This window comes from Massilia sp. (assembly GCF_046293535.1).
Classification (GTDB): domain Bacteria; phylum Pseudomonadota; class Gammaproteobacteria; order Burkholderiales; family Burkholderiaceae_D; genus Telluria.
This window is the reverse complement of the sequence record NZ_JBKBOV010000029.1, coordinates 1-55531: the sequence shown is the minus strand read 5'-3', so window position 1 is coordinate 55531 and position 55531 is coordinate 1. Positions and strand designations below refer to the sequence as shown.

General features: G+C 66.5%; 54 protein-coding genes and 1 tRNA gene (1 of these 55 cut by a window edge). 33 read left to right on the top strand and 22 right to left on the bottom strand.

All coding sequences use genetic code 11. The annotated features are described in order from the left end of the window. The 11 genes from ACK4S9_RS15755 to ACK4S9_RS15705 all read right to left on the bottom strand — a co-directional run. A protein-coding gene (locus ACK4S9_RS15755) for a class I SAM-dependent DNA methyltransferase (RefSeq protein WP_409727278.1) crosses the window boundary here: on the bottom strand, positions 1–1100 show its 5' portion. 1681 nt of this gene lie to the left of the window's left edge; 1100 of the gene's 2781 nt are visible here — the first part of the coding sequence; the start codon lies at positions 1098–1100; the stop codon falls past the left edge of the window. Between the two features lie 319 nt (positions 1101–1419). Next, entirely contained in the window at positions 1420–1806 is a 387-nt protein-coding gene (locus ACK4S9_RS15750; RefSeq protein ID WP_409727276.1) for a hypothetical protein, read from the bottom strand. A 135-nt stretch (positions 1807–1941) separates the two neighbouring features. Beyond that, positions 1942–2018: transfer RNA gene (locus ACK4S9_RS15745), tRNA-Pro, on the bottom strand. A gap of 108 nt (positions 2019–2126) precedes the next feature. Beyond that, positions 2127–3278 carry a glycosyltransferase family 9 protein gene (locus ACK4S9_RS15740; protein ID WP_409727273.1) on the bottom strand — a complete coding sequence of 384 codons (1152 nt, stop codon included), beginning with the start codon at positions 3276–3278 and terminating at the stop codon, positions 2127–2129. Continuing rightward, positions 3275–3838, bottom strand: coding sequence for a D-glycero-alpha-D-manno-heptose-1,7-bisphosphate 7-phosphatase (locus tag ACK4S9_RS15735; protein WP_409727270.1), 564 nt, complete (start codon positions 3836–3838; stop codon positions 3275–3277). The genes ACK4S9_RS15740 and ACK4S9_RS15735 overlap by 4 nt, the downstream gene beginning before the upstream one ends. Continuing rightward, positions 3835–4581, bottom strand: coding sequence for an SDR family oxidoreductase (locus ACK4S9_RS15730; RefSeq protein ID WP_409727267.1), 747 nt, complete (start codon positions 4579–4581; stop codon positions 3835–3837). The genes ACK4S9_RS15735 and ACK4S9_RS15730 overlap by 4 nt, the downstream gene beginning before the upstream one ends. After that, positions 4578–6002, bottom strand: a complete 1425-nt coding sequence (locus ACK4S9_RS15725) for a glycosyltransferase (RefSeq protein WP_409727264.1) — start codon at positions 6000–6002, stop codon at positions 4578–4580. Before ACK4S9_RS15725 ends, ACK4S9_RS15730 begins: the two co-directional genes overlap by 4 nt. Beyond that, a complete protein-coding gene (locus ACK4S9_RS15720) occupies positions 5999–6970 on the bottom strand; it encodes a glycosyltransferase (protein ID WP_409727261.1) in 972 nt (323 codons plus the stop codon). Before ACK4S9_RS15720 ends, ACK4S9_RS15725 begins: the two co-directional genes overlap by 4 nt. Positions 6971–6977: 7 nt before the next feature. Continuing rightward, on the bottom strand, positions 6978–7976 hold the full coding sequence (locus ACK4S9_RS15715) for a glycosyltransferase family 2 protein (protein ID WP_409727259.1): 999 nt from the start codon (positions 7974–7976) through the stop codon (positions 6978–6980). Positions 7977–8209: 233 nt separating this feature from the next. Next, positions 8210–8527 (bottom strand): hypothetical protein, encoded by a 318-nt coding sequence (locus ACK4S9_RS15710; protein WP_409727256.1) that lies wholly within the window; start codon positions 8525–8527, stop codon positions 8210–8212. Continuing rightward, positions 8524–9201, bottom strand: coding sequence for a hypothetical protein (locus ACK4S9_RS15705; RefSeq protein ID WP_409727253.1), 678 nt, complete (start codon positions 9199–9201; stop codon positions 8524–8526). Before ACK4S9_RS15705 ends, ACK4S9_RS15710 begins: the two co-directional genes overlap by 4 nt. A 330-nt stretch (positions 9202–9531) precedes the next feature. Between ACK4S9_RS15705 and ACK4S9_RS15700 the strand changes: the two genes are divergently transcribed. The 5 genes from ACK4S9_RS15700 to ACK4S9_RS15680 all read left to right on the top strand — a co-directional run bounded on the left by ACK4S9_RS15700 (position 9532) and on the right by ACK4S9_RS15680 (position 13281). Beyond that, a complete protein-coding gene (locus tag ACK4S9_RS15700; protein ID WP_036206582.1) occupies positions 9532–9843 on the top strand; it encodes a KGG domain-containing protein in 312 nt (103 codons plus the stop codon). A 183-nt stretch (positions 9844–10026) separates the two neighbouring features. Next, positions 10027–10392 carry a hypothetical protein gene (locus tag ACK4S9_RS15695; protein WP_409727250.1) on the top strand — a complete coding sequence of 122 codons (366 nt, stop codon included), beginning with the start codon at positions 10027–10029 and terminating at the stop codon, positions 10390–10392. 129 nt (positions 10393–10521) lie between these two features. Next, a complete protein-coding gene (locus tag ACK4S9_RS15690; RefSeq protein WP_409727247.1) occupies positions 10522–11643 on the top strand; it encodes a M14-type cytosolic carboxypeptidase in 1122 nt (373 codons plus the stop codon). Positions 11644–11647: 4 nt separating this feature from the next. Beyond that, entirely contained in the window at positions 11648–12121 is a 474-nt protein-coding gene (locus ACK4S9_RS15685; protein WP_409727245.1) for a CYTH domain-containing protein, read from the top strand. Beyond that, positions 12118–13281, top strand: a complete 1164-nt coding sequence (locus ACK4S9_RS15680) for a serine hydrolase domain-containing protein (RefSeq protein WP_409727242.1) — start codon at positions 12118–12120, stop codon at positions 13279–13281. Before ACK4S9_RS15685 ends, ACK4S9_RS15680 begins: the two co-directional genes overlap by 4 nt. A 16-nt stretch (positions 13282–13297) precedes the next feature. Here the strand turns inward: ACK4S9_RS15680 and ACK4S9_RS15675 are convergent, their stop codons facing one another. Both ACK4S9_RS15675 and ACK4S9_RS15670 read right to left on the bottom strand, forming a co-directional pair. Continuing rightward, complete coding sequence (locus ACK4S9_RS15675; RefSeq protein ID WP_409727239.1) at positions 13298–14017, bottom strand: prolyl oligopeptidase family serine peptidase; 720 nt, start codon at positions 14015–14017, stop codon at positions 13298–13300. 97 nt (positions 14018–14114) lie between these two features. Then, complete coding sequence (locus ACK4S9_RS15670; RefSeq protein ID WP_409727236.1) at positions 14115–15368, bottom strand: DUF2863 family protein; 1254 nt, start codon at positions 15366–15368, stop codon at positions 14115–14117. Between the two features lie 233 nt (positions 15369–15601). Here ACK4S9_RS15670 and ACK4S9_RS15665 point away from each other — a divergent pair, with 233 nt between their 5' ends. After that, on the top strand, positions 15602–17938 hold the full coding sequence (locus ACK4S9_RS15665) for a TonB-dependent receptor (RefSeq protein ID WP_409727233.1): 2337 nt from the start codon (positions 15602–15604) through the stop codon (positions 17936–17938). Positions 17939–18031: 93 nt separating this feature from the next. Continuing rightward, positions 18032–18715, top strand: coding sequence for a Fe2+-dependent dioxygenase (locus tag ACK4S9_RS15660; protein WP_409727230.1), 684 nt, complete (start codon positions 18032–18034; stop codon positions 18713–18715). 54 nt (positions 18716–18769) lie between these two features. Here the strand turns inward: ACK4S9_RS15660 and ACK4S9_RS15655 are convergent, their stop codons facing one another. From ACK4S9_RS15655 to ACK4S9_RS15625, 7 genes are all read right to left on the bottom strand, one after another. After that, complete coding sequence (locus ACK4S9_RS15655; protein WP_292044377.1) at positions 18770–18916, bottom strand: lmo0937 family membrane protein; 147 nt, start codon at positions 18914–18916, stop codon at positions 18770–18772. Between the two features lie 129 nt (positions 18917–19045). Further along, on the bottom strand, positions 19046–21139 hold the full coding sequence (locus ACK4S9_RS15650; RefSeq protein WP_409727227.1) for an ATP-binding protein: 2094 nt from the start codon (positions 21137–21139) through the stop codon (positions 19046–19048). Continuing rightward, the gene (locus tag ACK4S9_RS15645) at positions 21139–22275 is read right to left on the bottom strand and encodes an ABC transporter substrate-binding protein (protein ID WP_409727224.1); all 1137 of its coding nucleotides are present in this window, start codon (positions 22273–22275) and stop codon (positions 21139–21141) included. The genes ACK4S9_RS15650 and ACK4S9_RS15645 overlap by 1 nt, the downstream gene beginning before the upstream one ends. Positions 22276–22487: 212 nt before the next feature. Next, positions 22488–25196 (bottom strand): aconitate hydratase AcnA, encoded by a 2709-nt coding sequence (gene acnA / locus ACK4S9_RS15640; RefSeq protein ID WP_409727222.1) that lies wholly within the window; start codon positions 25194–25196, stop codon positions 22488–22490. Between the two features lie 82 nt (positions 25197–25278). Continuing rightward, positions 25279–25824: a hypothetical protein gene (locus ACK4S9_RS15635; RefSeq protein ID WP_409727219.1), complete on the bottom strand. Its 546-nt coding sequence runs from the start codon at positions 25822–25824 to the stop codon at positions 25279–25281. Continuing rightward, the gene (locus ACK4S9_RS15630; RefSeq protein ID WP_409727217.1) at positions 25824–26813 is read right to left on the bottom strand and encodes an HpcH/HpaI aldolase/citrate lyase family protein; all 990 of its coding nucleotides are present in this window, start codon (positions 26811–26813) and stop codon (positions 25824–25826) included. Before ACK4S9_RS15630 ends, ACK4S9_RS15635 begins: the two co-directional genes overlap by 1 nt. 91 nt (positions 26814–26904) lie before the next feature. Then, the gene (locus ACK4S9_RS15625) at positions 26905–27894 is read right to left on the bottom strand and encodes a malate dehydrogenase (RefSeq protein ID WP_409727213.1); all 990 of its coding nucleotides are present in this window, start codon (positions 27892–27894) and stop codon (positions 26905–26907) included. Between the two features lie 271 nt (positions 27895–28165). Here ACK4S9_RS15625 and ACK4S9_RS15620 point away from each other — a divergent pair, with 271 nt between their 5' ends. The 10 genes from ACK4S9_RS15620 to ACK4S9_RS15575 all read left to right on the top strand — a co-directional run bounded on the left by ACK4S9_RS15620 (position 28166) and on the right by ACK4S9_RS15575 (position 36053). Next, complete coding sequence (locus tag ACK4S9_RS15620; RefSeq protein ID WP_409727210.1) at positions 28166–28930, top strand: GntR family transcriptional regulator; 765 nt, start codon at positions 28166–28168, stop codon at positions 28928–28930. A 245-nt stretch (positions 28931–29175) separates the two neighbouring features. Further along, positions 29176–29589 carry a succinate dehydrogenase, cytochrome b556 subunit gene (sdhC, locus tag ACK4S9_RS15615; RefSeq protein ID WP_409727293.1) on the top strand — a complete coding sequence of 138 codons (414 nt, stop codon included), beginning with the start codon at positions 29176–29178 and terminating at the stop codon, positions 29587–29589. A gap of 2 nt (positions 29590–29591) precedes the next feature. Continuing rightward, positions 29592–29960, top strand: a complete 369-nt coding sequence (sdhD, locus tag ACK4S9_RS15610) for a succinate dehydrogenase, hydrophobic membrane anchor protein (RefSeq protein ID WP_409727207.1) — start codon at positions 29592–29594, stop codon at positions 29958–29960. A gap of 2 nt (positions 29961–29962) precedes the next feature. Next, positions 29963–31741, top strand: a complete 1779-nt coding sequence (gene sdhA / locus ACK4S9_RS15605) for a succinate dehydrogenase flavoprotein subunit (protein WP_409727204.1) — start codon at positions 29963–29965, stop codon at positions 31739–31741. A 51-nt stretch (positions 31742–31792) separates the two neighbouring features. Continuing rightward, positions 31793–32503 (top strand): succinate dehydrogenase iron-sulfur subunit, encoded by a 711-nt coding sequence (locus tag ACK4S9_RS15600; protein WP_036249389.1) that lies wholly within the window; start codon positions 31793–31795, stop codon positions 32501–32503. A 196-nt stretch (positions 32504–32699) separates the two neighbouring features. Continuing rightward, positions 32700–33002 (top strand): succinate dehydrogenase assembly factor 2, encoded by a 303-nt coding sequence (locus tag ACK4S9_RS15595; protein ID WP_409727201.1) that lies wholly within the window; start codon positions 32700–32702, stop codon positions 33000–33002. Between the two features lie 67 nt (positions 33003–33069). Beyond that, complete coding sequence (gene gltA / locus ACK4S9_RS15590) at positions 33070–34371, top strand: citrate synthase (RefSeq protein WP_409727198.1); 1302 nt, start codon at positions 33070–33072, stop codon at positions 34369–34371. Positions 34372–34501: 130 nt separating this feature from the next. Continuing rightward, complete coding sequence (locus ACK4S9_RS15585) at positions 34502–34924, top strand: GNAT family N-acetyltransferase (RefSeq protein ID WP_409727195.1); 423 nt, start codon at positions 34502–34504, stop codon at positions 34922–34924. Between the two features lie 106 nt (positions 34925–35030). Next, on the top strand, positions 35031–35564 hold the full coding sequence (locus ACK4S9_RS15580; protein ID WP_409727192.1) for a DinB family protein: 534 nt from the start codon (positions 35031–35033) through the stop codon (positions 35562–35564). 75 nt (positions 35565–35639) lie between these two features. Next, positions 35640–36053, top strand: coding sequence for an excalibur calcium-binding domain-containing protein (locus ACK4S9_RS15575; RefSeq protein ID WP_409727290.1), 414 nt, complete (start codon positions 35640–35642; stop codon positions 36051–36053). Between the two features lie 154 nt (positions 36054–36207). Here the strand turns inward: ACK4S9_RS15575 and ACK4S9_RS15570 are convergent, their stop codons facing one another. Continuing rightward, the gene (locus ACK4S9_RS15570; RefSeq protein WP_409727189.1) at positions 36208–37452 is read right to left on the bottom strand and encodes a b-glycosidase; all 1245 of its coding nucleotides are present in this window, start codon (positions 37450–37452) and stop codon (positions 36208–36210) included. A 231-nt stretch (positions 37453–37683) separates the two neighbouring features. Between ACK4S9_RS15570 and ACK4S9_RS15565 the strand changes: the two genes are divergently transcribed. The 7 genes from ACK4S9_RS15565 (at position 37684) to ACK4S9_RS15535 (ending at position 46556) form a co-directional block, all read left to right on the top strand. Beyond that, a complete protein-coding gene (locus tag ACK4S9_RS15565) occupies positions 37684–37974 on the top strand; it encodes a hypothetical protein (RefSeq protein WP_409727186.1) in 291 nt (96 codons plus the stop codon). A gap of 81 nt (positions 37975–38055) precedes the next feature. Next, positions 38056–40044: a TonB-dependent receptor gene (locus ACK4S9_RS15560; protein WP_409727183.1), complete on the top strand. Its 1989-nt coding sequence runs from the start codon at positions 38056–38058 to the stop codon at positions 40042–40044. Positions 40045–40116: 72 nt separating this feature from the next. Beyond that, positions 40117–40503 carry a hypothetical protein gene (locus ACK4S9_RS15555; protein ID WP_409727180.1) on the top strand — a complete coding sequence of 129 codons (387 nt, stop codon included), beginning with the start codon at positions 40117–40119 and terminating at the stop codon, positions 40501–40503. A 75-nt stretch (positions 40504–40578) separates the two neighbouring features. Beyond that, positions 40579–41787 (top strand): TolC family protein, encoded by a 1209-nt coding sequence (locus ACK4S9_RS15550; protein WP_409727177.1) that lies wholly within the window; start codon positions 40579–40581, stop codon positions 41785–41787. Further along, positions 41784–42344: a hypothetical protein gene (locus ACK4S9_RS15545; protein ID WP_409727173.1), complete on the top strand. Its 561-nt coding sequence runs from the start codon at positions 41784–41786 to the stop codon at positions 42342–42344. Before ACK4S9_RS15550 ends, ACK4S9_RS15545 begins: the two co-directional genes overlap by 4 nt. Then, complete coding sequence (locus ACK4S9_RS15540) at positions 42341–43450, top strand: efflux RND transporter periplasmic adaptor subunit (protein ID WP_409727170.1); 1110 nt, start codon at positions 42341–42343, stop codon at positions 43448–43450. Before ACK4S9_RS15545 ends, ACK4S9_RS15540 begins: the two co-directional genes overlap by 4 nt. A gap of 7 nt (positions 43451–43457) precedes the next feature. Continuing rightward, positions 43458–46556 carry an efflux RND transporter permease subunit gene (locus ACK4S9_RS15535; RefSeq protein ID WP_409727168.1) on the top strand — a complete coding sequence of 1033 codons (3099 nt, stop codon included), beginning with the start codon at positions 43458–43460 and terminating at the stop codon, positions 46554–46556. A gap of 1 nt (position 46557) precedes the next feature. Here the strand turns inward: ACK4S9_RS15535 and ACK4S9_RS15530 are convergent, their stop codons facing one another. Next, positions 46558–47004 carry a hypothetical protein gene (locus ACK4S9_RS15530; RefSeq protein WP_409727165.1) on the bottom strand — a complete coding sequence of 149 codons (447 nt, stop codon included), beginning with the start codon at positions 47002–47004 and terminating at the stop codon, positions 46558–46560. 115 nt (positions 47005–47119) lie between these two features. Between ACK4S9_RS15530 and ACK4S9_RS15525 the strand changes: the two genes are divergently transcribed. From ACK4S9_RS15525 to gluQRS, 9 genes are all read left to right on the top strand, one after another. After that, positions 47120–47461 (top strand): TfoX/Sxy family protein, encoded by a 342-nt coding sequence (locus tag ACK4S9_RS15525; RefSeq protein WP_409727163.1) that lies wholly within the window; start codon positions 47120–47122, stop codon positions 47459–47461. A 224-nt stretch (positions 47462–47685) separates the two neighbouring features. Beyond that, entirely contained in the window at positions 47686–48339 is a 654-nt protein-coding gene (gene paoA / locus ACK4S9_RS15520; RefSeq protein WP_409727160.1) for an aldehyde dehydrogenase iron-sulfur subunit PaoA, read from the top strand. Then, on the top strand, positions 48336–49292 hold the full coding sequence (locus ACK4S9_RS15515) for an FAD binding domain-containing protein (protein WP_409727157.1): 957 nt from the start codon (positions 48336–48338) through the stop codon (positions 49290–49292). Before paoA ends, ACK4S9_RS15515 begins: the two co-directional genes overlap by 4 nt. A 15-nt stretch (positions 49293–49307) precedes the next feature. Next, entirely contained in the window at positions 49308–51572 is a 2265-nt protein-coding gene (paoC, locus tag ACK4S9_RS15510; protein WP_409727154.1) for an aldehyde oxidoreductase molybdenum-binding subunit PaoC, read from the top strand. Between the two features lie 123 nt (positions 51573–51695). Then, a complete protein-coding gene (locus tag ACK4S9_RS15505; RefSeq protein ID WP_409727151.1) occupies positions 51696–51857 on the top strand; it encodes a hypothetical protein in 162 nt (53 codons plus the stop codon). A 54-nt stretch (positions 51858–51911) separates the two neighbouring features. Next, positions 51912–52832 carry a hypothetical protein gene (locus tag ACK4S9_RS15500; RefSeq protein WP_409727148.1) on the top strand — a complete coding sequence of 307 codons (921 nt, stop codon included), beginning with the start codon at positions 51912–51914 and terminating at the stop codon, positions 52830–52832. A gap of 329 nt (positions 52833–53161) precedes the next feature. Continuing rightward, on the top strand, positions 53162–53569 hold the full coding sequence (gene rnk / locus ACK4S9_RS15495) for a nucleoside diphosphate kinase regulator (protein ID WP_285379389.1): 408 nt from the start codon (positions 53162–53164) through the stop codon (positions 53567–53569). Between the two features lie 358 nt (positions 53570–53927). After that, positions 53928–54410 (top strand): nuclear transport factor 2 family protein, encoded by a 483-nt coding sequence (locus tag ACK4S9_RS15490; RefSeq protein ID WP_409727145.1) that lies wholly within the window; start codon positions 53928–53930, stop codon positions 54408–54410. A gap of 132 nt (positions 54411–54542) precedes the next feature. Then, positions 54543–55466: a tRNA glutamyl-Q(34) synthetase GluQRS gene (gluQRS, locus tag ACK4S9_RS15485; protein WP_409727142.1), complete on the top strand. Its 924-nt coding sequence runs from the start codon at positions 54543–54545 to the stop codon at positions 55464–55466. The last annotated feature ends 65 nt before the right edge of the window (positions 55467–55531 follow it).

The following is a 55531-nucleotide window of genomic DNA, read 5'->3' as shown; positions in this document are numbered from 1 at the left end:
TGCTTATAAGCGATGACGAGAAAGTTCCCTGATCCGCACGCTGGATCAAACACGCGAATGTGTGCCATTCGCTTACGCAGGTTCAAAAGCTTTCGTTCATTGTCTCCAGCTTCTGCGAGCTGCGTTCGCAGGTCATCTAGAAACAAAGGATTTAACACCTTCAAAATGTTCGGCACGCTTGTGTAATGCATGCCTAGTGCTCCACGTTCTTCGTCATCAGCGACGGCCTGGATCATGCTGCCAAAGATATCCGGATTGATCTGTTTCCAGTTCAGGCCACCGGCATGTAACAGGTAAGTGCGTGCGATGCGCGTGAAACGGGGCACTTCGGTACTGCCAGAGAATAAGCCGCCATTCACATATGGGAACTGATCGGCCCAGCTGCCGAGGCGTGGTTGGGCCCGAGGGCGCTCAGGGGGGCTGATATTCATTGCGCGGAAAACTTCGGACAACACTTCATGAGTGTTGGTGCCGTCACGCTCCGACATCTGTTCCACGATTTGCGTGAATAGGCCTTCGCCGTTGAAGATATCAGTGTCTTCCGCAAAGAAGCAAAAAATTAACCGCGCCATGAAGTGATTCATGTCAGCGCGGCGTTCCTCTGTTGCCCAGTCAGGATTTTCGCGCAGCAATTCGACGTAGAGCTTGTTCAGTCGTCCAGTGGCACGCACATCGATGGCGCTGTCTTTGATCTCCTTAATTGTAGAGATACCGGCCAACTGTAAGAAAAAGCCGAAGCGATTGGGGAAGTCGGTGTAGGCGCAGGAGATGGTTTCGCCACTGATCAAGTCCTCTGCTTCAACCATCTGCCCGTCAGTCGCCAAAATGAACTTGGCTTTAGCTTTAGCGGTGGCCTGGCTATTCCTTAAGACTTTGAGAGTTGAGTTCACCTCACCCACGTCGCATGTTGCGATGTGGATATTGTTGCGCTGTAGTACTGCGCCAGGTACATCCGAAAGGTTGTTGTTGCCGGAGCGCAAACGTTTAAGCGTCGTTTCCTTGTTGCCAAAGGCAGCAAGAAAAGCGAATGGGAACTCGGCAGCACTAAAAGGCTGGAGAGCTAGTTCTGAGATAGCTGTTTCAATTTCAACTGCGTTCATACGACGATCTTGCCTAAGTGACCAATATTTTGTTCGATTTTCACTGCGGCTCGCGTGTTCGCCAAAAATTACGCCAGGTCACTTTTGATAGCTTCGTACGCGACGCCGCGTGCGGCTACAACGCGAAAACACAAGGGGAGATGAGTATTGCGCTCTAGCATTGTAGAGCATCAGAAGCTACGCAGATATAGCGAATGTACCTGGATACTGCATACTTCGTACACGACGCTCGCGACGCACGAAATTGCCTGAATGTGAGCTCCTGCGTTTATTGGTAGTCCGCTACATCGCATCTGATGCCAACAGAATGTGTCTGCGTTCAGGGGGGCTTAGCAGGGGTCATCAAGATCCTTCTTAAGTCCTCAACTGACCAAGCAAGACGGCCGTTTATGCGTGTCGGGCTCAGTGGCCCATTGTCACAGCATGCCCACTTGCGCAACGTTTGCGGACTACGGTTGAGCCAAGCAGCAGCTGTTGAGGTTGTTACGTGACTTTTGCGTTCAAGGGCCAGCAAGGGTATTTTTAAATCCGGCTGATTGATCTCAGCAGTTGTCGACTGCAAAGCTCTAATCTCATCTAGTTCAAGCTCGAGTTGGAGCATCCTGCCTTCAAGGGCAGCTGTGTACTTTTCAGAAGCTCCAAGAGCACTAGCTAACTGTCCTATCGTCTGCGCCAATTCGACTAAAATTTCCGAAGCTGACTTCATGCTTGGCCCCCGTCTCTACCACGCTAGCGTACTCTCCAAACAAAGCACGCTGAGAAATTCTTACCAAATTTCTTACCACGTATGCCAAGAATGAAAAAGGCCAACCCTTCGGCTGGCCTAACTCATTGATTTTATTGGTCGGGGCGAGAGGATTCGAACCTCCGACCCCCTGCACCCCATGCAGGTACGCTACCAGGCTGCGCTACGCCCCGACGAACTCCGGAATTATATCAGAGCTCGTCCGAATGCTTGAGTTTTTGTTATACGTTTGCGCCCGGTTTTTTGCGCTTTCGCATCTGGCTGGCGTCAATACGGCCTTGCTAGACGAAGGCAAGGGCCGCATCCCCGGTTCGCGCCGGCCTGTTCGGGGCCGCTGCCAGCAGCTCGGCGGCGGCCTCGAGCACCGTGCCCGGTGCCAGGGAGTCGAGGCAGGCATGGTGGCCTTGCGGGCAGCTGCTGCGCAGGCAGTTGCGGCAGCTGACGTCGTGGAACAGCAGGCGGTGCGCCACGCGCCATGGGGTGTGCTGGGGATTCGTCAGGGCGTACAGGTCGACCAGCGGCGTGCCGACGGCCGCCGCAATGTGGGCTGGCCCGGTGTTGCCGGTGATGAGCAGCTGTGACCCACGGATCAGCGCGCCCAGTTCTCCCAGCCCGAGCTTGCCGATCAGGGAATGCGCGGGACTTCTCCAGCCCTCGGCGAGCGGGCGCAGCGCATCCGCGTCGCCGAGCTCGCCCGTGAGGATGATTTTGTAGCCGAAGCGCCGGCGCAGCATGCCGATCAGGACCAGCCAGTGGCGCACGGGATAGCGGCGCGAGGCGGCGCTGGCTCCCGCATGCAGCACCAGGTAGGGCGCCTCCGGATCGACCCCGTGTTCTTCGAGCATGCCATGCACGCGTGCGGCGTCGGCCGCCGGGACGGCAAAGGACAGCGCCGTGTCGGAGGTCGCGCAGCCGACATCGGCGACCAGGTCGAGCTGGCGCTGCACTTCGTGGCGGCTGGCGCGCTCGCGCTCGCGCTCGGGCACCCAATGGCTGAGCAGTTGATAGGGATTCTCGCGGCAGGAGGCCAGGCGCAAGGGAATGTCCGCCAGCTGGCACAGCATCGCGGCGGGCAGTGGGCTCTGCGAATACGAAGTAAAGATGACGGCGGCGTCGAAGCGTCCGGCCGCGAGCCGCGCGGCGTATTCCTGCAGCGCTTGCGCGCTCGCCGGTTCGGCGTGCTTCATCCAGGGGGCGCGATAGGCCAGCGCGGCGTCGAGCTCGGGAATGTGGGGCGCCGCCGCCGCGCCCGAAGGGGAGCTGAGCAGCGTCAGGTGGCAGCCCGGCAGGGATTCGCGCAGGGCCCGGATCGCCGGCGTGCACATGAGCACGTCGCCGAGCGAATCGAGGCGGACGCACAGGATGCGCCGCGCGGCCTGCCAGGGCTGCGGCGGCCGGAGGCCGATGGGTGCCGCTTCGTACGCCGGCCTCATCGCGGTTCCTCGTGCGAGGCGATCAGCACGGCCGCCGCATACAGGTCCGGCGCCATCCGGGTGGGAACGCGGCGCGGGCCGAGCCGCCACTCGGTCTCGTTGCCGTTGTCGATCAGGAGCGTGCGGCAGCCGGCGCGGTTGCCGGCTTCGACGTCGTGCAGGATGTCGCCGATCATCCAGGACTCGCGCAGGTTGATGTCGTGCTCGTGGGCCGCCTTGATCAGCATGCCCGGCGACGGCTTGCGGCAGGCGCATACCATGGCGTAGGTGCCGACCGTGCCGAGCGGGTGATGGGGGCAATAATAAAAGCCGTCGAGCGTCAGGTTTTCGCGGAACAGCAGGTCGGCCAGGCGGTCGGCGACCGGCCCCATGGCGTCTTCGCCGAAACAGCCGTGCGCGATGCCGGACTGGTTGGTGACGATGAAGAAGCGGTAGTCGAGCCGGGCCAGCAGCCGCAGCGCGGGGCCGGCGCCGCTCACTAGCCGGATCCGGCGCGGCTCGACGTTGTAGGGCAGGTCGTCGACCAGGGTGCCGTCCTTGTCGAGGAAGATCGCTTTCATGGCCAGGACGTTTCGCGCAGCGGCAGGACGGTGAGTTCGGCGACGACCGTGGTGGGCGGCAGCACCAGCACGGAATGGATGGCGTCGGCGACGTCGGCCGGGTCTTGCAGGCTGTCGGCGTCGAGGTCGGGGAAGCGCTCGAGCAGGAAGGGCGTGCGCATGCCGCCGGCGATCACGGCGGTGACACGGATGTTCTCCGGCCGCAGTTCGGCATGCAGCGCATGCGACAGGCCCAGCAGGCCCCACTTGCTCGCGTGGTAGGCGCTGGCATTGGGCCAGGCCCGCTTGGCGGCGGTGGAGGCGATGTTGACGATGTGGCCGCCGCCATGGCGGCGCATCGCTCCGGCCGCGTACTTGGACAGCAGGAAGGGCGCCGTCAGGTTGGTGCCCACCACGCGCAGCCAGTCCTGGTCCGCCAGTTCGGCGATCGGCAGGGTGACGTCGGTGCCGGCATTGTTGACCAGGATGTCGAGCCGGCCCAGCACGTCGACGGCATGCTCCACCACGCGCTGCGCCACGCTGGGGTCGGCGATGTCGACGCCCAGCGCGTGCGCCTGCACGCCCTGTTCGCGCAGCTGCGCCATGTTGTCGGCAAGGCGCGCGGCCTGGCGGTCGACCCCGAAGATGCTGGCGCCGGAGGCCGCCAGCCGGCGTGCGAGGGCGGCGCCCAGGCCGCTGGCGGCGCCGGTAACCAGTACGACCTTGCCGTGCAGGGAAGAATGCTGCTGCGTCGTGGTGCTCATGGGCTCCTCAGGGTGATGTGGTTGGGATAGGCCGCGGCCTGGGCGGTGTCCAGCACGTCGGCATAGATGGCGGCCAGCTGGGCGGCGACGTGGCGCCAGGTGTAGTGCTCGCAGGCGCGGCGGCGCCCGGCTTCGCCCATGGCGCGCGCCAGCTCGGGATGGCGGTGCAGGCGCGCCAGGCGCTCGGCCAGCGCGGCCGGGTCGCGCGAGGGGATCAGGAAACCGGTCACGCTGTCGTTGACCGTGCTCTTGATGCCGCCGACTTCGGCGCCGATCACGGGGCGCGCGCAGGCCATCGCCTCGACCGGCGTGATGCCGAAGGGTTCGTACCACGGTGTGCTGGCGAAGACGTTGGCGGCGCTGTAGTAGTCGCGCAGCACGGCACGCGGCTGCTGGCCGGTGAAGCGCACGTGCGCCGCGATGCCGAGGTCGGCCGCGACACTGCGCAGGCGCGCCAGTTCGAGGCCGTCGCCGCCGTGGCCGCCGATATCGCCGCCCACCACCAGCAGTTGCGCATCGACGCCGTAGCGGTGGCGCAGCATGGCCACTCCCTGGATGACGGTGTCGACACCCTTGCGCGGCACCATGCGCCCCAGCTGGAGCACGATGAAGCGGCCCGCGTCCAGCCCCAGGCGGGCGCGGGCTTCGGGCATCGGCACCGGCCACAGTTCGTCGGGCGCGAAGCCACAGGGCGTGATGGCGATGCGCGAGAGCGGGGCGCCGTAGAGCCGCTCCATGTCGTGGCGGTCTTGCGGGCACTCGGCGATGACGCGGTCGGCCGCGCGCATCAGCGCGGCCTCGATGCGCATGCGTTCGGTCGGGAAGGTGTCGGCCGTGCCCTGCGCGAGGCGGCGCACCCGTCCCAGCGCATGGAAGGTGATGACGAAGGGCAGTCCGAGGGCGGCCTTCAGGTGCTGGGCGACCATGCCCGACATGAAGAAGTTGGCGTGCGCGATGTCGTAGGCGGCCGGCTGGCGCCGTGCGAAGCGGGTGACGTAGCGCGCGAAGGCGTCGACGTGCGGCAGCATCTGTTCCTTGGGGACGTAGCGCGGCGGCCCGGCCGGGACGTGGATGACGCGGATGTTGTCATGCCAGTGCGCGACCTGGCGCTGCTCCGGGGCGTCGCGACGCGTGAACACGTCGACCAGGTGCCCGGCGCGCGCCAGTTCGCGCGCCAGCTGGGCCACGTAGACGTTCTGGCCGCCACAGTCGATGCTGCCGGGGGCGGCCAGCGGAGAGGCGTGCTCGCTGATGATGGCGATGCGGCGGCGTGCGCCGGCGCTCCCCGCGGCCAGGGGCGGCGGGGGAAGCGGGTGTGGGTCCGCCGGCGCCACGGTGTCGGCCGCCTGTGCCGCCTGCGCCGCTTGTGCCGCCGCCACTGCTGCCACGTTCGCCGCGGCCTGGATCTCGTCGAGTTTCATGCTTGCTCCTGCCGGGCCGGGCCCAGGCCGGTGACGTGGCGCAGCGCGGCATCCCAGTCGCTGCTGAAGCGGCCGATCGAAAAGCGGTCGCGTGCGGTACGGCGGGCGCCTTCGCCGAGGTGGCGGGCCAGCCCCGGATCGTCGAGCAGGGCCTGCATGTGCCCGAGCAGCGGCCGCAGTTCGGTGGCGGTGTAGCCGGACACGCCGTTCTCGATCACGGTGGCCATTTCGGCGGTGGCGAAGCCAACTACCGGGAGCCCGGCCATCATGGCCTCGATGAGGTTCAGTCCCAGGCTCGAATAGCGGATCGGGCTGAACAGGAAGCGGTAGCGCGCCATGAAGGCGGGCAACCGGGCGTGCTCGATTTCGCCCAGCCCGCCGAGTTCCTCCGCGGCCATGCCGACCAGGTCGAGCGGCAGCGTCTGGCGGGCCTGGAGGAACAGGTCGGGCCCCATGCGCCGGCCGCGCCGCGCCAGGTGGTTGGTGACCACCAGGCCGCGCGCCAGTTCGCCGCTGTAGCGCGCATCCGGCGCGGCCGGCACGCCCGGCGCGGTCAAGCGCACGGGCGTGCGGCCGCTGTCCCACATCAGGGCGTTGAAGGGGGTGACGTGCACCAGCAGCACGCCGGGATCGTCGACCGGATGGCGCGTGTCGGTGGGGTGGCCCAGGGGCGGATCGTGTTCCAGGTAGATGCGCGGCAGCGCCCGCTGTGCCGGCGTCAGGTACTCGTACTGGTCTTTCTCCCACTGATGGTCGTCCTGGAACAGGATGCAGTCGAATGCGTGGTGGCGCGCGTGCTCGACGGGGAGATCGTGGACGTTGTCGCGCCAGGGCATGCTGCCGCAGCACCCGCCGTATCCGGGCGGGCAGCCGGGCTTGGACAAGACGTGGAAGTCGTGCGGCGCGTGCGACAGGTAGTGCAGGTAGCTGCCGTGGGTATGCCAGGTAAGGACCTTCAGTCTGCGCATGGCGGCCTCAGGCGAAACGGACGCGGTAGCGCACCGCGCCGGCCAGGCGCCAGAACACGGCCAGCGGCGGCAGTAGCGCCGAGGTGACGACGATGTCGGCCACGTGCGCCGGCGTGTGCGCGACCCCGCGCAGCCGGTGCGCGCACAGGCGGCCGGTGAGCAGCAGCCAGCCGACGAAGGCCAGGGCGGCCAGCACCGGCAGGCCGGCGAGCAGTGCGGCCAGGGCGAGCAGCAGCACGCCGACGATCGCGTAGTGGTCCCAGCGCGGGCGCGCCTCGACTTTCTGGCGGTACAGGGCGGGATGCTTCTTGTAGAGCAGGGCATCGAACACCGCATGGCGGATCTGCAGCAGGCTCGCGCCCCAGGGCGCGGGGCGGACCGGGTAGACCACGAGGGCGCGCGGCGCCCGCACGATGGTCACGCCGTGTTCCAGCAGGCGGAAATACATGTCGGCGTCGCTGCCGCGCGGCACGCTGAAGCGCTCGTCGAAGCCGTCGAGCCGCTCCAGCGCGGTCTTGCGGAAGAAGCAGCTGGCGCTGGTGAAGTCGGCGGCCTCGTGGCCGTGGGCGCTGCGCTGGTATTCGGTGGGACGGGCCGGCACCGGCGTCTGGATGCGTCCGCAGACCACCTCGGCGTCGGCGCGGAAGGCGGCCAGGCCCTCGGCCAGCCAGCACGGTTCCGGCACCGCATCGTCGGTCGTGAAGGCAACGATGGGGGCGCGCGCGGCGCGCCAGCCGCGGTTGCGGGCCGAGGCGGGGCCGGGCGGCCCGGGGTTGGCGACGTAGGACAGGCGCGGGCCGCGCTCGAGCGTGCGGGTGCGCCAGCCGGCGACCAGGTGCAGGGTATTGTGGTTGGGCTCATCGTCGACGACGATGATTTCGACCTGGTGCGGATCGAACTGCTGGCGCATCAGTGCGTCCAGGCAGCGGTCGAGCAGGTCCATGCGGCCACAGGCGGGCACCACCACCGAAACCACGATCGTTGCGTCATCCGTGCTTGCTGACATGATTCGTCTCCGCGTACGCTCGATACACGTGCGCCGCTACCGCGACATGCGGACAACGGAACGTGTTGAGTGCGGTTGGAGTCGGGCGGGAACGGATGGGTTCCGTCAGTCCGGGCTGGTTTGGAGCTGTGTCAAGGTTCGGCCCGGATCAGGCCGAAGGCGTGGCAAGGCGCGCAGGAAAGGGAGTGGAGACGGGGCGGCGTGGCCGCCCCGCAGTACGCATCCGGCCAGGCTTACTGGCGCGAGAAGCCCGTATCGTCGTCCATCTTGCGGTCGCCCGCCAGGCGGTTCGCGCCGGCCGGGCTCTTGGGCAGCCCGCCGGCCACGTCGTTCGACTCGTGCACCGGGTTCTCTTCCGCCTTCACGCTCTGGCCCGGCTTCCAGCCCTGGTCCTCGCTGCGCGGGCCGCTGTTGCCGGGGCTGCGCGGCAGGCCGCCGGTCACGTCGTTCGACTTGTGCGGCTCGGCCTTGCCTTCGCTGCCCGCGGGACCGGTTTGCGAACCGTTGCGGTCGGTGCTCGATTGCCGGTTCTGGTCGTCTTGCTGGTTCATTCCTTGCTCCTTTGCTGGTTCACGGGATGCGGGCCGATCGCCATGCCGGTGCCTTCGCCGGTGCCGGCCGCGCTTTGCCGGTTGCCGTAGCCGGTCTCGGCGCTCGTGCCCTGGGACTGGTAGGTGCCGGGCGCCACGCCGTGGTGGCGTCCGAGCGAGCCGCCCTGCAGTTCCGGCTGGTTCGCATCATGCGGATTCATCGCATGCGCGTCCTGGCTGTGGCCCTGCTGGTTGGCAGGGTGGGCGCGCAGGTCGGTGCCGGAATGCTTGTCGCGGTGGCCCACCGGCTGCTCCAGCAGGCCCCAGGCGCTGGATCGCTGTTCCATCTGGCGCTGGTGGCTGTCGGTGATGCCTTGCTGCGGGCCGGAACCGCCGGTCTGCTGGCTTTGCATCGACCCGCCCGGCAGGTCGTCCGGGACGGCATGGGGCAGGGTGGTCTCGTAGTCGGCCCGGCCGCCGTCTTCGGCGGCCACTTCCTGCCGGTCCATGCGCGCGGGGTCCTGGTTGGGATGCATTTCGTTCTCGCCGCGAATCGTGCCCTGCTGGCCCGGACCCTTCGGATAGGTATGGTCCATCGGGCCGGACGTGGTATTGCCCTTGGAGCCGGGCGTCCATTTTTCGTTGGCGCCGTTGTTGGTCTGGTTGTTGACTTCGCTACGTTGGTTCGCGTCCATATCGACTCCTTTCGCTGTGTCGCTGCGGCGCATGCACGCCGTCCTGATAGCGCAATGATGCGCGCATTCACGCCAATACAGTATAGGAAGGGGTAGGGGACCTGTGTAGGACGGATACTGAAGGGTTTGTTGACGACTGGAAGTACATTTTCATTAATGCATTTTCTGTCGCGTGAAGTCCTACAAAGTCATCTGAAAGCGTCCTATACCAGCATTCATCAGTGCTACCTAAGATGATTTCGCCGGTCACTCATCGGGCTTCGAGCTTGACCGGCGACAGCCTGCCGCAGGACGCGGCGGTTCATAAAGCGTACAAGGGAGAAGATCATCATGGCCTCAAGCAATCAAGGTAACAAGCAAGGCAGCAATCAGGGCGGCAACAGCCAGAGCAGCGGCACCCGCAACCGCGGTTTCGCTTCGATGGATCCGGCCCGCCAGCGTGAAATCGCCAGCCAGGGCGGCAAGGCCGCCCACGCCAAGGGCACGGCGCACGAATTCACTTCGGAAGAAGCCCGCCGCGCCGGCAGCATGAGCCACGGCAACCGCCAGTCGGCCAACGCCGGCTCGGGTGGCCCGTCGCGTGCAGCCTCCGCCAAGGGTGGCCGCAACTCGCAGGGCGGCGGCCGCGGCTCGAAGGAGTAAGCGATCGTCATGGCTCCTGCAAGGCAGGAGCCAGTGGCGGAACCGACACGGGGAGCGCGAGCTCCCCGTTTTGTTTTTGGACACGACCATGGGATGCGGTAGAATCGCTGCGCCTTTTTCAACCTTTTCCCTAGGAATATCGTCGTGAAACCTGCGGTAATTCGTCAAGTCAAGAGCATGGCCATGTCCTGCGATCGCGTCGGCAACCTGTTGCTGGTCAAGTTTGCCTGCAAGGGCGCCGCCGACGTCCAGCTCTACGTGCCGGCATCCATCGTGTTCTGGCTGCTCAAGCACCTGCCGGTCAATCGTGACCCGAACCTGGCGCCGCCGCCGCCCTGCGCGCCGGTGACCCAGCAGGATTGGGACCATCCCTATACCCCGCGCGCCGAGTTCGTGCAGTGCAAGGAGCTGCCCGGCGCCCTGCGCATGAACTTCGCCTCGAACGCCAAGGAAGACCTGACCGTGGTGCTGGACCGCAGCAACGTCGAGCTGATGCGCCAGATCATGCTGATGTACAGCAAAGACCTGATCGACCTCGACGCGCAGTAATCGCGCCAGGACGGTACGCCGGCGTAGCCGGGCAGGGCGGGGCAATGCCGGTCCCGGTCCGGATGCCGCATGCGGCGCATCGCTCTGCAGTATGATGCGCTTCTCCCGAACCGACAAAGAAGGATTGCCATGCCCATCAAAATCAGCCAGGCCTTCGACTCCGGCGCCATCGAGGTCGTGCGCGCCGACGGCCCCAAGGCGATCGACCTGAACCTGCGTGCGGACTCGCACGCCGACATCCACCAGTGGTTCCACTTCCGCCTGCAGGGCGCGCGCGGCCAGGCCTGCACGATCCGTTTCCTGAACGCCGGCCAGGCGACCTACCCGAAAGGCTTCGAGGACTACCAGGTCGCCGCCAGCTACGACACCGAGAACTGGTTCCGCGTTCCAACGAGTTTCGACGGCCAGGTGATGACGGTCAACCACACGCCCGAACTCGACAGCATCTACTACGCCTACTTCGAGCCCTACACCTGGGAGCGCCACCTGCGCCTGCTGGGTGAGGTGGCGGAGAACCCGGTCGCGCGCGTGCACGACATCGGCACCACGATCGACGGCCGCGACATGAACCTGGTCGTGATCGGCAACCCGCAGGCCGAAAAGAAGATCTGGGTGATCGCGCGCCAGCACCCGGGCGAGACCATGGCCGAGTGGTTCGTGGAAGGCATGATGGATGCGCTGCTGGACAACGCCAATCCGGTCTCGCGCAAGCTCCTGGAGCGCGCCGTGTTCTACATCGTGCCGAACATGAACCCGGACGGCTCGGTGCGCGGCAACCTGCGCACCAATGCGGCCGGCGCCAACCTCAACCGCGAATGGATGACGCCATCGCTGGAGCGCAGCCCGGAAGTGCTGTGCGTGAAGAACAAGATCCACGAGACCGGCGTCGACATGTTCTTCGACATCCACGGCGACGAAGCGCTGCCGTACAACTTCGTGGCGGGCAGCGAAATGCTGGCCGACTTCACCCCGGAGCGCCTGGCGACCCAGAACGCCTTCATCGAACGCTACATGGCGGCCAGTCCGGACTTCCAGAACGTGTATGGCTATGCGGCCAGCAAGTACAACGAAGAACTGCTGACCCTGGCCTCGAAGTACATCGGCCATACCTTCAAGTGCCTGTCGCTGACCCTGGAAATGCCCTTCAAGGACAACGCCAACCTGCCCGACCCGCACACCGGTTGGAACGGTGCGCGCAGCGCGGCGCTCGGTGCGGCGATCCTGACGCCGATCCTGCAGACGCTGGACTGAAGACATGGGCGTCGAAATCGAGCGCAAGTTCCTGCTCACCGGCGACGCCTGGCGCTCGCTGGGCGAGCCGGTGCTGCTGCGCCAGGGCTACCTGTGCTCCGACCCGATGCGCACGGTGCGCGTGCGCATCGAGGGCGGGACAGGCGTGCTCACCATCAAGAGCAAGGGCACGGGCGTCAGCCGCGGCGAGTGGGAATATCCGATTCCCCTGCTCGAGGCGCAAGAGCTGCTCGACACCCTGTGCGAGCGTCCGCTGGTCGAAAAATACCGTCGCCGCATCGAACACGCCGGCTTCACCTGGGAAGTCGACGAATTCCTGGGCGAGAACGCCGGCCTGGTGGTAGCCGAGATCGAACTGCCCTCGGAAGACACCGTGTTCGACAAACCCGACTGGATCGGCCAGGAGGTCAGCGGCGACAAGCGCTACTACAACTCCAGCCTGATCCGTTTTCCCTACTCTCACTGGACCAATTCATGACGCACGTTTCACGCCGCGGCGTGCTGGCGCTTAGCCTGGCCGCGCTGCTGCCGCTGCTCGCCGGCTGCGCCGCCACCGCAGGCACTTCCGGCACCGGCACATACTTTCCGCCGGCCGGCGAGTGGGCCCGCAAGTCGCCCGCCGAACTGGGCATCGACGCGCAGGCCCTGGCCGCCGCGGTGCAGTTCGCGCAGGCGCGCGAGACCACCCGCGCCCTCGATTTCTCGGACCAGGAAGCCACTTTCGGGGCCCGCCTGGGCTCGATGCCGACCGAGCGCGCCCGCACCAACGGGCTGGTGATCTACAAGGGTTACGTGGTGGCCGAATTCGGCGATACGCATTTCGTCGACCCGACCTATTCGGTGGCCAAGAGCATGCTGGCCACGGTTGCCGGCGTGGCCGTGCGCGACGGCCGCATCGCGCTCGACGAGCCGGTAGGCAAGCGCGTGACCGACGGCGGCTATGCCTCGGGCCGCAATGCGCAAGTCACCTGGAAGCAGCACCTGCAGCAGGAAACCGAGTGGGAGGGCAGCCTGTGGGGCAAGAACGCCGACTTCATCGGCAAGGACGCCTTCGGGGCCGGCGAGCGCAAGCCGCGCGCCCTGCAGGCCCCGGGCAGTTTCTACGAGTACAACGACGTGCGCATCAACCGATTCGCCTTGTCGCTGCTGCGCGTGTTCGACGGGCCGGTGCCGCAGGTGTTCAAGCAGCAGGTGATGGACCCGATCGGCGCCTCGAACCGCTGGAAGTGGGTTCCTTACCATAACAGCTATGTGGAGCTGAACGGCAAGCAGGTCCCCTCCGTCAGCGGCGGCACGCGCTGGGGCGGCGGCATGTGGATCGATTCCTGGGACATGGCGCGCTTCGGCTACCTGTGGCTGCGCGGCGGGCAGTGGAACGGCAAGCGGGTGCTGCCGGCGGACTACGTCAAGGAAGCGCTCACGCCCAGCGCGCATGGTCCGGACTACGGCTACCTGTGGTGGCTCAACACCAAGGGCAAGAACCTGCCGGGCCTGCCCGCCAACGCCTATGCCGCGCTGGGCGCGGGCAGCAACACCGTGCTCGTGTCGCCCGACCACGAGCTGGTGATCGTATGGCGCTGGCACGCCGGCAACGCTGCCGAATTCGCCAGCAAGGTCATCGCCAGCCTGCCACGCTGATTTCTGGCGCTGATTCCTACAGGCGGCGCTGCTGCGCGAACCACTCGAACAGCCCGGCCTCGCCGTAGGCATGCACCCATGCCTCGATGTGGCCGGCTTCCGGCAGCACCGTGTACTTCACATTGCCTCCCTGCGCCTTGAGCGCCTCCACCATGCGGGCCGACTCCTGCTCCGGCACCGCCTCGTCCTTCAGGCCATGAAAGGCCCACACCGGAACGTCCTTCAGCCGCCCGGCCAGGCGTGGGATGCCGCCGCCGCAGATCGGGGCGACCGCGGCGAAGTAGTCCGGATAGCGCGACGCGAAGTCCCAGGCGCCGTAGCCGCCCATGCTGATGCCGGTCAGGTAGACCCGCTTCGGATCGACGTTGTAACGCTTGAGCACGTCGTCGAGCATGGATTTCAGCCGCCAGGAATCCCACCACTCGCCCTCCGCCACCTGGGGCGAGACCACCATGAAGGGAAAGTCGGGGTCCTTCTCGACGATGGCGGGCGGTCCCCAGGCTTTTACCTTGTTCAGGTCGGCGCCGCGTTCGCCGGAGCCGTGCAGGAAGACGATCAGGGGAACTTTGTCGCCCTTGCTCGAGTAGGACTTCGGCAGGAATGTCAGGTAGTCGAACTTGGTCTTGATGCTGGTGCTGCGCGGCTGCTGCGGGGATTTGGCCGGTGCGGCGAGGGCGAGGCTGGCGGTGCAGAGGGCGAGGGTGGCGAGGGCGAGGCGGACGGCGGGGCGCGGCATCGAGGGAGTCTCCGTATGGTAATTGTTCAGCAGCAGGGTGCTGGATGTAGGGTGGGCGGGAAGACCCTCCCTCCCTACGAGAAACCTCAAACCGGGCTCAGTGGAAGTGCTCGCTCCCCGGCGGCGTATCTTCCGGCATCTCGGCATGCACCAGCTCGCCCGCCGGGTCGGCGAACAGCGGGCCGCCGCAGTCGTCGCAGTATTCGGCGACGTAGCGTTCGTTGATGCGCTTGACGTGGGCGATGCCGGCCTCGTTCAGGTGGGCCACGATCTCGTTGATGGGGGTCAAGGGGGCAGGGCCGGTGGCGAACGGGCCTTCCATCGGCGTGCCGTTCTCGTCTTCCTGGCCGTACAGCGGCCACACGATGCCGTACATGACGTCGCTGTCCTGGCGCATGGTGAAGGAGACGCGGTATTCGTCGATCTGGATGTCGCTCGATTCCTCGCCGAAGCCGGCGATCACGGCGCGCAGGTCCGAGGCTTCCACGCCCAGGGTGTGGGTCAGGTAGTGGACGGCGGCGCGGATCGAGATCGGGCGGATCAGCTTGTCGGCCTCGCGGCAAGCCACGTAGTAGGCTTCCGGCAGCAGCAGTTCGACGCCGCAGCCCGGCAGCAGGCGCGCGATGTTGGCCGTGCCCTGGGCGCGCCATTGTTCCAGCGCGCGGTTGCGCTCCTCGGCAAAGCCGATGTGGTGCTGCGGCTCCTGCCAGCGGAACATCGGCGCGCCCTGCGGCGCGACGATCGCCACCAGCAGGTAGCGGGTGTCGGCCAGGAAGGGCGCGGTTTCTTCCGCGCGCGCGGCCGGCTTGATCGTGCCGCCCTTGTGGGCGCTGGCGGCCAGCTTGTGCGTCAGCGCATAGGTCTCGGCGTGGGTGCGCGGCAACTGGTCGATCGAGTACAGCGTGGGCGCCATCGAGATACGGGTGCCCTCGGCCAGCAGGTGGGCCGAGAAGTGCGCCTGCAGGGTGGCCAGCATCTCGGCTGGGATATTGCCCGAGGCGATGGAGAAGCGGGTCCAGGCGAGCACCGGCGCGGCCACCAGCAGGGCCTGCCAGGTGACGTCGCGGCCGTCCTGCTGCTCGACCATGGTGGCCGATTCGCTCACGGCCTCGACCGCATCCATCAGCACGTCGTACGAGGCGAGATCGTCCTTGAACAGGGCGTTCAGCGCGGCATCGATGCTGTCCTGGTGGTTGGTCTTGAGCAGCTTCTGCAGTTGCGTGTCCAGTTGGTGCTCCCAGGTCCGTTCTTCAACGCGGCTGGCGGCCTGCATGATGGCTTGCGCAATGCTGACGAGACGCTGGCTTTCGGCGGAGAGTTTGGGGGTTGAATCTTTGGAAGGACGACGCATGGCGCTAGGGGTCTCTCTTTTCAAATAATGGTCAAGGTCATGATAAACCCATATCCCCGGTATTGTAGTTGATTCGGCCATATGCCATGAACACGAGGGCTCCTTGGGAAGCGAAGGCGAAAGTAAAGACGTGGCGCTTGCAAAACGTTTAAATAGAAAGGATAATGCGAATCGTTCTCATTAGCGTTTGCTTCAGGCCCCGCGCCTTACTTTCATCCAAGAATAAAACGACCATGATCACTCCTCAGGCAAGCAGCACCTTCATCAAGAGCAAGAAACACTCCCGTCCTTCCACTCCCCTCAGGTCGGCCTCCGCCATCGCGGTATTGGCCACCCTGGCCATGCCGCTGGCCCAGGCCGCGGGCAGGGAAGAGGCGCCGGAACTGGCCGAGGGCGCCAGCCTGCCCAAGGTGGTCGTGAACGCCGGCGCCGACCGCGCCGTGCAGGGCCCGGCAAAATCGAGCTCGGACAAGTTCACCGCGCCCCTGCTCGACACCCCGAAGTCGGTCACGGTCGTGACCTCGGAAACCATCGCGCAGACCGGCGCCGTGTCGCTCACCGATGCGCTGCGCACCGTGCCGGGCATTACCATCGGCGCTTCCGAAGGCGGCAACCCGGTGGGCGACAACCTGTTCATCCGCGGCTACAACGCCCAGACCGACACCTACATCGACGGCGTGCGCGATTCCGGCTCGCAGTCGCGCGAGATCTTCGCGATCGAGCAGGTCGAAGTGGTCAAGGGCCCGAACTCGGCGCTGGGCGGCCGCTCCTCGGCCGGCGGCGGCATCAACATCGTCACCAAGACCGCCAAGGACAGCAACTTCAGCAATGCCACCGTGGGCCTCGGCACCGACAAGTACGGCCGCGCCACCGCCGACATCAACCGCGTCATCAATGAGAACACGGCCTTCCGCCTGAACGCGATGGTGCACGCCAACGACGTTCCCGGCCGCGACGTCGTGAACACGGAACGCTGGGGCATCGCGCCGACCGTCACCTTTGGCCTGAACGGTCCGACCCGTGCGATCCTGAGCTACTACCATATGGAAAGCAACGAGATCCCGGATTCCGGCATCCCGTTCAACAACCCGGTCACCAGCGGCCCCAACACGGCGCGCAACGGCGGCGGCACCCCGTTCACGGTGGACCGCGACGCCTTCTACGGCCTCAAGAACCGCGATTTCCGTGATACCGAGACCGACGTCGCCACCGTCGACCTGCGCCACGCGTTCAGCCCGAACCTGGCCATCCGCAACGTCAGCCGCTGGGGCAAGACCGGCCAGGATTACGTCTACACGCAGCCGGACGATTCGAAAGGCAACACCGTCGTGTACGGCAACGTCTGGCGCCGCGCCAACACCCGCCTGGTCGATACCCGGACCCTGGCCAACGCCACCAGCCTGACCGGCAACTTCGCCACCGCCGGAATCAAGCACAGCTTCAACGTCGGCGTCGAGTTCTCGCGCGAGGACACCGAGCGCGGCACCTACGTGTTCACGCCGGGCACCAACAATCCGCTGACCGGTACCTTCACCTGCCCGAGCGCCGGCGCCGCCACCCTGTACAACTGCACCACCCTGGTCAACCCGAATCCCTACGACCCGTGGGTGTATACCCGCAGCGTGTCGCCGGCCAGGACCGACGTCGTGACCCGCACCCGCGCCGTGTACGGCTTCGACACCATCGAGTTCAGCCCGCAGTGGCTGCTCAACCTGGGCGCGCGCTGGGACGACTTCTCGAGCTCCCTGCACACCTCGCCGGCCACGGCCGGCGGCGCGGCCACCCGTGCCCGCGTCGAGTCGAGCTTCGACACCTACCAGGCCGGCCTGGTGTACAAGCCGAAGGCGAACGGCAGCATCTACCTGTCGTGGGCGACCTCGGCCACCCCGCCGGGCAACGACGGCGGCGACGGCCTGGATGCCCTGAGCGTGGCGGTGCAGAACCTGCAGCCGCAGACCAGCCGCAGCATCGAACTGGGCACCAAGTGGGAAGTGCTGCCGGGCGGGCGCCTGTCGCTCAGCGCCGCGGTGTTCAAGAACGACATGGACAATTCCCGCGTCACCGCGCCGGACGGCACCAGCCAGAACGTCGGCCGCAAGGAGATGAAGGGCGTCGAACTCGGCCTGTCGGGCCGCATCACCAACGCCTGGACCGTGTTCGGCGGCTACACCTACCTGGACGGCATCATCGCCGACAACGGCTACGCCAACACCGGCACCGCGCAGCGCCCGGTCTGGACCCCGTCGCCGTTCAACGGCAACGCCTTCCCGACCACGCCGAAACACAGCGCCTCGCTGTGGACCACCTACGCGGTGAGCCGGGCATTGACGATCGGCGGCGGCGCCAACTTCGTGGACCGCCAGTTCGCCAACGTGAACAACACCAAATACTCGCCTTCGTACACCCGCTTCGACGCGATGGCGACCTACGTGCTGAACCCGAACGTGTCCTTCCAGCTGAACATCCAGAACCTGACGGACAAGCTGTACTTCGACCGCGTCTCGTCGCCGCACTACGCCGGCGTGGGCCCGGGCCGCTCGGCCAGCCTGACGGCCAACCTCAAGTTCTGACACCGCAGAGTAACACCACCCCCGCCGGGCAACCGGACTTCGCCCTCCTGATATGATCGGGAGGGCTTTTTTCTTTTGACGAGGATTCGAACCATGATGCTGCACATCCCCGGCGTGCTCGGGCGCGAACAGGTCGCCGCCATCCGCGCCCGCCTGCAAGGGGCGCCCGAATGGGTGGACGGGCGCGAGAGCGTCGGCTCGCAGGGCGCCCAGGTCAAGCGCAACCGCCAGCTCAAGGAAGGCTCGCCCTTGGCGCTGGAACTGGGGCAGGTGGTGAGCCAGGCGCTCATGAACAACGCGCTGTTCTTTTCAAACGTGCTGCCTTTGCGGATCCTGGCGCCTTACTTCAACGCCTATGGCGGGGGCGAGCACTACGGCCTGCACGTGGACGGGGCGATCCGGCCCCAGCGCGGCGGCTTGCCGCCGTTGAGGGCGGACGTGTCGACCACTGTTTTCTTGAGCGATCCGGACGATTACGAGGGCGGCGAGCTGGTGGTGGTCGATGCCTACGGCACGCATGAAGTGAAGCTGCCCGCCGGGGATGCGATCGTGTATCCGGCGGGGAGCGTGCACCAGGTGCTGCCGGTGACGCGCGGCGAACGGGTGGCGTCCTTCCTCTGGACCCAGAGCATGGTGCGCGACGACGGCAGGCGGGCCATGCTCTTCGAGCTGGACACCAACATCCAGCAGTTACGGGCGGCGCACGGCGAGACCGAGGCCATCGTGGGGATCACCGGGCATTATCACAACCTGCTCAGGATGTGGGCGGAGATGTAGGGATGGCCGGAATCCCTGGGGATTCCGGCTGTTGTCATTGCATGACGTCGTTCGTCAAAGTACTTTTCTGCCGGTGAACAGGCGAATCAGGATGACGACGGCGGCGGCGACGAGAAGCAGGTGAACCAGTCCGCCGGCTACCGAAGTAACCATGCCGAGCACCCACAGAACGAGAAGGATGATTGCAATGGTATAGAGCATGTTGGCCTCCTTGTGGAATGAGGGTGCAGACCCGCGTGCTGTCTGCTTTCCCGATAAGCCATCATCCTCCTGGTCGCCCGCTTCCTCGGTGCGTGGACGTACAGAACGCTTGTTTCAATAAATTTCTTCTCAATCGCGCCAGCCCGCGATGGTCGCGAGCAGTTCTTCCGCCACCACGGGCTTGACCAGGTGGGCCGCGAAGCCGGCCTCCAGCGACATCCGCCGATCCTGTTCCTGGCCGTAGCCGCTGACGGCGACGAACAGGGCGCCGGCGCTGCGCGGCTGCTGCTTCAACGCGCCGGCCAGCTCATGCCCGCTCATGTCCGGCAAGCCGATATCGAGCAGGATGACGTCGAAGTCCTCGCGCACGGCCGCCGCCAGCCCCGCCTGTGCCGAATGCTCGGTCGTGACCACGTGTCCGGCGCTCTGGAGCAGCAGGGCGAGGGTGTTGGCGGCATCGACGTTGTCGTCCACCACCAGGATGCGGCGGGCCTGCCCGGCGGCCGAGCCCGCCGCAATGGCGGTGGCGCTCGCGCTGGTTGCGCCATCGGCGTGCGCCAGCAGCGGCAGGCGCACGCTGAAGGTGCTGCCCTGGTCGGCGCCGCCGCTGCGGGCGTCGACCGTGCCGCCGTGCAGCTCGACCAGCTTCTTCACCAACGCCAGGCCCAGGCCCAGCCCGCCCTGGGCGCGGTCCGGCGTGCGCTGCCCCTGGGTGAACAGGTCGAACACGACGGGCAACAGGTCCGGACCAATGCCGATCCCGTTGTCCTGCACCTCCAGCAGCGCGCTCTCCGCGTGCGCGCACAGCGCGACGCGCAAGTTGCCGCCGTCGGGCGTGTACTTGGCCGCGTTGCTCAGCAGGTTGGCCGCCACCTGGATCAGGCGGGTGCGGTCGCCGCTGACCAGCAGGGGGCGGTCCGGCCCGTCCAGCGCCAGGCGGTGCCCGCGGGCTTCGATCACGGGCATGACCTGCTCGACCGCTTCGCGCAGCACGTCGCCGAGTTCCACCTCGGTCTTGTCGATCGTGGCCAGGCCGCGCGTGACGCGCGACACGTCCAGCAGGTCGTCGACCAGGTGGGTCATGTGGGTCACCTGGCGCGAAATGACTTCGCTCGCCTGTTTGACACGGGGCTCGTTGGCGAACAGCATGCGCAGCAGCTGGGCGGCGCTGCTGATCGGCGCCAGCGGATTGCGCAGTTCGTGCGCCAGCATGGCCAGGAACTCGTCCTTGCGGCGGTGCTCCCTCTGCAGGTGCGCCTGCTGCTCCTGGAGGCGGTCGAGCATCTGGTTGATCGAGCGGGCGAGGGTGACCGTTTCGCTGCTGCCGGCCAGTTCGGCGCGGTGCTCGGTGATGCCTTCTTCGCCGAACCTGCCGGCGAAGCGTTCGAGCTTGCGCAGGTCCTGGGTCAGGCCGAGCGACAGGCGCGAGCCGAGCAGGAACACCCCGAGCGCGATCAGCGCGGCGATCCCGCCGATCAGGTCGTACTGGGACGAGGGCTCCTCGAGGACATCGTCGAGCCCGGACGTATCCACGCGCAGCTTCAGGCCCAGGTGCGCAAGCTGGGCCGGCACCGCCACCGGCACCTCCCGGATGTGCTCCGCCCGCGGCGCCGCGGCCTGGCCCTGCCACGTCAGGGTCGACGAGGGGCCGGGGTGCAGGTCCTGGATCCTGAGCTTGTAGACCAGGGCGCCCTCGGGTGTATTGGTGCGCGAATAGCGCAGCAGGCTGACGCCGACCAGCTCCGCGCCCTGCGGCCGCGCGAAGATGGCCGCCTGGTCCAGGCCGCGATCGATGCGCTCGCGCAGCCAGGCCAGCTGTTCTTCGTCGAAGCGCTCGAGGCCGTTGCCGGCCACCGCCTTGCCTTCGAAGTCGGTGAACAGGACCTGGACCGGAATGCCGGCGATCTGGCGCAGGCCGCCGAGGAAGGGGGCAAGATAGGTTTCCTTCCCTGCGCTGTCGACCAGGCCGGTCGCCAGGATCGGACTGTCCGCCACTTCGCCCATGCGCGTGACCAGGGTCGTGAGGGCATTGCCGACGCTGCGTGCGTTGAATGCCGCTTCGCGCTGCTGCAGCAGCGCAAGCGCCGCATCATGCTGGCGGTTGACCAGCCAGAACGAGGCTGCCGCCACCAGCAGCACGGCGGCGCCGGCCAGGATCGCCGAGGCGAGGGCGAAACGCTGCGTCAGGCTCGCAGTGCGGGAGGTCGACCACGGCGCCATCATCAGTCGTCGGTCGGCACGATCACGCCGTCGGCACGGTAGCGTGCGATCAGGAGTTCGCGCGCGCCCAGCGCCTCATGGCGCGTCGGGGTAAACGGCGGGGCGTAGGTCTTGACCAGGCCGCGATGGGTGCGCAGCCTTTCCAGGGCGTCGCGCACGGCCTTCCGGTCGGTGCTGCCGGCCAGGTCGATCGCCTTGGCCAGGATGTGCATCAGGTCGTAGGCGTGGGCCACGCCCACCGGCCCCTGGATGTCCTCGATGCGGCGCAGCTTCGAGACGGTGGCCAGGTTGCGCATGAAGCGCTCGAGCTGGGTCGGGTCGGCCCGGAAGAAGGAAAAGGTCTGGATGACGGAAAAGTCCACCTGGTTCAGCGCAGGTCCTGCCTGGCGCACGAATTCGCCGCCGGTGACGCCCCAGTGGCTCAGGATCGGCACGCGCTCGGCCTTGGGCAGCGCAGCCACTTCGCGCACCAGCACGGCCGCTTCGTCGTCGTTGGCGACCAGCACGATCACCTGGGCGCCGGCGCTGCGCAGCGCATTGTACTTGGCCACCAGGGTCTGGTCGCGCCAGTTGTACCAGGCGGTCTGCACGATCGTGATGTCCTTGTTTGAGTCGGCAAACTTTTCGGCCGCAGCCAGGTTGCTGCGCCCCCAAGAGGTGTTGGTCAGCAGCAGCCCGACCTTCGGCAAGCCGCGCTTGCGCGCCGTCTGCAGCAGCTTGGGCATGGCCAGGCTGTCGCGCAGCGACAGGCGGTACACGTAATTGGGCCGCATGCCGTTGTCGATGATGGCGTCGGCCGAGGACCAGGTCGCCATGAACAGGGTCCTGGTCGCTTTCAGGGTCGGCAGCTCTTCGATGACGACGGGACTGAAGCGGCCGCCGAACACGGCAACCAGCTCGGGCATGCGGGCGAATTCCTCGATATTGCGGATGCCGCGGGCCGGGATCGAGCGGTGATCCTTGGTGACCAGCTCGATCGGCCGGCCTTTCAGCACGCCGCCGGCGCGGTTGATCTCGGCGATGGCGGTGCGCATGCCCAGTTCGACGGCCTGGGCCGAGGTGCTGTTGTCCAGCCCGAATTCGGCATCGAGGCCGACGCGCACGGGCTGCGGCTGCGCGCCCGCGGGGACGGCGAGCAAGCCCAGAAGGCACAAGAGCGCGAGGAAGGCAGCGGCAAGCTTGCCTGAGCAAGCCTTGCTCGAGCGGAAAACCTTTGGATTGAGCATAGTGACGCGAAAAAAGTTCAGGTCAGCATTGTAAACCTGAAGCGCCCCAAATGAACAAAAGGCCGGAACCCGTGCGGGCTCCAGCCTTTTGTGTGTCAGCAGCCCGCTCGCGCGGGCCCTTCCATTTACGCAGCCAGCAGCTGGCGCAGCACGAACGGCAGGATGCCGCCATGCTTGTAGTAGTCGACTTCGATCGGGGTGTCGATACGCAGCAGCACTTGCACTTCCTGCGATTCGCCGTTTTCACGGTGGATCACCAGGGTGGCCAGTTGTTGTGGCTTGATCTCGCCTTCCAGGCCCTTCAGGTCGTAGGTTTCCTTGCCGGTGATGCCCAGGCTTTCAACGCTGTCGTTGCCGATGAACTGCAGCGGCAGCACGCCCATGCCCACCAGGTTCGAGCGGTGGATGCGCTCGAACGAACGGCAGATCACGGCCTTCACGCCCAGCAGCTGGGTGCCCTTGGCGGCCCAGTCGCGCGACGAGCCGGTGCCGTACTCTTCGCCGCCGAAGATCATGGTCGGGGTGCCTTCGGCGATGTACTTCATGGCCGCGTCGTAGATCGACAGCTGTTCGCCCGACGGCTGGTGGATGGTGATGCCGCCTTCGACCGCCGAACCGTCCGCCTTCGGGGGGATCATCTTGTTCTTGATGCGCACGTTGGCGAAGGTGCCGCGCATCATGATCTCGTGGTTGCCGCGGCGCGAGCCGTAGGAGTTGAAGTCCGCCTTCAGGACATTATGTTCCTTCAGCCACTTGCCTGCCGGGCCGTCTTCCTTGATCGAACCGGCCGGGGAGATGTGGTCGGTGGTGATCGAGTCGCCGAACACGCCCAGGGCGCGCGCGCCCGAGATGCCGGTGGCGGCTGCCTTCGGGGTCATCTCGAAGTCGGCGAAGAACGGCGGCTCGGCGATGTAGGTCGATTCAGGCCAGTTGTAGACCTGGCCCTCGGTCGAGGACACACGCTCCCACAGTTCGCCCGGGTTGCCCTTGACGTCGGCGTAGTTCTTCTTGAAGACTTCCGAGTTCATCGCGAAGCGCATCAGTTCGCCCACTTCCTGCGACGACGGCCAGATGTCGCCCAGGTAGACGTCGACACCGTTGGTGTCCTTGCCGACCGGCTCGCTCATCAGATCGCGGGTCATGTTGCCGGCGATCGCGTAGGCGACGACCAGCGGCGGCGAGGCCAGGAAGTTCGAACGGATGTTCGGGTGGATACGCGCTTCGAAGTTACGGTTGCCCGACAGGACGGCCGAGGCGACGATGTCGTTCTCGATGATCGCGGCGTTCAGTTCCGGGGTCAGGTCGCCGGCGTTGCCGATGCAGGTGGTGCAGCCGTAGGCGGTGACGCCGAAGCCCAGTTTCTCCAGGTAGGGCAGCAGGCCGGCGGCGGTCAGGTACTCGGTGACCACGCGCGAGCCAGGAGCCAGCGAGGACTTGATGTGCGGCGCCACGGTCAGGCCGCGCTCGACCGCCTTCTTGGCCAGCAGGCCGGCGGCCAGCAGCACGCTCGGGTTCGAGGTGTTGGTGCACGAGGTGATCGCGGCGATCAGGACGTCGCCGTTCTTCACGCGCACGCCGTTGGTGGTCTCGTAGACCTTCGACAGTTCCTCGGGCGACTTGTTGAAGCCGTTCTGGGTGGTCGGCTTGCTGAACAGTTCGGTGAAGGTGTTCTTCACGTTGCCCAGTTCGATACGGTCCTGCGGGCGCTTCGGGCCGGCCAGCGACGGGGTCACGGTCGACAGGTCCAGTTCCAGCACGCGGGTGTAGTCGATCTCGCCTTCCTGCGGGATGCCGAACATGCCCTGGGCCTTGTAGTAGTTCTCGAAGGCAGCCAGTTCTTCTTCGGTACGGCCGGTGCCGCGGAAGTAGTCGACGGTCGCTTCGTCCACCGGGAAGAAGCCCATGGTCGCGCCGTATTCCGGCGCCATGTTGGCGATGGTGGCGCGGTCGGTGGTCGACAGCGAGCGGGTGCCTTCGCCGAAGAACTCGACGAACTTGCCGACAACTTTTTCACGGCGCAGCATTTCGGTGACGGTCAGCACCAGGTCGGTCGCAGTGCAGCCTTCGCGCAGCTTGCCCTTCAGGTTGACGCCGATGACGTCCGGGGTCAGGAAGTAGACCGGCTGGCCGAGCATGCCTGCCTCGGCTTCGATGCCGCCCACGCCCCAGCCGACCACGCCGACGCCGTTGATCATGGTGGTGTGCGAGTCGGTGCCCACCAGGGTGTCAGGGTAGAACACCTCGCCCTGCTTCATGACGCCGCGCGCCAGGTACTCCAGGTTGACCTGGTGGACGATGCCGAAGCCCGGCGGCACGACGCCGAAGGTGTCGAATGCCTGCATGCCCCACTTCATGAACTGGTAGCGCTCGTTGTTGCGCTGGAATTCCAGCTTCATGTTCAGGTCCAGCGCGCCCGGCTCGCGGAAGTGGTCGATGGTGACCGAGTGGTCGACCACCAGGTCGACCGGCACCAGCGGCTCGATCTTCTTCGGATCGGCGCCCATCTTGGCGGCGACGTTGCGCATGGCGGCCAGGTCGGCCAGCAGCGGCACGCCGGTGAAGTCCTGCAGCACGACGCGGGCCACGACGAAGGGGATCTCTTCGGTGCGCTCGGCGGTCGGGCCCCAGTTGGCCAGCTGCTTGATGTGCTCTTCGGTGACCTTCTTGCCGTCGCAGTTACGCAGGACGGACTCGAGGACGATACGGATCGACACCGGCAGGCGCGACAGGTTCACACCGAGGGCTTCGCCCAGCGCCGGCAGCGAGTAGTACTGGCCGTTCTGGCCGGCGCCGACCGGGAATTCCTTCAGTGTGTTCAGGGTGTTGCGAGACATAATCTCTCCTTCAGTGGGGATATGTGTTGTTATTCCGGTACTGCTATTACACACAGGCGATCCGACGGGGTTCAGCCGCGGATCAGCCATTCGTTGGAGCAGGCGCCGCCGCCACGATCGGCGCCGCCTGCTCGGCGTTCTTGCATTCGTTGGCCAACTGGCGGTTCAGCTTCGAATCCAGCAGCATGCCCTTGGCCGGGATGCCGATCCAGATCAGGCCCCAGTGCGGATTCTCGAAGCGCTGCGCGCCGGTGGTGGTGCCCACGCGGCTCAGGCGGTGCAGGCGCTTCTTCCAGCGCAGGGCGATGTGCTCGCTGTCCGTCGCGTTCGTGTAGATCGTGATCTTGTTGCCGAGTTCGCAAGCGTAGTCGGTGACGACCGTGTCGGTGATGTCCGGTTCGTCGATGACATCGGCGCCATACACCGGGGCGGCGGCGGCGGCCGCGGCGGCGGTGCCTGCGACGGCGGCTTTCTTTGCCTTCGATGCCGGCTTGGCTTTGGCCTTGGCCTTCTGGACCTTGTCGGCCTTCGGATGTTTTTCGGGAGCGGCGGCTGCGCTGGTGCAGACGCCTGCGGCCGCAACGGCGAATACGCCGGCGGCAAGGATGCGGGAGAGGAGGGTGGCCATCAGTTGGAATCCGTGAGGTTGACGATCGCCGCAGCGGCTTCCGGCAGCGCCAGGCCAGCCAGTTTTGCGCGCTGCAACACGGTCCAATAATATCGGTAGCTCGCGCGGTCGTGCAAGCGGCCGTGTTGCGCGATCGGCCCCCATTGCGCCGCCATGGCCTCGGTCAGGATATTGGTGGCTTCGTTCACTTCCGACAGGCGTGGCGTGAAGGCCTTCAGGATCGGCTTGATCTGGTCCGGATGGATGCTCCACATCCGCGTGAAACCGAATTCGGCGCCGGCGCGCTGGGCGTCGTTGGCGACCACCGCGCTGTCCTTGATGTCGGTGGTGACGTTATGCGAGGCCACCTTGCCGTGCGCATGGCAGGCCGCCACCATCTCGAGCTTGGCGCGCACCACCAGCGGGTGCGTGAACTGGCCCGGGGTGCGCATGGCGCTGGCCGGCACCGCGCCGTAGTGGGCGGAAACGAAGTCCATGATGCCGAAGGACAGGCACTCGACCTGGGGCAGGGCGGCGATGTCGTAGGCTTCGCGCAGGGCGCAATGGGTCTCGATCAGCACGTGCACGGGAAGATCGTTGCGGCCGGCCTTGACCGCATGTTCGTTGATCAGGTCGATGGCGCGGATCACTTCGTCGGCGCTTTCGACTTTCGGCAGCACCACGTAGGCCAGGCGTTCGGCGGCGCTGCCGACGATGGTGGCGACGTCGTTCGCGAAGTGCGGGCTGCCGGTGTCGTGCAGGCGCACGCCGATGCGGTTGAAGCGGTTGTCGCTGCTGTTGACGAGGCTGGCCACCAGCGTGGCGTGCGCCGCTTCGCTACCCGCGACGGCGCCGTCCTCGCAATCGAAGGTGATGTCGAAAACCGGCCCAAGCTCTTGTTGCAGGGCCATCGATTTGCGCATCAGCTTCTCCGAGCCGGCGTAGTGGTCGCAGGCGGGAAGAAGGAGCGGCTGGCGTTTGCCCTGGAATAAAACCTCGGAAGGATGCATGGTATGTCTTGAAACGATTCGGCCATGCCATGCGCCTGGAAAGCGCCGGCATGGCACGGTTGGCGCGGCCGGGTGGCCGCGCCGTTAATACTTAAGCCAGCAGGTGAGCGACGCCGGCCTTCTCTTCTTCGAGCTCTTTCAGCGTCAGGTTGATGCGTTCCTGCGAGAAGGCGTCGATTTCCAGGCCCTGGACGATCTTGTACTCGCCGTTCTCGGTGGTCACCGGGAAGCCGAACATGGTGCCTTCCGGGATGCCGTACGAACCGTCCGACGGGATGCCCATGGTGGTCCACTTGCCGCCGGTGCCCAGCACCCAGTCGCGCACGTGGTCGATCGCCGCGTTGGCGGCCGAGGCTGCCGACGATGCGCCGCGCGCTTCGATGATGGCGGCGCCGCGCTTGCCGACGGTCGGCAGGAAGGTGTCGCGGTTCCAGACGTCGTCGTTGATCAGGTCCTTGACCGGCTGGCCGTCGACGGTCGCGAAGCGGTAGTCGGCGTACATGGTCGGCGAGTGGTTGCCCCACACGGCCATCTTCTCGATGGCGCCGACCGGCTTGTTCAGCTTGGCGGCAACCTGCGACAGGGCGCGGTTGTGGTCCAGGCGCAGCATGGCGGTGAAGTTCTTGGCCGGCAGGTTCGGGGCCGACTTCATGGCGATGTAGGCGTTGGTGTTGGCCGGGTTGCCGACCACCAGCACTTTCACGTCACGCGAGGCGACCGCGTCCAGGGCCTTGCCCTGCACGGTGAAGATCTGGGCGTTGGCTTCCAGCAGGTCCTTGCGTTCCATGCCAGGGCCGCGCGGGCGGGCGCCGACCAGCAGGGCCACGTCGGCATCCTTGAAGGCGGTCATCGGGTCGGCGTGGGCGGTCATGCCGGCCAGCAGCGGGAATGCGCAGTCGTCGATTTCCATCATGACGCCCTTGAGCGCCTTCTGTGCCTTCTCGTTGTCGATCTCGAGCAGCTGCAGGATGACCGGCTGGTCCTTGCCCAGCATGTCGCCGTTGGCGATGCGGAACAGCAGGGAATAGCCGATCTGGCCGGCTGCGCCGGTAACGGCGACGCGCATTGGGGTTTTTGCCATGATGAATCTCCAAAGTGGGAAAAAATCGTTCGAACTACAGCGGTCGAGCCGAGGGTGCGTATTCGGGAAGCTGCAATGATACCAAAAGCGCACCGTGTCAATTGGATATCGCGCGCGTAGCGACAAGGTAGGCGCGGAGGTCCAAACCGACCGCGAGTGTATGCCTCGACTGTTCTGTCTGTCAATTCATATCATATGTCTTATATAAGACACATGTCTTGGCGGTCATATACTGGACGTAGAGGCTGGTTTTGTGGTGAAATCGCGGTCTATGAGCCCCATTTCGCCCAACAGCAGCGATGCAACCGGTACCGACGCATCGCCGTCGTTTCGTCCGTTGTACCAGCAGATCAAGGCCCTGATCACGCAAAGCCTGCAGTCGGGCGAGTGGAAGCCCGGCGAGCTGATGCCGAGCGAAGTCGAGCTGGCCGGGCGCTTCAAGGTCAGCCAGGGCACGGTGCGCAAGGCGATCGACGAGCTGGCGGCCGAGAACCTGGTGGTGCGCCGGCAGGGGAAGGGCACTTTTGTCGCCACCCATGCCGAGGAGCGCGCCCACTTCCGCTTCCTGCGCCTGATGCCCGACGAGGGCGTCCCCCATCACCCGGACAACCGCTTGATCGCCGTGCTGCGCATCCGCGCCACCTCCGAGGTCGCGCGCCTGCTCGAGCTGAAGTCGGGCGACGCCGTGGTCTACATCAAGCGCGTGCAGTCCTTCGACGGGGTGCCGACCATCCTGGAAGAGCTGTGGCTGCCGGGTCAGCTGTTCAAGGGACTGACGGCGGAGCGCCTGGTGGAGTACAAGGGGCCGATGTACGGACTGTTCGAGTCGGAATTCGGCACCCGCATGATCCGGGCGACCGAGAAGATCCGCGCGGTGGCGGCGGACGCGGCAGCCAGCGAACACCTGAAGGTGCCGGAAGGCACGCCGCTGCTGTGCGCGGATCGGGTGTCGTTCAGTTATGGAGACAAACCGGTGGAGTTGCGGCGTGGAATTTATTCGACCGCTCGCCACCATTACCAGAACGAGTTGTCATAAGAGATAACCGTAGGGGCGCCGGTGAACCGGCGCCAACTGTGGTGGACCGAGTGGCCCTCTGCAGCGATCGCTCCAAGCGATTAAAATAAGTTGGTTTTGCGTACGCGACGAACACTGCCCGGTTCGCCGCAGGGATGCCCCGGTTATCCATCACTGGATGCTTGGTCACCCGTCACAAAATCGGCGAAAATGAAGGGTTCACTAAAAACTGTCGTCATAGAGGGAGGTGTTTCATGTCCGAAGCCGTGAGAGAAGCTGCAAAAAAAGGGCGGCCGGAGTTCCGCAACGTTGGCATTGGAGATATTACTGGTAAATATCGCATGCCACCATCGGCCATCGTGTCGATCCTGCACCGCGTGAGCGGCGCTGGTCTGTTCCTGTTCCTGCCGTTCCTGCTGTACCTGTTCCAGGAAAGCCTGATGTCGGAAATCTCGTTCGAGCACTTCCGTGGCGTCGTGGGCAACTCGTTCGCGAAAATCATCATCCTGGGTCTGTCCTGGGCATACCTGCACCACTTCGTCGCCGGCGTGCGTCACCTGTTCATGGACAACCACCTGGCCCTGGACAAGGATGCCGCCCAGAAGACCGCCCGCTGGGTGCTGGTCATCAGCCTGGCCCTGACCGCGCTGGTTGCACTGAAACTGTTCGGAGTCTTTTAATCATGGCAAACAAGAATAATATCGGACCGCGCCGCCTCGTCGTCGGCGCCCACTACGGCGTCAAGGACTGGCTGGCGCAGCGCGTCACCGCCATCGTCATGGCCGTGTTCACGGTCGTTCTGCTGGTCGCTTTCCTCACCGGCCAGAATTTCACGTATGAAGGCTGGGCCGGCCTGTTCGCCCGCCAGTGGTTCAAGCTGTTCGCGCTGGTGACCTTCCTGGGCCTGTTCTACCACGCCTGGGTCGGCGTCCGTGACATCTGGATGGACTACGTCAAATCGGCCGGCCTGCGCCTGATCCTGCAACTGGCGACCATTTTCTGGCTGCTCGCCTGCGCCGCCTGGACCGTGCAAATTCTCTGGAGTGTGTAATCGTGGCAGCAATCAAAACTGCAATCCCTACCCGCCGCTTTGACGCGGTCATCGTTGGCGCCGGTGGTTCCGGCATGCGCGCATCGCTGCAACTGGCCGAAGCCGGCCTGAACGTCGCGGTGCTGTCGAAAGTGTTCCCGACCCGTTCGCACACCGTGGCTGCCCAGGGCGGCATCGGTGCTTCGCTGGGCAACATGAGCGAAGACGACTGGTACTGGCACATGTTCGACACCGTCAAGGGTGGCGATTACCTGGGCGACCAGGATGCGATCGAATTCATGTGCCGCGAAGCCCCCAAGGTCGTGTACGAACTCGAACACTTCGGCATGCCCTTCGACCGCAACCCGGACGGCACCATCTACCAGCGTCCGTTCGGCGGCCACACCGCGAACTTCGGCGAGAAGCCGGTCCAGCGCGCCTGCGCCGCGGCCGACCGTACCGGCCACGCGCTGCTGCACACCCTGTACCAGCGTAACGTGCGCGCCCGCACCCACTTCTTCGTCGAGTGGATGGCCCTCGACCTGATCCGCGACGCCGACGGCGACGTGCTCGGCGTGCTGGCCCTGGAAATGGAAACCGGCGACGTGATGATCCTGGAAGCGAAGACCACCATCTTCGCCACCGGCGGCGCAGGCCGCATCTTCGCCGCATCGACCAACGCCTTCATCAACACCGGCGACGGCATGGGCATGGCCGCACGCGCCGGCCTGCCGCTGCAGGACATGGAGTTCTGGCAGTTCCACCCGACCGGCGTGTCCGGCGCGGGCGTCCTCATCACCGAGGGCGTGCGCGGCGAGGGCGGTATCCTGATCAACTCGAACGGCGAACGCTTCATGGAGCGCTACGCGCCGACCCTGAAGGACTTGGCGCCGCGCGACTTCGTCTCGCGCTCGATGGACCAGGAGATCAAGGAAGGCCGCGGCTGCGGTCCGAACAAGGACCACGTGCTGCTGGACCTGCGCCACATCGGCAAGGACACCATCGAGAAGCGCCTGCCGTCGATCCTGGAAATCGGCCACAAGTTCGCCAACGTCGACGCCACCAAGGAACCGATCCCGGTCGTTCCGACCATCCACTACCAGATGGGCGGCATCCCGACCAACATCCACGGCCAGGTCGTCGCACCTGACGGTACCGGTGGCCAGAAGATCGTCAACGGCCTGTACGCGATCGGCGAGTGCGCCTGCGTCTCGGTGCACGGCGCCAACCGCCTGGGCACCAACTCGCTGCTCGACCTGGTGGTGTTCGGCCGCGCGGCCGGCAACCACGTTGTCGCATCGAACCTGAAGCAGAAGGTCAACAAGCCGCTGCCGAAGGACGCCGCCGACTTCGGCATGGACCGCCTGAACCGCCTCGAGACCTCGACCGGCGGCGAGAAGGTCCAGCACGTCGCCAACGACATCCGCGCCACCATGCAGAAGTACTGCGGCGTGTTCCGCACCCAGGAACTGCTCGATGCGGGCGTCAAGGAAATCATGAAGCTGGACGAGCGCCGCAAGCACGTCTCGTTCAAGGACAAGTCGAAGGTGTTCAACACCGCCCGCGTGGAAGCGCTGGAACTCGACAACCTGATCGAGACCGCCAAGGCGACCATCGTGTCGGCCGCGGCCCGCCCGGAATCGCGCGGCGCCCACGCCCACAGCGACTACCCGAACCGCGACGACGAGAACTGGATGAAGCACACCCTGTTCTTCTCGGAAGGCAACCGCCTCGAGTACAAGCCGGTGGTGCAGAAGCCGCTGACCGTCGACACCTTCAAGCCGAAGGCCCGTACTTTCTAATTTTGTGAAGGGCTGCGACACCGTTCGCAGCCCGTGAAAACAGGTAAAAACATGGCACGCACCGTCCAACTGAAGATCTACCGCTACGATCCGGACAAGGATACGAAGCCTTACATGCAAGACGTCACCGTCGAGCTGCAAGACACCGACAAGATGCTGCTCGACGTCCTGCAGCGCATCAAGTCCGACGTCGATGATTCGCTGGCCCTGCGCCGCTCCTGCCGCGAAGGCGTGTGCGGTTCGGACGCAATGAACATCAACGGCAAGAACGGCCTGGCCTGCACCACCAACCTGAACGAGCTGACCCAGCCGATCGTGCTGCGTCCTCTGCCGGGCCTGCCGGTGGTGCGCGACCTGATCGTCGACATGACCAACTTCTTCAAGCAGTACCACTCGATCAAGCCGTACCTGATCAACGACTCGATCAAGCCGGAGAAGGAACGCCTGCAGACGCCGGAAGAGCGCGAAGAGCTCGACGGCCTGTACGAATGCATCCTGTGCGCCTGCTGCTCGACCTCGTGCCCGTCGTTCTGGTGGAACCCGGACAAGTTCGTCGGCCCGGCCGGCCTGCTGCAGGCCTACCGCTTCATCGCCGACTCGCGCGACGAAGCCACCAACGAGCGCCTGGACAACCTGGAAGACCCGTACCGCCTGTTCCGCTGCCACTCGATCATGAACTGCACGGACGTGTGCCCGAAGGGCCTGAATCCGAACAAGGCGATCGGCAAGATCAAGGAACTGCTGGTTCGTCGCGCGATTTAAATCGCGTTCGACACCGCGAACGCCGGTTGACCGCGTGGGCGGCAAAGCCGCCCACCCTACGAGATCCACGATACCTGTAGGGTGGGCGGGTCTCCCGCCCACGCGGTGCATTGCAAGCATCAAGCAGCAACTCGCAGCATCCGTACGTTAAAGATGCCGCAAATACAGTAAAAGTACCGTACTGCCTTATCCTGGCATGCGGAGTATGATGTTGACCCAACAACGGACTCTAGTGAAAACGCATCAATCCGACCCCACGAACCGCGCCCGCTTGCGCTGGCGCGCCCGCCGTGGCCTCCTCGAGAACGATTTGATCCTCACGCGCTTCCTGGATGCGCATGAAGAAGAATTGAGCGACGAGGAAGTCGATGCGCTGACCCGCTTGCTGGACCTGGCGGACAACCCGCTGATGGACCTGCTGCTGGGCCGGGCCGAGCCCGAAGGCGAGGTCGACCAGCCGCACGTGCGCGCCTTGCTGGCGCGCCTGCGGCAGGCGTAGTTCGGATGAACTTCGCAGCCAGATTTCGACATTGTTTTTAGATCCACTCCCACAAGAAGGAAGTGCCATGAATATCTCTGATACCAAAGCCACCCTGTCGTTCTCCGACGGCAGCCCGTCGGTCGACATGCCGATCTACAAAGGCACCATCGGCCCGGACGTCATCGACATCCGCAAGCTGTACGGCCAGACCGGCAAGTTCACCTACGACCCTGGCTTCATGTCGACTGCCTCGTGCAACTCGAGCATCACCTACATCGACGGTGACAAGGGCGAACTGCTGTACCGCGGTTACCCGATCGAGCAGCTGGCCGTCAACTGCGACTTCCTGGAAACCTGCTACCTGCTGCTGAACGGCGAACTGCCGAACGCCGCCCAGAAGGCCGAGTTCGAGAACACCGTGACCCGTCACACGATGATTCACGAGCAGATGAACTTCTTCTTCCGCGGCTTCCGCCGCGACGCGCACCCGATGTCGGTCCTGGTCGGCACCGTCGGCGCGCTGGCCTCGTTCTACCACGACTCGCTGGACATCAACGATCCGAAGCAGCGCGAGATCTCGGCCATCCGCCTGATCGCCAAGCTGCCGACCCTGGTCGCGATGGCATACAAGTACTCGGTCGGCCAGCCGTTCATGTACCCGCGCAACGACCTGTCGTACAGCGCCAACTTCATGTACATGATGTTCGCCAACCCGTGCGAAGAGTACAAGGTCAACGACGTGCTGGTGCGCGCCCTGGACCGCATCCTGATCCTGCACGCCGACCACGAGCAGAACGCGTCGACCTCGACCGTCCGCCTGGCCGGTTCGTCGGGCGCCAACCCGTTCGCCTGTATCGCTGCCGGCATCGCCTGCCTGTGGGGCCCGGCGCACGGCGGCGCGAACGAAGCCGCACTGACCATGCTGAAGGAAATCGGCTCGGTCGAGAACATCCCGGCCTTCATCGAGAAGGTCAAGGACAAGAACTCGGGCGTGAAGCTGATGGGCTTCGGCCACCGCGTCTACAAGAACTTCGACCCGCGCGCCAAGCTGATGCGCGAAACCTGCCACGAAGTGCTGAACGAGCTGGGCCTGCAGGACGACCCGCTGTTCAAGCTGGCGATGGAACTGGAACGCATCGCGCTGGAAGACGAATACTTCGTCTCGCGCAAGCTGTACCCGAACGTCGACTTCTACTCGGGCATCGTGCAGTCGGCCCTGGGCATCCCGGTCTCGCTGTTCACCGGCATCTTCGCGATGGCCCGTACCATCGGCTGGATCGCCCAGTGGAACGAAATGATCGCCGATCCGGAACAGAAGATCGGCCGTCCGCGCCAGCTGTTCGTGGGTTCGCCGGTGCGTGACGTGCCGGGCATCGACAAGCGCTGATCGTTAACGCAGCGTCATCAGAAGCGGGCTTCGGCCCGCTTTTTTTTATGTCATTCAGTCTGTCACGCCCGATAGACGGCGTACACTGGGCAGAATGCATGCGCTCAGTATCGGCCGGGGGTGTTGACAGATGATAGAAGTTTGCGAAGCAAGCCCCCTGGATGTAAGGGGTGTCGTCGAGCTGTATCGCGAAGCCGGGTATGGTGCTCCGGTCGAGCCCGGAGCTACGCTGATCGTGGCAAAGGCCGGCCGACGCGTCGTCGGCGTCGTACGCCTGTGCAGCGAAGAGCAGGTAACGGTCTTGCGTGGGATGCAGGTCAAGCAAGGCTTCCAGCGGCAAGGAATCGGCGCGAGGCTGCTGGCCGCCTGCCGGCCCCATCTGGACCGGCAGCAGGCTTTCTGCCTTCCCTACACCCATCTGGTCGATTTCTACTCGGCTGCAGGCTTCGAAGTAGTGTCGAGCGCAGAACTGCCGGCCTTCCTGGCGCAGCGACTGGCGTCGTACCTGGCCGAAGGACAGCAGGTTCTGGCCATGCGCCGGCCCTTGCCCTGAGCTCGGGCCTGCTTGGCGGCGACGCCGTGGCCGATCGCATGCCTTGCCTGTACACTGGTTGCCAGCCTTCGTTCTTCACGTACCGGGCATCAGGAGACAAACACGCATGCCGACCCGCGACGATATCGTCCTGCTGGCGTCCTACAACGCGGCCATGAACGGCCGGCTGTATACCGCCGCCGCGCGCTTGCCGATGGAGGAACTGCTCGCCGAACGGGGCGCCTTCTTTGGTTCGATCATGGGCACCCTGAACCACATCGTGGCCGGAGACGCCATCTGGCTGCGCCGCTTCATGGGGCATCCTTCGGCCTTCGCTTCCTTGCAAGCGATGGCCGACATGCCCGCGCCCACCGGCCTGACCTACCGCTACAGCGACGACCTGCCTGTGCTGCACCAGCACCGCGTGCGGATCGATGCGATCATCACGGCCTTCGCGGCAGAGGTGTCGGACCGCGACCTGGCCCAGCCCCTCTCGTACAAAAACGCACGCGGCGACAACCGGAAGCATTTCGGCAGCCTGCTGCTGCACTTCTTCAATCACCAAACCCATCACCGCGGCCAGACCAGCACCCTGTTGTCGCAATCGGGCGTCGATATCGGCGTGACCGATCTGCTCGAATGGCTATCCGATCAGCATTAATGCCATTCCGTCCTCGACTATTTCTTGCGCGAAACCCCATCACTCACTAATATCGAATCGGGTTACCAGGTATTCATGAGACTTGGTCAGGATGTTCGAGCGATTCGGATAGGGTGGGATGTGCAGATGAAGACAATCTTTCGGCTATTGGTCGCGCTGGGCGCTTCGGTATTCTCCCTCGGGGCCAGTGCCCATGGCGGCGGCCTGAATGCGGACGGTTGCCACGTCAACCGCAAGACCGGTGACTACCATTGCCACCGCAGTCCTGCCAGGCAGCCGGTTTCCCCATCGTATGCCTCTGCCCAGGGCCTGGCGCCCCTAAACACAGGCCCGCAGGGAGGCATGCGCAGCAGCGGTGCTTATAAAAACTGCACGGAAGCGCGGGCGGCAGGCGCTGCGCCGGTACGCATCGGAGAGCCTGGCTATGGCCCCCACCTCGACCGCGACGGCGATGGCATCGGATGCGAGCCTTACCGTGGGCGGCGCTAGAGCATCAGGGTCAGAGCATCAGGGTCAGGTCTGACATTCAGACACGAGCTCTGCGTTAATCCACGCTTCCGCCGCACTTCCAACTTCGGCTTGCTCGAGCTTTAATGTTGAGCTTGTGTCCGAATGTCAGACCTGACCCCCATGCGAACGAACATCAAGCCCAGTCCTTGTCCGGCCGGATGTCCAGCCGGTGCGCCGCATCGACCACATCCTGCAATTCCACCGGATCGCTGAACGGATCCTCGTCCAGGCTGGTCACCCGGTTCAGTTCCTTCTGCCAGCGCCGCAGCTCGTCGACATAGGCCTGGTTCGGCACCCGCTTGAGCTCACCGCCGTCCTCGTGCACGTCGCAGATGCCGTTGCCCACCCATTCGCCGGTATGCCAGTCCGGCATGTCCACGGCGGGAAACAGGCACACCCCCTGCAGGTCCATGCCGCGCCGCACCGCCGCCAGCGATTCGCCCATCACGTCGCGCAGCCAGTCGGGGCGTCCGTGGCCCAGGCCGCTGGTTTCGCCGATGATCATCGGCCGCCGGTAGCGCTGCCACACGGTGCCGAGCAGGTCGCACAGCGGGAGGATGCGCTCGTCGCCGGGCTCGAGCGGGGCGTGCGGTCCGCTTTCGCGGTATTCCATCTGGCCGAACGAATACACGTTGGCGCCGACGATGTCGAGGATCTCGGGCGAGCCGCCGAATTCGGGATGTTCGCGCCCGCAGATGATGTCCCAGGCCAGGAAGGTGTCGACGTAGGTTTCGTAGCGCGCCGCTTCCTCCTGGTCGGGGCGCTCGCGCGGGGCCACCACGTTCACCAGCGGATCGATGTGGACCATGCGCGCTTGCGGATCGACTTCGCGGATCGCCTTCACGCCGGCGATCGCGGCGCGGCACAGGGCCTGCAGCAGGCGCCGCCGGTCCTCGCGGCTGCAGCGGTAGGGCGCGGCCCAGCCCCATTCGCCGGCGCAGAAGGAAAAGAAGGTGATCTCGTTGATCGGCGTGAAGAAATGCGGTCCGCGCAGCTTCGGCACCACGTACTCGGCACAGGCGCGGCAGTACTGCGCGAAACGCTCGGTGAAGCCGTCTGAAAACGGATCGAGGTCGTCCGGGTAGCCGTAATGGCAGAGGTCCCAGATCGGGGTGATCTTCGAGGCGTTCATGGCGGCGATGCAGGGATCGATCATGGAGAAGTCGCAGGCGCCGCCGCGGTCCACCAGCGGCCAGGGGATGCCTTCGCGGGCCACGGCGATGCCGAGGCTGCCCAGGATCCGGTAATCCTCGGCGGTATGGCGGTCGTGGCCGGTTTCGGCCACCAGGTTGCGCCGCCTACCGTCTTTCCAGAGAAAGGTCGAGCATTCGAAGCCGGACAGGAAAAAAGTGGGGAAGATGCCGGGATGCCGTGCCATGCGATGTCCTTTCGGGCCGTATTGACGATCGAAGGGGCAGTATGCCGGGCTTGGGCGGAAGGCCGCGCATGGCTGGCAAGGGACGCCGCGCTGTCGGTTCGCCCGCCACTTGGTTATAATGCCGTCCTTTAGCGCCACATCGAGATCCGGCTCTTCTGTCGACAGATGCTTGCCAGCCTTCCACGCCTTCGCTCCACCCGCACCCTCATCGCCTTGCTGTTGATGCTGGCGATGGTGTTTGCGCACTGGCAGGGCCTGGCGCACCGGATCGCGCACGCCACGCAGTATGCGTCCGCCGCGCTCGACTCCGCCGTCAACGGTTCCGCGGCCTCGCACCAGAACATCGTCCCGCACTCCTGCATCGCCTTCGACGCCGCCACGGTCGCTCCCGCGCTGGATACGCCGGCCTGCACGACCGCCATCCTGCCGTCCGCCCGGGTGCTCGCACAGTGGACTGCATCCGATTCCTGGCACGCGCCGTTCACCCCTTACTTCTCTTCCCGCGCGCCTCCCGTCGCCTGATGTCCTGAACCTCTCGATGCGCCTGCGCCGGCCATGCCCGCGCACGCGCGTCCGTCCGTATTCGTTTTCCAGGAATTCATCATGCACGTCCAGCCTACCATCCTGGCGAGCGCGCTCTTGGCCGCACTCGCACCATGCTCGTTTGCCCAGACCACCGGCGAGCCCGTCGCGACCGTCGTCGTGACGGCCAGCCCCTTCAATGCCGCCGAAGGCGACCAGATCCTCACGCCGGCCAAGGTGCTGGCCGGCGACGAACTGCGCAGCAAGCTCGGAAGTTCGCTCGGCGACACCCTGAGCAATGAACTGGGCGTGTCGGCCTCGGCTTTTGGTGCCGGCGCCTCGCGCCCGATCATCCGGGGGCTGGAAGGCAACCGGGTGAAGGTGCTGGAGAACGGCATGTCGGTGTCCGACCTGTCCGGCCTGTCGAACGACCACGCCGTCACCGGCGAAGCGGCCACCGCGCGCCAGATCGAGATCCTGCGCGGCCCGGCGGCGCTGCTCTACGGTTCGGGCGCGATCGGCGGCCTGGTCAACGTCGTCAACGAACGCATCCCGACCGAGCTGCACGAGAAGCCGAGCGGGGTCGTGGAAAGCCGCTACAGCAGCGTCGACCACGGCCGTGCCCTGTCCTTTTCCGGCGACGCGGCGAGCGGCAAAGTGGCGCTGCACGTCGACGGCAGCGGGCGCGACGCCGGCGACTATCACATCCCGGATGCGCCGCAGGGCGACACGCTGCCCGATTCCTCCCTGCGCCAGCACACCCTGGGCGCAGGCGCGTCGTACATCGGAGAGCGCGGCTACTTCGGCGCCTCGGTCAGCTCGCTCAAGAAGCACTACGGCATCCCGGGCGGCGAGGGCGCCAGGATCGACCTCGACCAGATCCGCTACGACGTCGACGGCCAACTGGACGCGCCCATGGCCGGCTTCGAGAAGCTGCGCTTCAAGGCCGGCTATTCCGACTACGGCCACGTGGAGCTCAACGCCGAGGGTGGACCGGAAACCATCTTCTCGAACCGCTCGCTCGAGTCCCGTCTGGAGCTGACCCACAAGCCGCTTAGTGGCTGGCTTAACGGCTGGGAAGGCAGCTTCGGCATCCAGACCGAGCACACCCGCTTTTCCGGCCTGAGCGCGGACAGCGGCGAATCGGCGACGGTGCCGGTGACCGTGTCCGATACCCATGCCGCCTTCCTGGTCGAGCAGCGCCAGTTCGGCAAGACACGCGTGAACGCCGGCGTGCGGGTGGAATCGGTGAAGCGCGAGCCGGAGGGTGGGGCGCCGCGCCGCAGTTTCGATTTGCTGTCCTACTCGGCGGGCGCGATCTGGCCGCTCGCGCGCGACTACACGGTGGGCGTGACCGCCTCGGTGGCGCAGCGCGCGCCGGGCACCGACGAGCTGTACTCGGGCGGCCCGCACGAATCGACCCTGACCTACGACATCGGCAACCCGAATTTCAAGAAGGAGACCTCGCGCAACCTGGAAATCTCCTTGCGCAAGGTGACTGGACTGATCCGCTGGCAGGCGAACCTGTTCGAGAACCGCGTGCGTGACTTCATCTACGGCGAAGTGGGCGACATCCTGCTGGACGACGAGGGCAATCCGGGCGACGAGCTGCGCGAGCGCATCTTCCGCCAGGCCGACGCATCGATCCGCGGCGCGGAGGCCGAGATCAGCTACAACCGCCACCCGCATGCGCGGGGCTTGTCGCTGCGCGCCTTCGGCGACCTGTCGCGCGGTTCGCTTGACGATGCCGGCAGCCTGCCGCTGCAGCCGGCCAAGCGTATCGGTGTTGAAGCCGGCTACCGCCAGGGCGCGCTGCGCGCAAACGTCTCGCTGCTGCGCGCGCTGAAGCAGGAGCGCCTGGCCGCTTTCGAGTCGACGCCGACCCCGGGCTACACCCAGTTGGACGCCAACCTGTCCTACACCCAGCGTTTGCGCAACGCCGACCTGACCTGGTTCATCATCGGCAAGAACCTGCTCGACGAGGACATCCGCATCTCGACCTCGGTCCTGAAGGACGTGGCGCCGCTGGCGGGACGCAATCTCACCGTGGGCGTGCGCGCGGCGTTCTGATCGCGTGTGCGGCCGGCATGATCCGGCCGGCCGCCACGCTGCTATAATCGGCGCATTCCCCGAGGTGACCTCTTGCGCCGGTTCATTAGCATCCTTCTGCTGCTCTGCCTTCCCTTGTATGGTTTCGCCATGCAGGGCGGCCTGCCGCAGGCCTATGGCGCGGGCTCCCTCGCGCACGCGGTGGCGCACGAGGAGAACATCCTCCATCACCATCACGAAGACGACGGCTCGGTGCACTACGACGCCTCCGAACAATCGCTCGCCCATGCGCAGGACCACCACTCCTGCGCGCAGCCGGCCGACCTGGTCGTTCCCGCGCCTATCCTTCCGCCCGAACAGTTGCTCTCCAGCGTGCTCGTACCGGCCGCCGTAGCACTGACGGAAACTTTCCTCGACGGGCCACGAAAACCGCCCCGCCACGCCCCCGGCCACGCCGCCGGGGGAATGACGCACGCCTGACGAACCCCAAGCGCGAGCTGCTCGCGCCCGTGCGCTTCCCTTCGGTCGATTTGCAATTTCACCGATGGAGAACACATGCGCACCCGCCGCCTGTCCCTTTACCTGCTCGGTGCCGCGCTTGCCCTGCCATGCCAGGCCCTCGCCGCACCGCCAAGCACACTCAAACATGCCGTCGACGGCGCCTGGCAGCGCGTGCCCGACGCGCGCACGATCGAAGCACGCCAGCACGAGGCCGCCGCCGCGCGCGCCACGGCCGCTTCCTGGCTCGCCACGCCGCCCACGCTGGGCCTGTCCCAGCGGCGCGACGAGAGCGGGGCGGAACGCGCCCAGCGCGAATCCGAGATGTCGGTCTCGTCCTCGTTCTGGCTCCCCAGCCAGAAGTCGGCGCGAGAAGCGCTGGCGGCGCGCACGACGACCGAGGCAAACGCCCACCTCCTTGCGACCCGCCTGGCCGTGGCCGGGCTGGTGCGCAACCGGATGTGGGAAGCAGCTTCCGCCCAGGTCACGCTGGAAGAAAAGCAGGACCACCTGCACCATCTCGAAGGACTGGCCGAGGAGGTGGGGCGCCGCGTGAAAGCCGGCATTCTTGCCCGCAGCGACGGATTGCTGGCCGACCAGGAAGTGCTGGCCGCGCGCATCGAGGCCGGCAAGGCCCGCACCGCCGCCGCCGAGGCGCTGGCGCGCTTCCAGGTCCTGACCGGGCTGCCGGAACTGCCGGCGCTGGAGCCCGAGCCGCTGCGGGAAAGCGAGGCGCCTGCCGCTACCCGCCTGCTTGCCGCCCAGGCGTCCGAGCAGCGTGCACGCGCCGCCCTGCGCCTGGCTGAGGCGAACCGTTCGGCGCCGCCGAGCATCGCCCTGTCGGTGCGCCGCGAAGACGAGCGCGGCTTGCGCGAACCGGTGCGCAGCCTCGGCGTGGCCTTGCAGGTCCCGTTCGGCAGCGCCGCACGCAACCGCCAGGTCGAGGCCCAGGCCCGGACCGCGATCGCGACCGCCGCCGCTGAAGCGGCCGAGGCCCAGACCGCAAGCGGCGCGGAGCTCGCGCTCGCCCGCGCGCGCCTGGCCAACGCCAGGACGGCGCTCGACGACGCCATCGCGCGCGCCAAGGCCCTGCACGAACACACCGCGCTGTTCGAAAACGCTTTCCGCCAGGGCGAAAAGGGCCTGGCCGACCTGCTGCGCTCGCGCGCGCTGACCCACGAGGCCGACGTCGCCGTGGCCCAGCAACAAGTCGCCCTCGGGCACGCGCATGCGCAACTCAATCAAGCACGAGGAATCCTTCCATGAACATCCTGATCCTGTTCCTTGCCGCCATGCTCGCCATGTCGCCGGCACTGGCCGGCCCCGGCGCGCACGGGCCGAACGGCGAACACCTCGATGCTCCGGCGGCAAGCCCGGGCGCCGTGCTGCCGCGCGTCGAGACCTTTAGCGAGGCCTTCGAGCTGGTCGGCCAGCTCACGGGAGGCGAACTGTCGATCATGATCGACCGCTATGAGACCAACGAGCCGGTCCTGAACGGCGTGCTGGAAGTCCAGTACAAGAACCTCAAGGCGAAAGCCAGCTTCCACGCCGACATGGGCGACTACGCCGTCGACGATCCGGCCTTGCTGGCCGCGATTTCCAAGCCCGGCGCCCATCCGCTGCTGTTCACCCTCGTCGCGGGGGAGGAGAGCGACCTGTTGGAAGGCACGCTGCAGGTGACGCAAGCTTCCGAAGAAGATGCGCACGACCACGACCACGCGGCGTGGAACCCGTGGCTGCTGGCGGCCATCGCGGCCGCCGCCCTCATCGCCGCCGTATTCGCCGGGCGCCGCCTGCGCCAACGCAAGGAAGCTCGAGCATGAAACATCGCATCTTTGCCGGCCTGGTCGCCGGCCTCTTCACGACCTCCTTGCTGGCGGGGCCAGGCGCGCATGGCCCCAACGGCGAACACCTCGACGAGAAGGCAAGCGGCATGGGAAGCGGCCTGGCGCGCCTGCCCGACGGCAGCGTCAACGTGCCCAAGCTGGCGCAGCGCCGCATGGGCGTGCGCACCCTGATGGTCAAGGAAGGCGAGCACGCGCGCACCGTCCAGCTCAACGGCCGCGCCGCCATCGACCCGAACGCGGGCGGCCGGGTGCAGGCGCCGTTCGCCGGACAGATCGTCCCCGGCCCGAATGGCCTGCCGGTGCTTGGGCAGCGCGTGGTGAAAGGGCAGGTGCTGGCGCGCCTGCGCCCGGTCGGCGACGCCATCGAACGCGGCAACCAGGCGGCCGAACTGGCCGGCCTGCGCGCCAACCGCGCGCTGCTGGAACAGCGGCTCAAGCGCCTCGCATCGCTGGAAGGCGTGGTGCCGGCCAAGGAAGTGGAGGCGGCCCGCGCCGAACTGGCGGCCAACGTCGGCCGCGAGCGCGCGGTCGCGAAGTCGATCGGCGGCGTGGAGAGCATCCATGCGCCAAGCAGCGGCGTCATCGCCAGCGCCGCGGTGCTCAATGGCCAGATGGTGGACATGCGCGAGGTGCTGTTCGAGATCGTCGATCCGCAGCGGATGCTGGTGGAGGCCATGGTCGCGGACGCCTCGCTGGCGCGCCAGGTCGAGAGTGCCTCCTTGCTCGACGTGGCCGATGTCGAGCTGCGCCTGGTGGGAGCAGGGCGCAGCCTGCGCGAAGGCGCGCTGCCGCTGAATTTCCGGGCGCAAGGCAAGACGCTCGACCTGGCGGTCGGGCAGCCGGTGACGGTGCTGGCCAGGCTGAACACGACGGTGAAGGGCATCGCACTGCCGGCGTCGGCGCTGGCGCGCAACCAGGCCAACGAAACGGTGGTGTGGATCAAGCTGGGGGCCCAGCGCTTCATCGCGCTGCCGGTGGAGGCGACCCCGATCGATGCCGGCACCGTGATCGTGACCCGCGGGCTCAGCCCCGACAACCGGGTCGTGGTCCAGGGCGCCTCCCTGATCAACCAGATCCGGTAGGCGGCCCATGTTCAACGCTATCGTACGTTTCAGCCTGCGCAACCGCCTGTTCGTGCTGGCGGCGGCGCTGCTGCTGATGGTCTACGGCGCCTACACGGCCGCGCGCACCCCGGTGGACGTGTTCCCCGACCTGAACAAGCCGGTCGTCACGGTGCTGACCGAGGCGGGAGGCATGGCCCCGGAGGAAGTCGAGCAGCTGGTGTCCTTCCCGATCGAGACCTCGCTCAACGGCATGCCGGGCGTGACCCGGGTGCGCTCGGTGTCGGGCGTCGGCCTGTCCATCGTGTATGCGGAATTCGACTGGGGCACGGACGTCTACCGCAACCGCCAGCAGGTAGCGGAGCGCCTGGGCCTGGTGAAGGAAGGGCTGCCGGGTGGCATCTCGCCGATGATGGGCCCGGTGTCCTCGATCATGGGCGAGATCATGCTGATCGCGCTGCCCATCGACGTGGCCAGGACCGATCCCATGCAGGCGCGCGAGTATGCCGACTTCGTGCTGCGTCCGCGCCTGCTGTCGATTCCCGGCGTGTCGCAGGTGATCCCGATCGGCGGCGAAGTGCGCCAGCTGCGCGTGCAGCCGGACACCGCGCGCATGGCGCAGTTTGGCGTCTCGCTTGCGCAGGTAACGGAGGCGCTGCGCGGCTTCGCGGCCAACACCAGCGGCGGCTTCATCGACCTGAACAACCGCGAGTACCTGATCCGCAACCTCGGGCGCACCACCCGCCTGGAAGACGTCAGGGGCCTGCCGGTGGCCTACCGCAACGGTACGCCGGTGCTGCTCGAGCAGGTCGCCAGCGTCGCCTACGCGCCGGCCTTCAAGCGCGGCGACGCCGGCATGAACGGCCGGCCGGCGGTGATCGTCAGCGTCCAGAAGCAGCCGGATGGCGACACGGTGCGCATGACGCGCGACATCGAGGGCGCGCTGGCGGAACTGAAGCAGGGCCTGCCGGCCGGGATCGCGGCGCCGACCGTGCTGTTCCGCCAGGCCGACTTCATCGAGGCGGGCGTGGGCAACGTGGTGGAAGCCTTGCGCGACGGCGCCATCCTGGTGGCGATCGTGCTGTTCGCCTTCCTGCTGAGCGCGCGCACCACCCTGATTTCGCTGGTGGCGATCCCGCTGTCGCTGGCGGTGACGGCGCTGGCCTTCCACCTGCTGGGCCAGTCGATCAACGTGATGACGCTGGGCGGCCTGGCGATCGCGATCGGCGAACTGGTGGACGATGCGGTGGTCGACGTCGAGAACATCCTGCGCCGCCTGAAGGAGCGCGACAAGACGGGGCACTCGGTATTGGAGACGATCTGGCGCGCTTCGGTGGAAGTGCGCTCGGGGATCGTCTACGCCACCGTGATCGTGGTGCTGGTGTTCATTCCGCTGTTCGCGCTGCCGGGCATCGAGGGGCGCCTGTTCGCGCCGCTGGGCATCGCCTACATCGCCTCGATCCTGGCCTCGATGCTGGTGTCGATGACGGTCACGCCGGTGCTGTCCTACTACCTGCTGCCGAAGATGAAGCGCCTGCATCGCGGCGACAGCCCGATCGTGCGCCGCCTGAAGGCCTGGGACACGGCGCTGCTTTACTGGTCGCTGCCGCGCATCCGCCCCGTGCTGGGCGGCGCCGTGGTGGTGGTGCTGCTGGCGGTGGCCTCGGTGCCCTTCTTCCCGCGCGCCTTCCTGCCGTCTTTCAACGAGGGCTCGCTGGTGATGGGCATGAGCTTCATGCCGGGCACCTCGCTGGCGGAGGCGAACCGCATGGGGGCGCTGGCCGAGACCCTGATCGCGCAGGTGCCGGAAGTGACCAAGGTCGGGCGCCGCACCGGCCGCGCCGAGCTGGACGAGCATGCCGAGGGCGTGCACTCGTCCGAGATCGAGATCGACCTGAAACCGTCCGCGCGCGAGCGCGAAGAGGTCATCGCGGACATCCGCAAGCAGGTCGCCGGCATCCCGGCATCAAGCGCGATCGGCCAGCCGATCGCGCACCGCCTGGATCACCTGCTGTCCGGCGTGCGCGCCCAGGTCGCGGTGAAGATCTACGGCGACGACATCGACACCCTGCGCGGCCTGGCCGAAGACTTGCGGGGGCGCCTGGCCGGCATTCCGGGCCTGGTCGACCTGTCGGTCGAACGCCAGGTCCTGATTCCGCAGGTGAAGCTGCGCATCGACTACCGCAAGGCGGCCCAGCACGGCCTGGCCGCGGGCGAGGTACTGCAGGCGCTGCAGTCGCTGTCGGAGGGCACGCGCGTGACCCAGGTGATCGACGGCGCGCGCCGCTACGACCTGGTGCTGCGCCTGGCCGATGCCGAGCGCTCGCCGCAGGACCTGGGGCGCATCAATCTCAGCACACCGGCGGGCCCGGTTCCGCTCTCGAGCGTGGCCACGGTGGAAGAGGGCGATGGCCCGAACCAGATCGGGCGCGAGAACGGGCGCCGCCGCATCGTCGTGTACGCCAACACGGACGGCTCCAGCATGTCCCACATCGTCCAGGATGTGCGCCAGGCCGTGGCGCGGACCCGGCTGCCGGGCGGCTACTTCGTCAGCGTGGAAGGCCAGTTCCAGGCGCAGGAGCGGTCGCAGCGCCTGATCGCGGGCCTGGCGCTGGCTTCGCTCCTCATGATCTTCCTGGTGCTGTATTCGCGCTACCGTTCCACGGCGCTGGCGCTCATCATCATGGGGAACATCCCGTTCGCGCTGGTGGGCAGCGTGATCGCCATGTGGATCGCGGGCGTGTCGCTGTCGGTGGCCTCGATGGTCGGCTTCATCACGCTGGCCGGCATCGCCACGCGCAACGGCATCCTCAAGATCAGCCACTACATCAACCTGTGCAAGTTCGAGGGCGAGTCCTTTGGGTGGCCGATGATCGTGCGCGGCTCGATCGAGCGCCTGACGCCGGTCCTGATGACGGCGCTGGTGGCCGCTTTCGCGCTCACGCCGCTGCTGCTGGCCGCAAGCGCGCCGGGCAAGGAAATCCTGCATCCGGTGGCGGTGGTGATCTTCGGTGGCCTGATCAGCTCCACCTTGCTCGACTCGCTGCTGACGCCGCTCATCTTCTGGAAGCTCGGACGGCGCCCGCTCGAGCGCCTGCTGGCCGAGAAGGGCGAGGAAAGCTATTGAGTCAGCGGGTCCAGTTGCACTTGCCGCGCAGGACAGCGGCGGCCCAGAATGGCGCGGCATACAGTCCGCCGACGCCGATCACATAGTCGCCGAGCGGGGTCTTGGCGACGAAGCTGTGCGGCTGGTGCTTGAGCGGATCGGGACCGAGGCAGTGCGCTTTCTTCGCTTCCGCCACCTTGCGTGCGAATTCGCGATAGGGGCGGCTGCTGAGGACGTCGCCGGCGCCCGGCACGGCGCTCAAGGGCATGTCGTCCAGGGTGGCCCGGATGGCAGCCTTGATGGCTTCGTCGCTGGGACGCGCACCGGGCAGGGGCGCGGCGGGCGCTGCCGCCGGTATGCCGAAGGGATCGTAGGGCGCGGGCTTGCGCGCATCCGGCGCATCCGCATGGAGCGGGAGCGTGGGGGCGGCCGCGAGGGGTACGAGAATCGTCAGGAACCGGGCTTTCATCGTCATGGCGCAGAGTGAATGGCCTGGCGACTGTACCCGAACGCATTGCCATATTCTTAAGTCTGCATGAAGGGCTGCATGATTATGTGGATCGGATAAACGAAGGGGAGAGCAGATGGGAACCGAGCGCAGTTTCGTCGACTATGTCACCGAGGTAGCGGGCCTGGGAAGCCGCCTGACCCACAAGAAGATGTTCGGCGAATATGCCTTGTACCTGGACGGCAAGGTGGTCGCTTTCGCCTGCGACAACAGCCTGTTCATCAAGCCGTCGAAGGCGGCAGCGGCGCTGGCGCCGGACCTGCCGCAGGGGCCGCCGTACCCGGGCGCCAAGGGTTATCCGATCGCCGACGAGCTGCTGGACGATCCCGAGGGGCTGCGCCGCCTGATCGAGGAGACCGCGGCCTTGATGCCGCTGCCCAAGCCGAAGAAAGCGCCGGCCGCCAAGCGCGCTTCCTGATATTTCATGAGCGGGCGTACTGATAAGTGGCCCGGATTCATGAATTCCATTCATAAGCCCTTGCATTTTTCACATGCAGTGCGGCCTTTCCACGCCCCTACAATCCTGGGGCTGCGCACCCAAACGAACTGCACGCCTCGAAAATTAAAAAAGCGCTATGTTCTTGCATGCGCATTTTCATCAAATTGCCCGTCCAGCCAGCCCCCCTCAAGAAAGGAAGTACGATGCCCGACTTCGATCCCAACCGGCGCCAGCTGCTCAAGGCGTCGACCGCCGCCGTCGGCGGCGTCGCGGTAGCCTCCCAGGTCGCGGCGCCGGCCCAGGCCGCGCCCGCCGCCGCCCAGCCGCCAGCCTCCACCCTGCCTACGACAATGAGCGTCCGGCTGAAGGTCAACGGCATCGAGCACCAGTTGATGGTCGATCCGCGCACCACGCTGCTGGACGCCTTGCGCGACCGCCTGCACCTCACCGGCAGCAAGAAGGGCTGCGACCAGGGCCAGTGCGGCGCCTGCACGGTGCTGGTGGACGGCCGCCGCACCACCTCCTGCCTGACCCTGGCCGTGATGCAGGAAGGCCACGAGATCACCACCATCGAAGGCCTCGGCACCCCGACCAACCTGCACCCGCTGCAGCGCGCCTTCATCAAGCACGACGGCTACCAGTGCGGCTTCTGCACCCCGGGCCAGATCTGTTCGGCCGTGGGCATGCTGGAAGAGATCCGGGCCGGCGCGCCGAGCCACGTCACGGCCGACCTGAATGCGAGCCCGCAGCCGAGCGAAATGGAGTTCCGCGAGCGCATGAGCGGCAATATCTGCCGCTGCGGCGCCTATTCGAACATCCAGGAAGCGATTGCCGAAGTGGCGGGGGCCAAGCGATGAAAGCCTTTACCTACGAACGGGCCAGGACCCCGCAGGAAGCCGCCGCCGCGGCCGCTCGCATCCCGAATGCGCGCTTCATCGCCGGCGGCACCAACCTGCTGGACCTGATGAAGCTCCAGATCGAAACGCCGGCCCATCTCATCGACGTCAACGACCTGGCGCTCGACCGCATCGAGCCACTGCCAAACGGCGGCCTGCGCATCGGCGCGCTGGTGCGCAATGCCGACCTGGCGGCCGACCTGCGGGTGCGGCGCGACTACGGCGTGCTCACGCGCGCGCTGGTGGCCGGCGCCTCGGGCCAGCTGCGCAACCAGGCCACCACCGCCGGCAACCTGCTGCAGCGCACCCGCTGCCCGTATTTCTACGACACCAACGTGCCTTGCAACAAGCGCAAACCGGGCAGCGGCTGCAGCGCCATCGGCGGTTTCACCCGCCTGCATGCGATCGTCGGCCAGAGCGACGCCTGCATCGCGACCCACCCGAGCGACATGGCGGTGGCCATGCGCGTGCTCGACGCCCAGGTCGAGACCATCGACCCGAGCGGCGCCGCGCGCGTGATCCCGATCGCCGATTTCCACCGCCTGCCGGGCAACACGCCGCACGTCGACCATAACCTGAAGTCCGGCGAGCTGATCACCGCGGTGACCTTGCCGCCGCCGGTCGGCGGCGTGCAGAGCTACCGCAAGGTGCGCGACCGCGCTTCCTATGCCTTCGCGATCGTCTCGGTGGCCACCATCCTGCAGCGCGACGGCAGCGGCCGCGTGGCGCTGGGCGGCGTCGCCCACAAGCCCTGGCGCGTGGAGGCGGCGGAAAGCGCCTTCGCGCAAGGGGCGCAGGCGGTGGCGAGCGGCGTGCTGGCCGGCGCCCGCACCACCCAGGACAACGCATTCAAGCTGCCGCTGGTGGAACGCACCCTGGCCGCCGCGATCGCGGACGCCAAGGCCGCAGCTTAAGCGAAAGGGACAGCCATGAAATTCAACGAACCAGCCACCAGCAACCCGATCGACCAGCTCAAGGTCGTGGGCCAGCCGGTCGACCGCATCGACGGCCCGCTCAAGACCACCGGCACCGCGCCCTACGCGCTCGACCGCCACGACGTGGTGCCCAACCAGGCGCACGGCTACGTGATCGGCGCGGCGATCCCGACCGGACGGATCGTCTCGATGGACCTGGCGGCGGCCAAGGCCGCGCCGGGCGTGATCGCCATCGTCACCGCCCAGAACGCCGGCAAGCTCACCAAGGGCAACTTCAACACCGCCATGCTGCTGGGCGGACCGCGCGTCGAGCACTACCACCAGGCCGTGGCGCTGGTGGTGGCCGAGACCTTCGAGCAGGCGCGCGACGCCGCCTCGCTGGTGCGCATCAAGTACGAGCGCACGCCGGGCGGGGGCGAGTTCGACCTGCGCGCGGTGCAGAACAAGGCCATCGCGCCGAAGTCGGAAGCCGCGGAGACCAGGGTCGGCAACTTCACCGGCGCTTTCGCCTCCGCGCCCGTGAAGCTCGACGCCGAGTACCACACCGCCCACGAGTCGCACATGATGATGGAGCCGCACGCCAGCGTGGCCGCCTGGGACGGCGACCAGCTCACCGTGTGGACCTCGAACCAGATGATCGCCTGGGCCAAGGGCGACCTGGCCAAGACCCTGAACATCCCGAAGGACAAGGTGCGCGTGCTCTCGCCCTACGTCGGCGGCGGCTTCGGCTCCAAGCTGTTCCTGCGCGCCGACGTGGTGCTGGCGGCGCTGGGGGCGAAGGCGGCGCGCCGTCCGGTGCGCGTGCCCTTGCAGCGCGCGCTCATCCCCAACAACACCACGCACCGCTCGGCGACCCTGCAGCGCATCCGCATCGGCGCCACCCGCGAAGGGAAAATCACCGCCATCGGCCACGAAAGCTGGTCCGGCAACCTGAAGGACGGCTCGCCCGAGAACGCGGCCACGCAAACCCGCTCGCTGTACGCGGGCGAACACCGCATGACCTCCAACCGCGTGGCCGCGATGGACCTGCCGGAAGCGAACGCGATGCGTGCGCCGGGCGAGGCGCCGGGCATGGCGGCGCTCGAGATCGCGATGGACGAGATGGCGGAAAAGCTGGGCATGGACCCGGTGCAGTTCCGCATCCTGAACGACACCCAGGTGGTGCCGGACAATCCGGAAAAGCCCACTTCCAGCGACCCGCAGTCGAAGAAGCCGGAGAAAGAGAAGCACATTGCCAATCCGCCGTTCTCGAAGCGCCAGTTCGTCCAGTGCCTGCAGACGGGAGCCCAGCGCTTCGGCTGGGAGCGCAGATCAAGCAAACCCGGCACGCTGCGCGATGGGCGCTGGCTGGTCGGCATGGGCGTGGCCGGGGCGTTTCGCGACAGCCTCTTGACCAAGTCGGCGGCGCGGGTGCGCCTGGACCGGCGCGGCATGCTGACGGTGGAAACCGACATGACCGACATCGGCACCGGTAGCTACACCATCATCGCCCAGACGGCCAGCGAGATGATGGGCGTGCCGCTGGAACGGGTGCGGGTGCGGCTGGGCGACTCCAGCCTGCCGGCATCCTGCGGCTCGGGCGGGCAGTGGGGCGGGCACAACTCGACGGCCGGCGTGTACGCCGCCTGCATCAAGCTGCGCGAGGCGGTGGCGCGCCAGGCCGGCTTCGAGCCGGAGCGCGCCATCTTCGCCGACGGCCTGGTGCGCATGGGCGAGCGCAGCCTGCCGCTGTCCGAGGCGGTGGCCGGGCGCGAGCTGGTGGGCGAGGACCTGATCGAATACGGCGACATCGGCAAGCGCTACCAGCTGTCCACCTTCGGCGCGCACTTCGTCGAAGTGGGCGTCGATGCGGTGACCTGCGAAGTGCGCATCCGCCGCATGCTGGCGGTGTGCGCGGCCGGCCGCATCCTGAACCCGAAGACCGCGCGCAGCCAGGTGATCGGGGCGATGACGATGGGCGCCGGGGCGGCGCTGATGGAGGAACTGGCCGTCGACAAGCGGCTCGGCTACTTCGTCAACCACGACCTGGCCACCTACGAGGTGCCGGTGCATGCCGACATCCCGCACCAGGAAGTGATCTTCCTGGACGAGGTCGACCCGATGTCCTCGCCCATGAAGGCCAAGGGCATCGCCGAACTGGGCATCTGCGGCGTGGCCGCGGCCGTGGCCAATGCGGTGTACAACGCCACCGGGGTGCGGGTGCGGGAATATCCGATCACCCTCGACAAGCTGATCACAAAGATGCCCTTGCAGGCTTGACGTCGCAGGGCGGCCGGCACTGCCGGCCGCCCTGGACTCTCAATACGTCAAAGTGAGAATGCGCGCATTTCTGCCCCCGCGCTTTTGCTATCCTGCGTCGCTCGAACGCGACCAGATTGACGTATGAAACACTTCCTCCTGACCGCCTGCGGCGCCGCCGCGGGCACCCTCATCTACACCGCTTTCATCGGCAGCGCGCAGGAGCTGCACTGGGCGCGCGCCATCTTCATTGGTATCGGCTGCGGCTGCGCTGCGCTGTTCTGGCCACGTAACAAGGCCGGCTAAGCGGTGGCAGCCGACCCGCGCATTGCGCCGGTGTGGCGGGCACAAGCCAACGGCATGGCTGGTTCCGCCGCTCTGCGCATCGACTGGCTGCAGCTTGCCGCGGCCTTCGCGCTGCTGGCCTTCCTGGTGATGGTCTGGCGCTGGGGCGGCACGGTCGCCGACTCGCAAGCCTATTACGATACAGCGCGCTGGCTGCGCGGCGAGATTCCCGCGAGCAGCCTGGTGGCGCCTTTCCCGTACCGGCTGCTGGTGCCGGCGCTGGCAGCGGGGATCCCCGGGGAGTTGCGCAACGGCTTCGCCATGCTCAACTGGCTGCTGGTCACCGCAGGCGCGTGCCTGATGTCGGCCACCGTGCTGCGCGCCGGACTCGGCCCGCGCCGCGCGATTGCAGCCGGCCTGTTGATGATCGTGTCGCTGCCCACGTTCTGGTTTGCGCCTTATCTGCTGGTCGATCCGGGTTCGGTCTGTGCGCGCGCCGCCTTCGTGCTGGCGGTGCTGTCCGGCCAGCCTTGGCTGGCCGCGCTCGCGGGCCTCGCGGGTACGGCCGTGCGCGAAGAGAACATCCTGCTGCTCGTGTGGCTGGTCGCGATGCGCCGCATCGCCATCCTGCCCGGCCTGGCAGTGCTGGCCGCGGCAGGGGCATGGATCCTCGCAGTGCGCTGGTGGCTCGTCACCGGCCTGCCGGCGTACACCTGGGCGCCGAACTGGGGACAGGTGCTGGCCGCGCTGCAGGACCTGCACTCGCTGGCCACCATCGCGGGCAGCGCCTTCGTGGTGGTACCCCTGGCGCTGCTGGGTTGGCGCGCGGCGCCGCCGACGCTGCGTCCCTTCGCCGGCCTGCTCCTGCTGATGGCGCTGCCGCCGCTGTACGCCGCGCTGTGCGTGCGCGTCGACGGCCGCGCCGTGTGGGGCCTGTATCCCTTCCTGGTGCCGTTCGCGGCCTGTGTTGGCCTGCATCGTGGCATGCGACGTTGACGAATCCCCCACAAGGGCTATACTGGCCCCTGTACGATATTCACATGCCCATGAACCCACCACGCTTTACATCGCCGCGCAATAGCGCCTGCCAGCAGGGCAGGGGCTTTGCCGCGTCCGTCGAGCGTGACTGCGCCGCCGTCTCCCGAGCGGTGCAGCAGTCGTCCCGCAACCTCGCCTGGCTCGTCCGGGCTCGGTGAGGACCCCTGCACGCGCTTCTCCGTCCTCCCGAGCCGCCCCGATCCGCCCAGCCCGCCATTTCCGTGGCCGGCACCTCACATCACATCGATATCCGCCCGCCACGCCGCGGGCAAGCACAGGAGTACACAATGAAACCGACCATCCTCGTCTCATGGCTGGACATGGACCGCCTCGACCGCATGCTGGACGCAGTTCCGGCCGCCCAACTTGCCGCGCGCGACGCGCTGCTCGACGAACTGGGCCGCGCCGCGCTCGCCGAGCCCTGGGAAATGCCGCCCGACGTCGTCACCATGAACTCGCGCGTGCGCTTTTCCTTCGACGGCGCCGAGGAAGAAGTGATCATGACGCTGACTTATCCGAAAGACATGGCCGGCAATCCCGATCAGCTGTCGATCCTGACCCCGGTCGGCACCGCCCTGCTGGGCCTGAAGGTCGGCGACTCCATCAGCTGGGAGCGTCCCGACGGCGCCATGTTCGAGCTCAGCGTGCGCGGCATCGAGTACCAGCCGGAGCGCGACGGACAGTACCACCGCTAGCCTGCGGCGGCGCCAGGCAAGGCGCAGACAGCCGCGCGCGTCCAGCAGGGTGGGCGCATGGCGGCGCGCCGCCGACCTTTCAGTTGCGCACGCAGGCATGGAACTCGCGCGCATGGCCGTTGAGCGAGAAATTGGCCGCGCGGGCGGTCTCCCCGACCACGATCACGGTGACCGTGCGGTGCGCCAGCGGCCACCAGCGCCGCCGCGCCCAGCCCGAGGCGCCGGCCGATCGCGGGCAGGCCGCGCGGGAAGTCCACCGCGGTTGTCAAGAAAGCGTTAAGGATGAGGACGTTGGCAAATTTTCATCTTTGCATTATCGTTGGCGGGTCCGAGCAACCCGCCCCCACCGAAAGAGACCATGAAACGATTCCTTGCCGCCGCCTTCCTGTTCCTCAGCCTGTTCGGCAGTGCCCATGCCGAAACCGACGCGCAACTCACCAGGCAGGTCAATGCCTTCGTCGACGCATGGCACGACGACGCGGCCAATGCGCGCATGGCCTATTTCGACAAGATCGCCGCGGACGGCGTGTACATCGGCACCGACCGCACCGAACTGTGGACGCGCGACGCGTTCAAGACCTGGGCCAAGAAGTACTTTGAGCGCAAGTCGGCCTGGAGTTTCAAAGCCACGCGCCGCAACGTGTACGCATCGGGCGACAAGTCGCTGATCTGGTTCGACGAGCTGCTCGACACCCCGAACATGGGCCCCTGCATGGCCAGCGGCGTGATCCGCAAGACCGCCAAGGGCTTCGAGATCGTGCATTACCAGCTGTCGATGGCGGTGCCGAACGAGGTGGCGGACAAGGTGACCAAGCTGATCGCCGAGCACGAAAAGAAGTAGGGGGCACCGGGGCGCGTAGCCGGCTATGCCGTGCGTGCGTTCAGCCAGCGATCGAATCGACATACGGGCTACATTCCCCTGGTTTGGACGCGCGGTCGGCAGAGCCGACCACCCTACGGTTATCATTACCGCATGAAGCAAGTGAATGCACCCTACATCGGCCGTTTCGCCCCATCGCCCACCGGCCCGCTGCACGCCGGCTCGCTGGTCGCGGCCCTGGCCAGCTACCTCGACGCCCGCGCCCACCACGGCACCTGGCTGGTGCGCATCGAGGACATCGACGAGGGCCGCAGCGTGCCCGGCGCGGCCGAGGGCATCCTGGCGCTGCTGGACCGGCTGGGCATGCACGCCGACGGTGAAGTCGTCTGGCAGAGCCGGCGCAAGCACCTGTACCAGGCCGCCGCCGAGCGCATCGCCGCGCACACCTATCCGTGCGGCTGCAACCGGCGCGAGATCGCCGATTCGCGCCTCGGCGTCGCGCCCGACGGCGCCGCGATCTATCCCGGCACCTGCCGCTACGGGCTGGCCGAAGGGCGCAGCATGCGCAGCCTGCGCCTGCGCGTGCCGGAACCGGGCTACGACCTCGTCGGCTTCACGGACCGCTTCGCGGGCGAGGTCACGCAGCGGCTCTGCGGAGAATCCGGCGACTTCGTCCTGAAGCGCGCCGATGGTTTCTGGGCCTACCAGCTGGCGGTGGTGGTGGACGATGCCGAGCAGGGCGTGACCGACGTCGTGCGCGGCGCCGACCTGCTCGACTCCACGCCGCGCCAGATTTTCCTGCAGCGCGTGCTCGGCGTGCCGACTCCGCGCTACCTGCACGTGCCGGTGGTGCGCAACGAGAACGGCGAAAAGCTCTCGAAGCAGACCGGGGCGCTGGCGGTGGCGCCGGGCGACGAAGCGGCGGCGCTGGAGGCGCTGCTGCAGGCGGCGCGCTTCCTGGGCTTGCCCGTGGAACGGCCGGCGTCGCTGCCCGCCTTCTGGCAAGCGGCGATACCGGCCTGGAGCCGCTTGCTGGCCACGCGCCCGGGCGCTTCGATCACGCCAAGCGTCCCTTGAGCTGGCCGGGCCGGCGGCGCCCCGCCAGCGCCCGTCCGGCCCGTCCGGCGCCCCGCCACCCCCCG

Coding starts and splice junctions, on each gene's coding strand:
- ACK4S9_RS15750 (WP_409727276.1), bottom strand. CDS start 1,806: ATGAAGTCAGCTTCGGAAATTTTAGTCGAATTGGCGCAGACGATAGGA.
- ACK4S9_RS15740 (WP_409727273.1), bottom strand. CDS start 3,278: ATGAGGCCGGCGTACGAAGCGGCACCCATCGGCCTCCGGCCGCCGCAG.
- ACK4S9_RS15735 (WP_409727270.1), bottom strand. CDS start 3,838: ATGAAAGCGATCTTCCTCGACAAGGACGGCACCCTGGTCGACGACCTG.
- ACK4S9_RS15730 (WP_409727267.1), bottom strand. CDS start 4,581: ATGAGCACCACGACGCAGCAGCATTCTTCCCTGCACGGCAAGGTCGTA.
- ACK4S9_RS15725 (WP_409727264.1), bottom strand. CDS start 6,002: ATGAAACTCGACGAGATCCAGGCCGCGGCGAACGTGGCAGCAGTGGCG.
- ACK4S9_RS15720 (WP_409727261.1), bottom strand. CDS start 6,970: ATGCGCAGACTGAAGGTCCTTACCTGGCATACCCACGGCAGCTACCTG.
- ACK4S9_RS15715 (WP_409727259.1), bottom strand. CDS start 7,976: ATGTCAGCAAGCACGGATGACGCAACGATCGTGGTTTCGGTGGTGGTG.
- ACK4S9_RS15710 (WP_409727256.1), bottom strand. CDS start 8,527: ATGAACCAGCAAGACGACCAGAACCGGCAATCGAGCACCGACCGCAAC.
- ACK4S9_RS15705 (WP_409727253.1), bottom strand. CDS start 9,201: ATGGACGCGAACCAACGTAGCGAAGTCAACAACCAGACCAACAACGGC.
- ACK4S9_RS15700 (WP_036206582.1), top strand. CDS start 9,532: ATGGCCTCAAGCAATCAAGGTAACAAGCAAGGCAGCAATCAGGGCGGC.
- ACK4S9_RS15695 (WP_409727250.1), top strand. CDS start 10,027: ATGTCCTGCGATCGCGTCGGCAACCTGTTGCTGGTCAAGTTTGCCTGC.
- ACK4S9_RS15690 (WP_409727247.1), top strand. CDS start 10,522: ATGCCCATCAAAATCAGCCAGGCCTTCGACTCCGGCGCCATCGAGGTC.
- ACK4S9_RS15685 (WP_409727245.1), top strand. CDS start 11,648: ATGGGCGTCGAAATCGAGCGCAAGTTCCTGCTCACCGGCGACGCCTGG.
- ACK4S9_RS15680 (WP_409727242.1), top strand. CDS start 12,118: ATGACGCACGTTTCACGCCGCGGCGTGCTGGCGCTTAGCCTGGCCGCG.
- ACK4S9_RS15675 (WP_409727239.1), bottom strand. CDS start 14,017: ATGCCGCGCCCCGCCGTCCGCCTCGCCCTCGCCACCCTCGCCCTCTGC.
- ACK4S9_RS15670 (WP_409727236.1), bottom strand. CDS start 15,368: ATGCGTCGTCCTTCCAAAGATTCAACCCCCAAACTCTCCGCCGAAAGC.
- ACK4S9_RS15665 (WP_409727233.1), top strand. CDS start 15,602: ATGATCACTCCTCAGGCAAGCAGCACCTTCATCAAGAGCAAGAAACAC.
- ACK4S9_RS15660 (WP_409727230.1), top strand. CDS start 18,032: ATGATGCTGCACATCCCCGGCGTGCTCGGGCGCGAACAGGTCGCCGCC.
- ACK4S9_RS15655 (WP_292044377.1), bottom strand. CDS start 18,916: ATGCTCTATACCATTGCAATCATCCTTCTCGTTCTGTGGGTGCTCGGC.
- ACK4S9_RS15650 (WP_409727227.1), bottom strand. CDS start 21,139: ATGATGGCGCCGTGGTCGACCTCCCGCACTGCGAGCCTGACGCAGCGT.
- acnA (WP_409727222.1), bottom strand. CDS start 25,196: ATGTCTCGCAACACCCTGAACACACTGAAGGAATTCCCGGTCGGCGCC.
- ACK4S9_RS15635 (WP_409727219.1), bottom strand. CDS start 25,824: ATGGCCACCCTCCTCTCCCGCATCCTTGCCGCCGGCGTATTCGCCGTT.
- ACK4S9_RS15630 (WP_409727217.1), bottom strand. CDS start 26,813: ATGCATCCTTCCGAGGTTTTATTCCAGGGCAAACGCCAGCCGCTCCTT.
- ACK4S9_RS15625 (WP_409727213.1), bottom strand. CDS start 27,894: ATGGCAAAAACCCCAATGCGCGTCGCCGTTACCGGCGCAGCCGGCCAG.
- ACK4S9_RS15620 (WP_409727210.1), top strand. CDS start 28,166: ATGAGCCCCATTTCGCCCAACAGCAGCGATGCAACCGGTACCGACGCA.
- sdhD (WP_409727207.1), top strand. CDS start 29,592: ATGGCAAACAAGAATAATATCGGACCGCGCCGCCTCGTCGTCGGCGCC.
- ACK4S9_RS15600 (WP_036249389.1), top strand. CDS start 31,793: ATGGCACGCACCGTCCAACTGAAGATCTACCGCTACGATCCGGACAAG.
- ACK4S9_RS15595 (WP_409727201.1), top strand. CDS start 32,700: ATGCGGAGTATGATGTTGACCCAACAACGGACTCTAGTGAAAACGCAT.
- gltA (WP_409727198.1), top strand. CDS start 33,070: ATGAATATCTCTGATACCAAAGCCACCCTGTCGTTCTCCGACGGCAGC.
- ACK4S9_RS15585 (WP_409727195.1), top strand. CDS start 34,502: ATGATAGAAGTTTGCGAAGCAAGCCCCCTGGATGTAAGGGGTGTCGTC.
- ACK4S9_RS15580 (WP_409727192.1), top strand. CDS start 35,031: ATGCCGACCCGCGACGATATCGTCCTGCTGGCGTCCTACAACGCGGCC.
- ACK4S9_RS15575 (WP_409727290.1), top strand. CDS start 35,640: ATGAGACTTGGTCAGGATGTTCGAGCGATTCGGATAGGGTGGGATGTG.
- ACK4S9_RS15570 (WP_409727189.1), bottom strand. CDS start 37,452: ATGGCACGGCATCCCGGCATCTTCCCCACTTTTTTCCTGTCCGGCTTC.
- ACK4S9_RS15565 (WP_409727186.1), top strand. CDS start 37,684: ATGGTGTTTGCGCACTGGCAGGGCCTGGCGCACCGGATCGCGCACGCC.
- ACK4S9_RS15560 (WP_409727183.1), top strand. CDS start 38,056: ATGCACGTCCAGCCTACCATCCTGGCGAGCGCGCTCTTGGCCGCACTC.
- ACK4S9_RS15550 (WP_409727177.1), top strand. CDS start 40,579: ATGCGCACCCGCCGCCTGTCCCTTTACCTGCTCGGTGCCGCGCTTGCC.
- ACK4S9_RS15545 (WP_409727173.1), top strand. CDS start 41,784: ATGAACATCCTGATCCTGTTCCTTGCCGCCATGCTCGCCATGTCGCCG.
- ACK4S9_RS15540 (WP_409727170.1), top strand. CDS start 42,341: ATGAAACATCGCATCTTTGCCGGCCTGGTCGCCGGCCTCTTCACGACC.
- ACK4S9_RS15535 (WP_409727168.1), top strand. CDS start 43,458: ATGTTCAACGCTATCGTACGTTTCAGCCTGCGCAACCGCCTGTTCGTG.
- ACK4S9_RS15530 (WP_409727165.1), bottom strand. CDS start 47,004: ATGAAAGCCCGGTTCCTGACGATTCTCGTACCCCTCGCGGCCGCCCCC.
- ACK4S9_RS15525 (WP_409727163.1), top strand. CDS start 47,120: ATGGGAACCGAGCGCAGTTTCGTCGACTATGTCACCGAGGTAGCGGGC.
- paoA (WP_409727160.1), top strand. CDS start 47,686: ATGCCCGACTTCGATCCCAACCGGCGCCAGCTGCTCAAGGCGTCGACC.
- ACK4S9_RS15515 (WP_409727157.1), top strand. CDS start 48,336: ATGAAAGCCTTTACCTACGAACGGGCCAGGACCCCGCAGGAAGCCGCC.
- paoC (WP_409727154.1), top strand. CDS start 49,308: ATGAAATTCAACGAACCAGCCACCAGCAACCCGATCGACCAGCTCAAG.
- ACK4S9_RS15505 (WP_409727151.1), top strand. CDS start 51,696: ATGAAACACTTCCTCCTGACCGCCTGCGGCGCCGCCGCGGGCACCCTC.
- ACK4S9_RS15500 (WP_409727148.1), top strand. CDS start 51,912: ATGGCTGGTTCCGCCGCTCTGCGCATCGACTGGCTGCAGCTTGCCGCG.
- rnk (WP_285379389.1), top strand. CDS start 53,162: ATGAAACCGACCATCCTCGTCTCATGGCTGGACATGGACCGCCTCGAC.
- ACK4S9_RS15490 (WP_409727145.1), top strand. CDS start 53,928: ATGAAACGATTCCTTGCCGCCGCCTTCCTGTTCCTCAGCCTGTTCGGC.
- gluQRS (WP_409727142.1), top strand. CDS start 54,543: ATGAAGCAAGTGAATGCACCCTACATCGGCCGTTTCGCCCCATCGCCC.